Source organism: Novosphingobium aquae (assembly GCF_037572715.1).
Classification (GTDB): Bacteria; Pseudomonadota; Alphaproteobacteria; order Sphingomonadales; family Sphingomonadaceae; genus Novosphingobium; species Novosphingobium aquae.
Map to the genome: position 1 here is coordinate 166,764 of NZ_JBBHJY010000004.1, position 55,226 is coordinate 221,989.

A 55,226-nucleotide genomic window follows, 5' to 3' on the forward strand; every position below is an offset into this window, starting at 1 on the left:
CTTCTCCCCGCGCCGGGCGACCGCACGCTGGATCGCGCGGCCCAGCCGGTCTGGTGCGACGGGCTTCAGCACATAGTCGACCGCATCGAGATCGAAGGCTTCAACGGCGAAACTGTCATGCGCGGTGACGAAAACCAGCGCTGGCGGATTGGGGCCTTTGGCCAGCGCCCGGGCGACGCCGAGGCCATCGAGTTCGGGCATGGTCATGTCGAGCAGGACAAGGTCGGGATCAAGCGCCCCGGCCTCGCGCAGCGCGCTGGCGCCGTCGCTGGCCGTGCCGACCACGTCGAGCCCGCCGATCTGTCGGCACAGCACTTGCAGCCGCTCGATCGCCAGCGGCTCGTCATCGACTATCAGGGTGCGCAGCGGCTGTTCCATTGTCCCCTCGTTCTCGTTCATTACGGCATCGGCAGGCGAAGTTCGGTGCGGTAGCCGCCCGGCACCGGCCCCGAAACGAAGGCCGCGCCATCGCCGAAGCGTGCGCTCAACCGGTCGCGCACATTGGCAAGGCCGATGCCCATGCCGTGTTCTTCCTTGCCGGTGGCCGGACCGTCATCGACGACGCTGACCACCAGCCGCCCGAATTCGCTGCGCGCGGAAATCGTCAGGGTGACGGGCCGCGTGCTGCGGGCAACGCCGTATTTTACCGCGTTTTCCACCAAGGGTTGCAGGATCATGCCGGGCACGGGAACCCATGCCAGATCCTCCGGCACTTCGACCACCAGCGCCAGCCGGTCTGGAAAGCGCACCGCCTCGATCTCGAGATAGAGCCGCTGCAATTCGATTTCCTCGGACAACGGATGATCGCCGGTCGAATCCTCGGACAAGCCGCGACGATAGAAGGCGGCGAGCGACTGAATCATCGTCTCCGCCGCCTCGTTGCGGCCGGTAATCACCAGCGAGGACAGCGAATTGAGCGTGTTGAACAGGAAGTGCGGGTTGATCTGATAGCGCAGGGATCGCAGCTCGGCGGCCTTGGCGGCGCGGCGGTATTCGCCCTCGCGCCGTTCCGAAACGCGCGCCTGCTCGGCAATCAGCAGCGCGAGATAGATCGCGCCCCAGGCAATGACGAGGAAGTAGCGTGACAGCGCCACGTCGGTCAGCTGGCGCCAGCGGGTTTCTGCCGCCGTGGCCGGATCGATGGTGACGAGGTTGTCCGCATCGGCTTCCTGCTGGGCAATGGTGCGCACATGCGGTTCGGGCGTGGGCAGGGCGAGCGGGCTGGCCTCGGGCACTGGCGGTTTTTCCACCTGCTTGCCCGGAACATCAACCAGCACGTTGCCGGCTTCGTCACGGCGGATGCGGATGCCTTCGCGCTCGCCGATCTTGTCGACCACCTGGTTCTCGATGTCGGAGAACACCCACTGGTTGATCTTCGCCATGGCAAGTGAGGCGGGCAGGGCGACGAGCGCCACGGTCAGCGCCTTAAGCCACAGGCTGCGCGAATCGAGCAGCCGCAGGATCGGCCAGATCCCCGCAGTCACCGCCATGCAGGCGACCGTGACTGCCAGCCGGCGGCCAAACAGCGGCCCTTGATATTCCAGCCCAACGAGATAGCTGCGCAGCGTTGTCACCAGCAGATAGCACAGCCACATGCCGGCTATCGAAGCCAGGACAAGCCGCGCGGGAACACGCGGCGGCAGGGTGTTTGATTCGGTCATGCGCGCAGCAACCGGCTTAGGGCTATGCTCGCAAGGCAGCCAGTCGCTTTGTCGAAGGCGGTCGGCGGTTGGTCGAGCGCCTTCCGACCGCGAATCAGGCCTTAAGCAGGCCTTCGCGCGCGATCTTTTCCTTCCAGACCAGCGGGGCGATCTGGTGGACGTTGTTGCCTTCGCTATCGACCGCGACCGTCACCGGCATATCCTCGACGGTAAATTCGTAGATCGCTTCCATGCCGAGGTCCTCGAAGCCCACGACCTTGGCTTCGCGGATTGCCCGCGCCACCAGATAGGCCGCGCCGCCAACCGCCATCAGGTAAGCGACCTTGTGCTTGGCGATGACTTCGGTCGCTCCCTGCCCGCGCTCGGCCTTGCCGATCATCGCCAGCAGGCCAAGGTCGAGCATCATGTCGGTGAACTTGTCCATGCGGGTGGCCGTTGTCGGACCGGCGGGGCCGACGACTTCGCCCAGCACCGGATCAACCGGACCGACATAATAGATCGCCCGATTCCTGAACTCGACCGGCAGGGTCTCGCCCTTAGCCAGCATGTCCTGAATCCGCTTGTGCGCCGCGTCACGGCCCGTCAGCATCTTGCCGTTGAGCAGCAAGCGGTCGCCCTGCTTCCAGCTGCAGACTTCGGCCTGGGTCAGCGTATCGAGGTTCACCCGCTTCGCTGCGGCGTCGGGCTGCCAGTGAACGTCGGGCCACTGATCGAGCTTGGGCGTTTCAAGGAAGGTCGGCCCCGAACCGTCGAGCGTGAAGTGCGCGTGGCGGGTGGCGGCGCAGTTGGGGATCATCGCGACCGGCTTGCCCGCGGCGTGGCACGGTGCGTCCATGATCTTGACGTCGAGGATGGTCGAAAGTCCGCCCAACCCCTGCGCGCCGATGCCCAGCGCGTTGACCTTGTCGAAGATATCGATGCGCATCGCCTCGATATCGTTCTGGGGACCGCGCGCTTTCAGCTGGCCCATGTCGATCGGCTCCATCAGCGCCTGCTTGGCGAGCAGCATGCAGTGCTCCGCCGTGCCGCCGATGCCGATGCCGAGCATCCCCGGCGGGCACCAGCCGGCGCCCATCTGGGGCAGCATTTCGACAACCCAGTCAACGATGTTGTCGCTGGGGTTCATCATCTTGAACTTCGACTTGTTTTCCGAGCCGCCGCCCTTGGCCGCGACATCGATCGATACCTTGCTGCCCGGAACCATGGTCACGTGAAGTACGCAAGGCGTGTTGTCGCGCGTGTTGCGGCGGGTGAAGGCGGGATCGGCGAGGACCGAAGCGCGCAGCTTGTTTTCCGGGTTCAGATAAGCGCGGCGCACGCCTTCATCGACCACGTCCTGCAGCGACTTGTCCGAGCCGAGCCGGCAGTCCTGCCCCCACTCGACGAAAACGTTGACGATGCCGGTGTCCTGACAGATCGGGCGATGCCCTTCGGCGCACATGCGGCTGTTGGTCAGGATCTGGGCGATGGCGTCCTTCGCCGCCGGGCCCTGCTCCGCCTCATAGGCATCGCCCAGCGCGCGGATATAGTCCATCGGGTGGTAATAGCTGATATACTGGAGCGCGTCGGCGACGCTTTCGATCAGGTCTTCCTCGCGGATCGTTACCATGTCGGCCATTGCACCAGCTCCTTCGCAATTGGGCTATCGAGCCGCCCTTAGGACGCGGGCGCGCGGGGGTCAAAGCGTTGCAGCTTCGCCACGGCGACAATTCACGACATTCCGGCTCATTCTAAACGCTTGGCGCAGGCCGGGGCATGGCTTAGAAGCGGACGGGATTGCGCCGCTGTATTGTATGTGCAATACAGTGCGCTGCGAATGAGGATTTCGAAGCATGACCCTGCTTGACGAGCGGACGACGACGGCCCGCCGCGCAATGATTGACAGCCAGCTGCGCGTCAGCGGCGTCAATGACCCTGCCGTGCTTGCCGCCTTCGACAAGGTGGCGCGTGAAGACCACGTTCCGGCAGCCCTTGCCGGATCGGCCTATATCGACCGTGCACTGTCACTGGGCGACGGACACAACCTGCCTGCACCGCTGGCGCAAGGGCGGATGCTCGTCGAAGCGGCGATCAAGCCGGGGGAAAAGGTCCTCATCGTCTCGACCAACGGCTATCTCGCCGCGCTGGTGCGCGTGCTTGGCGCTTCGGTCACGACTCTCACCCCCGCCGATGTCGCGGGCAGGAAGAAGGCTGGTCCCTTCGACGTGGTCCTGATCGACGGCGCTGCCGAAGCGCTGCCCGCCTCGCTCGCCGGAATGGTTTCCGATGACGGCCGCGTCGTGACCGGCGTGATCGAGCGCGGCATCAGCCGGCTCGCCTTGGGCCGCAAGACCGGGACCGCCATCGCCCTGCTGCCGCTGGCCGACATGGGCATCCCGGCGATCCCCGAATTTGCCGCGGCAAAGGGCTGGAGCTTCTGATCTTGACCCGCCGTTTCCGTCTCGCACTGATGGCCGCTTCGGCTGCTGGAACGCTTGCCGTTCCCGCGGCAGCTGACAACCTGCGCGAGGCGCTGACCCTGGCCTATAACACCAACCCGTCGCTGCAGGCGGCGCGGTCGAGCCAGCGCGCGCTTGATGAAAGCGTACCAATCGCGCGTGCAGCCGGACTGCCCTCGCTGTCGGGTGCGGCGAGCTATACCCATGTCCTCTCGGGCGCGTCGCTGACCGGGCCGGACAAGATCTTCACCCTCTCGGCTGACCTTGGCGTGCCGGTCTATTCCGGCGGCGCAATCAAGAATCAGGTCCGCGCGGCGGAAACCCGCATCACCGCCGGGCAGGCAGACCTGCGCGGCACCGAAAGCGCGATCTTCAGCGCGGTTGTCGCCGCCTATCTCGATGTCATCGCCAACGAGGCAATCGTCGGCCTGCGCCGCAAGAACGTGCAGGTGCTGAACGTCAACGTCCAATCGACCCGCGACCGGTTCGAGATCGGCGACCTAACGCGCACCGACGTTGCCCAGTCGCAGTCGCGCCTCGCCATCGCGCGCAGCGGCCTCGAAACCGCCGAGGCCAGCCTCGCCGGCAGCCGCGAGCGCTATATCCAACTGGTCGGCAAGGCGCCCGAGAATCTTGAGGCACCGCCGCCGCTGACCGGCATCCCGGCCACCGCCGAAGACGCCGTCGCCATCGCGCTGGAAAGCAATCCCGACCTGATCGCCGCGCGCACCCGTTCGAAGGCCGCTGGATTCGACAGCGCCGGGGCCGGAGCAGGCCGCCTGCCACGCGTTTCAGTTTTCGCCGGGGCCGATCGCACCGACTATCTCGGATCGCTGGGCGGCGGAGCGCTCAATCAGGTCTCCAGCGGCGCACAGGTGGGCGTGCGCGCATCGATCCCGATCTTCTCGGGCGGACTTCCCGCCGCGCAGCAACGCCAGGCCCGCGCCCGCGAAAGCGCGACGCTGGAAAACGAGATCGCCGCCGAGCGCGAAGTCATCGCCACGGTTCGCTCCGCCTATACCCAGTGGCAGGCAGCGGGCGCGGTGATCGTTTCAAGCCAGACGGCTGTCGATGCCGCCTCGCTCAGCCTTGAAGGCGTGCGCGCGGAAAACAGCGTCGGTAACCGCACCATCCTCGACATCCTCAATGCCGAGCAGGAACTGCTAAATGCGCAGGTCCAGCTCGTCACGGCCCGCCGCAACGCGTACGTCGCCGGGTTCAACCTGCTCTCCGCCATGGGCAAGGCCGAGGCGCGCGATCTTGGGCTCGATGGCGGTGCGCTTTATGATCCGCAGGACAATTACAAACGCGTCCACGGCAAGATCTTCGACTGGGATCTCGACCCCGCGCCAACGGTTAAGTCGACGAGAACCGTTGACACCAAGGTGCAGGACGGCTCAGTTCCAGCCGTGAAGTGAATCGGGGGCAAGACTTCTAATGGCACAACCGGGCGAACCATCAGTCGAAGATATCCTCGCTTCGATCAAGAAGGTGATCGCCCGAGATTCGCGCCTTGATGAGCAGCCGCGCCGCAAGGTTCCGCCGGTTTCAGATAGCGACGACGATGCCGAAGACCAGATTCTCGACCTCGTTGAAGAGGTTGGCTCGGGCGACGAAGCCCCGCTGGTGACCGAGCAGGCTCGCCTCTCCATGCGCGAATCACTTGCAGCCCTGTCGGTCATGGCAGCACCCGGCATGGCGCCGCAGATCGTCCGCTCCGGCGAAACCTCGCTCGAAGGCATGACGCGCGAACTGCTGCGCCCGGCGCTCGCCGAATGGCTCGACAAGAATCTGCCGCCACTGGTTGAGGCTATGGTCGCAGCGGAAATTCAGCGCATCGTCGGCAAAAAGATCTGAATCCGCTCGGGTTTGGGCAACATCGCTTGCACCGGGCGGCCCGCAGCGGCTAACCGGTTTCACATGAAAAGACATGCCTTCGCGCTGCTCGCGCTTTCGTCCGCGCTCGTCGCCGTCCCCGTATTCGCCCAGTCCGCACCATCGGCGCAGAAGCAGATGGGCATCGAGGACCTCCTCACGCTCAAGCGCATTGCCGCGCCGGTCGCCTCGCCTGACGGCAAGTGGGTCGTCTGGCAGCAGACCGACACCGACGCGCAAAGCTACAAGCGGCAGGCCGGCCTGTGGCGCGTCATGGCCAAGGGCGGCACGGCAGAGCGCGTGGCTGACCTGACCGACGCAGCAGAAAGCGATCCCGCTTTCAGCCCCGACGGCAAGCGGCTCTATTTCCTCTCCGGCAAGTCGGGCTCCAGCCAAGTCTGGATGCTTGATCTGACCGCCGCCGGCGCAGCCCCGGTGCAGGCATCGAAGTTCAAGGCCGATGTCTCGGGCTTCAAGCTTTCCCCCGATGGCGCAAAGATCATTGCCTGGGGCGATGTGGCGCGCGATTGCCCAACGCTCGGCTGCGAGAAGGATGGCAACACGACCCTGCCCGGCCTCGGCACCGGCCGCCACTATAAGGACGGCGCCGGCTTCGTCCGCCACTGGGACGCGTGGGAGACGCACGGCAATTACAGCCGCGCCTTTGCCTTCGCGCTCGGCGCGGACGGCATAGTGGCCGACAGCGGCACGGCACTCGATGGTCCCGCCGGCGTTCTTACCGGCGACACCCCGACCAAGCCGCACGGCGGCGGCGAGGAAGTGGCCTGGACCGCCGATTCGAAGGGCGCCTGGTTCATCGCCCGGCAGGCGGACCGGAACGAGCCGCTTTCGACCAATACCGACCTGTGGCACGCACCGCTGGATGGCGGGACGCCGCACAACATAACCGACGGCAACGAGGCGACCGACACACTCCCCACGCCCTCGCCCGATGGCAAGTGGCTCGCCTGGGCCGCCATGGCCCGCCCGGGGTATGAATCGGACCGGCTGGTGGTGCGGATCGTCAATTTCTCCACGCGCGAGGAGAAGACCCTCACCACCAGTTGGGACCGCTCCGTCGCCTCGCTGGCATGGACGCCCGATTCGAAGAGCCTGATCGCCACCGCGCAAGACGTGATGGACACCCCCGCCTTCCGCATCGATCCGGTGAGCGGCAAGGTTGAACGGCTCAAGCTGATGTCAAAGGGCATGAACGAAGGCCACATCAGCAATGTCGTGCCACTGAAGAACGGCGGCTTGCTGTTCACCCGCGACGCCATCGCCCATCCGGCCGAAGTGTGGATGACCGACAAGATCGGCAAGCCCGCCCGTCAACTCAGCCGCGCCAACGATGCCCAGCTTGCCGCCATGGCACCGGTTGCCACGCAGCGCTTCAGCTTTGCCGGAGCGAATGGCGACACCGTCTGGGGGCAGATTCACAAGCCGGCGGGGGCCAGCGCCAAGCTTCCCGTCCTGCTGTTCATCCACGGCGGTCCGCAGGGCACATATAACGATTCGTGGTCATGGCGCTGGAACCCGAAAGTCTTTGCGTCGCAGGGTTATGCAGTGGTCTCGGTCGATTTCCATGGTTCGACCGGTTACGGTCAGGCCTTCACCGATGCGATCAACAAGGACTGGGGCGGCAAGCCACTGGTCGATCTGCAGAAGGGTATGGAAGCGGCGTTGAGGATCGACAGCGCGCTGGATAGCACCAACACCTGCGCGCTCGGCGCCAGCTATGGCGGTTACATGGTCAACTGGATCGAGGGGCAGTGGCCCGACCGGTTCAAGTGCCTGGTCCAGCACGACGGCGTCTTCGATGCCCGCGCCATGGCCTATGAAACCGAGGAACTGTGGTTCGACGAATGGGAGCACGGCGGCAAGCCGTATCACGAAGCGCCCGAGGAATACGAGAAGTGGAACCCGGTGAACCACGTCGCCAAGTGGAAGACGCCGATGCTGGTGATCACCAGCGAGAAGGACTTCCGCATCCCCTATACTCAGGGTCTGGCCAGCTTCGCCGCGCTCCAGCGCAAGGGGATTCCGTCAGAACTGCTGGTCTTCCCCGACGAGAACCACTGGGTGCTAAAGCCGAAGAATTCAAAGCAATGGCACCAGACCGTCTTCGCATGGCTTGACCGCTGGCTGCGGAAGTAGCCAAGGGGGGGGCATGGCCAAACCTGACCAAGCATTGCTCGATCCCGCGCGCTACCCGTTCGATACGGAAGTAGATGTGCGCTTCAGCGACATGGACGTGAACCGTCACGTCAATAACGTGTCGCTGTCGAACTTCGTCGAGGAAGGCCGCGTGCGCTTTCACCGGGCGAGCGGTTATCACGCGGCGATCGCCGGGGTGGGATCGATGGTGGCCAGCGTTGCCATCGAATATGTCGGGCAGGCATTCTATCCGGGCACGCTGCACCTGCACGCCGGGGCATCACACGTTGGCCGCACCAGCTACACGCTTGAACTGCTGATCACGCAGGAAGGCCGCGCCGTGGTCTTCGCGCGTTCGGTCATGGTCTGCACCAAGGACGGCAAGCCGCATCTGATCCCGGATGCCTTCCGCGATGCCGTGGCAGCCGAGTGGGGTGTGCGGTCATGACTGAAGACAGCCCCCGCATCACCGCCGCGCGCGAGGCGCTGGCCGAGGAATATCCGGCTCCGATCAAGCGCCACATCTTTATCTGTGCCGAAGCCCAGAAGGCCAAGTGCTGCCCGCCCGCCATCGGCGCGGCGAGCTGGAAATTCCTCAAGAAGCGGCTGCGAGAAAAGGGACTCGACCGGAAAGGCGGCATTGCCCGGACCAAGGCCGATTGCCTGAAGGTCTGCGCCGCCGGACCCGTGGCCGTCGTCTGGCCGGACGGCGTCTGGTATCATTCCTGCACCGAAAAGGCGCTGGAACGGATCATCGACGAGCATCTGGTGGGCGGCGTTCCGGTAGAGGAATACCGGCTCTATCCCGCACAGGACTAGTCTTCCTCGTCAGTCAGCGGATCGACCACCGACGCATCGTGGCCGGTGCCATTCGACAGGTAGACCAGCCCCATCAGCGCCGACATCAGCAGCATGGCAAAACCGATGCCAAGCCCGGTGGCGATGTAGAAGTGGATCGAGACGAAGCCCACCTGCTGGTACAGCACGAACCAGCTCACCATCACCACGCTGGTCGTGATCAGCGCCATGAAGCGCATCATCCGCTTGTACCGCGCCCAGGCGAATTGGGCGACGCGCGGATCGTCGAGCGGGCTGGGCTTGAGTTCCATGGGCCGGCCATGCTCCCGCCGGCTGCGCTTGGCAATGGGGTGACTCTCGCAGGGACTCGCCTCGCAGGATAAATCGTGTCACCTTCCCGGCAGGCAAAGATGTCCGGGAGAGCCACCATGACCATCGCGCGCATAATCGCGAGCCGATCCAACGCCGAAATCATTACCTGCAGCGCTGACATGACAGTTCGCGAGGCGATTGCCCTGCTGGCCGAAAAGCGCATCGGCGCCTTGCCTGTGTGCGAGGACGACGCCGTTATCGGCATCTTTTCCGAACGCGACGTGATCTATTGCCTCGCCAGTGCCGGCGCCGATGCGCTCGACAAGTCGGTGCGTGACGTCATGACCGCGCCTGCGATCACCGTCGCGCCAGACACCGAAGTGCTGACCGCACTGGCCCTGATGACCCGTCGGCGCATCCGTCACCTTCCCGTCACCGAAAGCGGCCGCGCGGTGGGGTTCATTTCGATCGGCGACCTGGTCAAGCACCGCATCGACCGGATAGAGGCCGATGCCGAGGCCATGCGCGCCTATATCCAGTCAGCCTGAGCGCGCGAGATATCCTGCCAGACTATCCCGCCTTGCCGCCACCGCAGCGAGTGCCTACATCGGGCGCATGGACGCTGCGACAATCACTCTCACGCCTTCCGCTGCCCGGCGCGTGGCCTTCATTGCTGAAAAGCAGGGCAAGCCGGCGGCGCTGCGCCTCGCGGTCGAGGGGGGTGGCTGCTCCGGCTTCCAGTACCGCTTTGGCCTAGCCGAAGGCGTCGAGGCGGATGACGTGATCAGCGAAACGGACGGCGTGAAGCTGGTGGTAGATTCCGTAAGCCTCGATCTGGTCGCTGGCTGCGTCGTCGATTTCGTCGAATCTATGGGCGGATCGATGTTCAAGGTCGAGAACCCGCAGGCCGTGGCCGGATGCGGATGCGGCTCGTCCTTCGCCGTCTGATGAAGATCGCCACGTTCAACATCAACGGGATCAAGGCGCGGCTGCCGCGCCTGCTCGAATGGCTTGAGGAAACGCGCCCGTCGGTCGCCTGCCTGCAGGAGATCAAGACGCAGGACGAGGGCTTCCCCGCCGAAGAGTTCGAAAAGATCGGCTATCACGCGATCTGGCACGGACAGAAGGGCTTCAACGGCGTCGCCATCCTCGCCGATGGCACCAAGCCGATCGAAGTCGCGCGCGGCTTGGCTGGCGAGCCCGAGGACGAACATTCCCGCTATATCGAAGCTGATGTCTTCGGCGTGCGCGTCTGCTGCCTCTATCTGCCCAATGGCAACCCGCAACCGGGACCGAAATTCGATTACAAACTGCGCTGGATGGACCGGCTGCGCACCCGCATGCGCGAAGTCATGGCTGAGGAAGTCCCGGCGATCGTGCTCGGCGATTTCAATGTAGTGCCGGAAGACAAGGACATCTGGTCACCCAAGGCTCTGGCAGACGATGCCCTGATGCAGCCGGAATCGCGCGATGCCTATGCACGGATGCTGGGTGACGGCTGGACCGACGCGCTTGACCGGCTCAACCCGCAGGGCGGCGTCTGGACCTTCTGGGATTACCAGGCCGGCGCCTGGCAGCGCGACCACGGCTTTCGCATCGATCATCTGCTGCTGTCACCCGAGCTGGCCGATCGGCTGGTCTCCGCCGGCGTCGACAAGGACCACCGCGGCCGTGAAAAGGCCAGTGATCACGCACCGGTGTGGATCAAGCTGCGCCCTGACGCCTGAGCGCACGAAAAAAGGGCCGGAGTTACCCGGCCCCCCGTTTCATTTTCATCCCGGAATTACCGGTAGAAGACGTGGTTGCCCAGCTTGCCGACGCGGGCAAGCCGCCAGCCCGGCGAAACGCGGGCGGCGTGGAAGAACATGGCGCCCTCAACCGGGCTTTTCCAAGAGCCTTCATGCGCGATCTGGGCGACGGCGACGGCTTCCTTCCAGTCCTGCGAACCCTTCGGGATCGCCGGCATGGTGCCGCCGCGAACGAAGGAGAACTGCGAGGGCTGGTAGACCACGCCGCAATAGGAATTGGGGAAACGGCCCGAGCGCGAGCGCGCGACGATCACGCGGCCAACGGCGAGCTGGCCGACCAGCGGTTCGCTCTTCGATTCGAAGTAGATCGCGCCGGCAAGGCAATTGAGTTCGCGTGACAGCGGCGCAGAGCTGGCCTGCTTGACAACGAGCTGCTGGAGCGAGGCAGCGGACACCGGAGCCGTATCGGGGGACGCGTCGTCGGCGTCCGCTTCCGGGGCTTCGGGAATTTCACTGTCTGGAATGGGCTGAACCTGGATATCGGGACGCTCGTTCGCGGCATAAGGCGCGTTCAGAGCGGGCAGATCGTTCTGGTTGGAGGAATCCTGGGCCAAGGCGGCCGCACCAGTGGGTTCAGAGCTGAATAGCGTGAATGCAAACATGGATGCCAGGGCAACTGTCCCGGCGAAGTTGGTCTTGCGACTCATGACGTATGCTTTTTGTGCGGTTGGAAGCCCGCGCGAGTGAGGAAATACCTGCCAGTCAGCGCCCGTTCAGGCTCCAACTCCAACATGGCACCCTGCTACTCGCCGGCTGCCCCCCGTCTGCGTGCCAGCAACTCGGAAGCCTGAGTGCTCCGAAATGCCGCCTTCGCTACGAAAGTGGCGGCGCTTTGATTGTGCGGCGCAACAAAGTCAACCTTTGGTTCCCGGTGATCCGATGAACCGTTCCGCATCCGCGATGTCCAGTTCGACAATCCACAAGTCCGAGTCCTGCGTTCTGCGGCGGTCAACAAATTCGGCAAATGCGCCGGGAATGTCGGGATCTTCGCTGCGAATGCAAGTCCAGTCTCGGCTGCCATCGGCCTGAGGCATCCGTTCCCAGGCACGGGAATTCCTGCCTTTTTCGCAGGTTACGACCATGATCGTGCCGGCATCGCGCTCGCCCTTGCTGAGCACCATGGCAAAGCCGCCCGCCGCCTGGACTTGCCGGACAAGGCCTGACACTTCGAGATGGGCGGGCAGCCGCGCCTCATCCATCAGGCGCGGTAACCGTCGAGCGTGGAAAGCGGGATGCGCGAACGCATGAAAGTGCCGGTTCCGCGCCCGATTTCCTCGCCATCAGCGTCAAGCAGCCGCGATTCGGCCACCAGTACGCGGCGGCGGCCGCTGATCCAGCGGCCCTCGGCAATCACGCGGCTCTTGCGGACCGGGCGCGAGAAATGGAGGTTGAACGAGGTCGTGAGCAGGAACCGGTCGGTCACCAGCGTATTGGCGGCATAGAAGGCCGCATCGTCAAGCATCTTGAAATAGACGGTACCATGGGCCGCGCCGGCGGCGTGGTAGCAGCTTTCATCAATATCGAATTCGATCCGCGCCGCGCCTTCGTGGGGAATCGCGATGCGCGAAGTGAACAGCGCGTTGATCGGCGCCGAGGCATAAAGCCCTTCAAGGCTGCGCCAGTGCAGTTCGGCCCCGCTTGGGCCACCTGCACCGGAACCGGCGTCCACCTCAGGCGGCGTCGCGGTCGATGACATTGCTGAGCAACCCGTAAAGCGCTTCGGCGCCGGGTGCCTGGCTGAGCGCCTGGTGCATGGCATCATCACGCATCAGGCGCGAGATTGCGGCCAGTGCATGGAGGTGCGCGGCGCCGGCGGTTTCAGGCGAAAGAAGGCCGAAGACGAGATCGACGGGCATGCCATCGGCGGCGTCGAAGGCCACCGGATGTTCCAGCCGGAGGAACGCTGCGACGGGGCGCTGCAGGCCGCTGATCCGTGCGTGCGGAATAGCCACGCCGCGACCGAAACCGGTACTGCCCAGCCGCTCACGCTCCTCGATTCGCTCAAGCAGGCTGCCCGCGTCGAGTCCGTAGACTCCGGCAAAGGTCTCAGCCAGCTGGCGCAGGATCGCATCCTTCGAATCGGCCGAAATCGTGCCGACCGCTTCAGGAAACAGGGTGAAAAGTCCGTTCATCGCAGAATGTTGTTCCGTACCCGCGCAATCCGGCGTGCAACGGAAGAGGTGACCCGGAAAGGGTCATTATCCTCCGCAATGCACGCTTGGTTGGTTGCGCCATTAAGGCGTCAGGACGGTTCGACCCAGCCGATCGACCCATCGCCGCGGCGGTAAACCATATTATGCTTTCCGGTGCCAGCGTTTTTGAACAGCAGCGCGTTGGTGTTGCGCAGGTCGAGCATCATCACGGCATCGGAAACCGTGGCTTCCGGCACGTCGACGCGGGTTTCGGCGATCACCAGCGGCGCATCGACCGAGACTTCCTCGGCCTCCGCTTCAGGCTCGGCGAAGACGACATAGGCGGCGTCCTCTTCCTTGCGCGCGTGGTCCGAAGCTTCGTGGCGGTCCTTCAGCCGGCGCTTGTAGCGGCGCAACTGCTTGTCGATCTTTTCGGCGGCCTGATCGAGCGCGACGTGGGCATCCTGTGCGACGGCGGCGCCCTTGAGGATCAGGCCATGCATGACGTGCGTCACAATGTCGCAGCGGAATGCGCCGGCGGGCGCCTTGCCAAAGGTTACGTGGCTGGACAGTGCCCGCGAGAAATACTTGCTGACCATGGCGGTCATGCGGTCTTCCGCATGTGTCTGGAGAGCGGCACCGGTTGCCATCTGATGACCCGAAACGCGAAGATCCATAAGCCTTTTACTCCTGTATGCGATCCGCCGTATTGCCCCAGGCAGGCGACGGGAATGTCGCGATGAGTGCGGCGTGGGCGGCTTGTTCCTCCGGACTGGCCGAATGGGGCCGGGCCGGACGGAAGGTTCGCTCGCGCACGATCACGCTGATCGAAGCAACGAGCGTATCGGTGGAATCGGCGGCAAGCTCGAGCCCGATCTGCCGTCCACCGGTAAGTTCAACGTAGACCTGCGCCAACAGTTCCGCGTCAAGCAGCGCGCCGTGTTTTGTGCGGTGGCTGCGGTCGATGCCGTAACGGGTGCACAGCGCATCGAGCGAATTCTTCGCACCCGGGTGCCGCACACGCGCCAGGGCAACGGTATCGATCATCCGGTCGCGGCTGAGCGGTTCGAGCCCGCAGGCGGCCAGCTCCATATTGACGAAGCCGAAGTCGAAACCGGCATTGTGCGCGACCAGCGGCGAATCGCCGATAAATTCGAGGAAGTCCTCGGCATGTTCGACGAAGCGCGGCTTGTCCGACAGGAAGGCCGCAGACAGTCCGTGCACCGCTTCGGCCTGCGGCGGCATGTCGCGATCGGGGTTGAAATAGGCGTGATAGGTGCGACCGGTGGTCACCCGGTTGACCATTTCGACACACCCCAGTTCAACCAGTCGATCTCCGCTCTGGGGATCGAGACCGGTCGTTTCGGTATCGAAGACGATTTCACGCATTGTTAGAATCATATCGGCCTGTGTTTGGCCATGTGCAAGGGCGTGACTCGGAAATTTTCGCTTCGCGTCGCCCTGCCGCGTCAGGGGGCCGCCTTGCCGAGCAGGGCGTGAACCAGTGCCTGGACGGCATGGCGTGTTTCGGCGAGCGAGACGCCGGTATCGATGACGAAATCGGCGCGGGCGCGTTTCTCTTCGTCGGGGATCTGCAGGCCAAGGATGCGCTCGAATTTTTCCTCGGTCATCCCGGGACGGGCAAGGACGCGGGCGCGCTGGGCATCCGGGCCGGCGGAAACGACCAGCACCGCATCGACCCCGGCATTGCCACCCTTTTCAAACAGCAGTGGGATGTCGAAAACCACCAGCGGTTCGTGTGCCATGTCGTGCAGAAACTGTCGCCGCATGGCCGCGACCGCCGGGTGGACGATCGCCTCCAGCCGCGCCAGCGCTGCGGCATCGCCGAACACGGCGGCTCCCAGCTTCTGCCGGTCGACGCCGTCCGGTCCGGTGGTGCCGGGGAAGGCCGCTTCAATCGCCGGGAGCAGCGGACCGCCCGGCCCCTGCAATTCGTGGACCGCCTTGTCGGCATCGAAGACGGGCACACCCAGTCCGGCGAACATTGCCGCCACGGCCGACTTGCCCATGCCGATCGAGCCGGTGAGACCGAGGATGAAAGGCTTGCTCATGCCGTGAGCATGGCGCGCAATTCGGCGTCATGTTCGCGCGGGGCTGGCTGGCCGTAGAACTTTTCGAAGGCGGCGGCGGCCTGCCCGATCAGCATAGCGAGGCCATCGACTGTCGGCAGGCCCTGTGCGCGGGCGGCTTCCAGCAGCGGCGTGTCGAGCGGGTGCGTGACGATGTCATAGACCACCGATCCGGGCGGGGCATGGCTGAAGTCAAAGGCCAGCGGCGGTTTTCCCGCCATGCCGAGCGGGCTGGCATTGATCACCAGGTCCAGACAGCCCTTTCGGTCGTCGAATTCAAAATCGGTTTCAGGTGCGAAATGGGCGAGGTCGACGGCGTGGTGTTCGCCGCCTGGATCGAGCTCATCGAGCAGCGCGCGCGCCTTGGCCGGATCGCGCGCAGCCACGACCAGCGTGAAATTCTTGCCTGCCAGCGCCGCGATGATCGCCCGCGCCGCGCCACCGGCACCGAAAATGCGCGCCATGCGGTAGAGGTGGATCTCGCCGAGACGCGGTTGCAGCGGTTCGAGGAAGCCGGCCACGTCAGTGTTGTAGCCGACCAGCTTGCCCTGCTCGCGGACAATGGTGTTCACCGCACCGATGCGCGCGGCTAACGGATCAATCAGGTCGAGGAACGGCATGACCGCCTGCTTGTGCGGCATGGTGACGTTGCACCCGCGCCAATCGGGATCGGCGCGGCGCTTGGCAAGGTAGGCCTCGACACCGCCCGGCAGCACATGGCAGGCGCGGTATTCGCCCGCGATGCCCAGTTCTGCGAGCCAGAAGCCGTGAATCGCCGGGCTTTTCGACTGCTCGATGGGATCGCCGATGACTTCGGCATAGGGAGCCGTCACGAAGTCAACTCGCCCAAATCGCGCAATGCGCCGAGTATCAGCAGGAGCGGCATGCCAAGCACGGTGAATTGATCCCCTTCGATGCCCGCGAACAGCTGCGGCCCGCGCGCCTCGATCCGGAACACGCCCACGCAGCCGCTCACTGCCGGCCATTCGTGCGCGAGATAGTCGGCAATGAAGGCATCCGACAAGCTTCGCAGCTTCAGCCGGGCGATATCGCCGCCACTCCACAGCACTTGCCCATCGCGTGCGAGTGCCGCGGCGCTGTGCAGTTCCATCGTGCGGCCCGAGAAGAAGCGCAGGTGATCGGCCGCATCCTCGCGGCTCGCCGGCTTGTCGAAGCGGCGGCCGTCGACGACAACGAGAGAGTCGCTGCCCAGCACCACCCGCCCCGGGTGGGAAGGCGCGGCGGCGAGCGCCTTGGCCTTCGCGAGTTCCTCCGCCACCGTTTCCGGCGCAGCACCTGCAAGCGCGGCTTCGAGCGCGCGTTCGTCCACCGGCGCCGGCGCGGCAATGAAGTCCACGCCGACGGCATCGAGCATGGCCTTGCGCGAGGCGCTTTGTGAAGCGAGGACGATCATGCTTCCTCGCTGCCCTTCTGGTCATCATAAAGCCGGATCACTGCCGCCGCCGTTTCCTCGATTGAGCGCCGGGTAACGTCGATCACCGGCCAGCCGTTATCCGCGAACATGCGCCGCGCATATTTCACTTCCTTGGCCACGCGGTCCTCATCGACATAAGCGGTTTCCGGCCGCTGGTTTAGCGAGAGCAGCCGGTTGCGCCGCACCTGAATCAGCCGGTCAGGAGCCGTGGTCAGCCCAACTACCAGCGGGCGCTTCAAGGAATAGAGCGCATCAGGCGGCGGACTTTCGGGCACGATCGGGATGTTAGCAACCTTGTAGCCGCGGTTGGCGAGGTAGATCGAGGTCGGCGTCTTGGACGTGCGCGATACTCCGGCGAGCACGATGTCCGCCTCTTCCCAGTCCTCGAAGCTCACCCCATCGTCATGGGCGATGGTGTAGTGGATGGCATCGACGCGGGCGAAATAGGCATCGTCCATCAGGTGCTGGCGGCCGGGACGGGCCTTGGCCTGTTCGCCCAGCAGATCTTCCAGTACGGCAGTCACCGTATCGAGCGCCGCAACCGAAGGCAGAGCGAGCGCGCGGCATCGCTCTTCCAGCCGGTTTCGCAGCTCCGAATTGACCAGTGTGAACAGCACGAGCCCCGGATGTGCCGCAATTTCGCCAAGCACGCGGTCCATGTGCTGCTGACTGCGGACCATCGGCCAGAAGTGGCGCGAGACCTGGGCATCGTCGAATTGGGCGAGCGCCGCCTTGGCAATCATCTCCAGCGTTTCGCCGGTGGAATCCGACAGAAGATGGATATGAATCTTGGGCATGAGAGCAGTCGCGACGCCTTGTGGACAGATGGGGCATAAACCACGGGACAAGGCTGAAGACAACTTGGCCAGTTGGCGAAGGCCCCGATTCCCGCCCACTACCGGCACTGCGATCGGACTCTTGTAGACAGGTGGATAACGATTCCCACAGGCTGGGGACAAGGGGGATAAGTCCTGCTTGACGCACCGGGCCCGCGATTCGGGAAGCCGCTCCCTCTGTTCAGGCCGGGACAATTCAGGCAAGGGCGCGTTGTGCCCAGTATCCACAGGCCAACTACCTACAGAATCCTTTTATAAAACTTTCTCTTATTTTGTTTGGGACCAGATCCGATGGCCGGACTCCTTCTCGAAACCCTGCGCGGAACCAATGGGGAAACGCGCCCGGTGTGGTTCATGCGGCAGGCTGGCCGCTACCTTCCAGAGTACCGCGCACTGCGGGCAGAGAAGGGCGGATTCCTTGCGCTGGTCTATGACGCAGAGGCCGCGGCCGAGATCACCCTGCAGCCGATCAGGCGCTTCGGTTTTGACGGCGCGATCCTGTTTTCCGACATCCTGATCGTGCCTTACGCCATGGGGCAGGACCTGCAGTTCCTGGTCGGTGAGGGCCCGCACCTGTCGCCGCGGCTAGTCGATACGGCGCTGTCCTCGCTCGCTGCCGTGCCCTCGCGGCTCGATCCGATTTACGAGACCGTCGCGCGCGTGAAGGCCGGGATTGGCAGTGATCGCACGCTGCTCGGCTTTGCAGGAAGTCCCTGGACCGTCGCGACCTATATGGTGGCGGGCGAGGGCAGCCGTGATCAGCACGATACCCGCGCGCTCGCCTACCGCGATCCAGCGGCAATGCAGGCGATCATCGATGCCATCGTCGCGGTGACCGTCGATTACCTCGCCGGCCAGATCGCCGCCGGTGCGGAAGCGGTGCAACTGTTCGATTCGTGGGCGGGCAGTCTGGCCCCTGCTGAGTTCGAGCGCTGGGTCATCGCGCCCAACGCAGCCATCGTCAGCCAGCTCCGCGCGCGCTGTCCGGGCGTGCCGATCATCGGTTTCCCCAAGGGATCGGGCGAGAAACTCCCCGCCTATGCGCGCGAGACCAAGGTTGACGTGCTCGGTCTCGACGAAACGGTCGATCCTACCTGGGCGCACCGCAACCTGCCTGAAGGCTTGCCGGTGCAGGGCAATCTCGATCCGCTACTGCTGCTGGCAGGGGGTGAGGAACTCGAACGCCAGACCCGCCGCATCCTCGATGCCTTTGCCGATCGGCCGCACGTGTTCAATCTGGGTCATGGCATCGGCCAGACGACCCCGATCGACAACGTTTCTACGGCCCTGGCGACAGTCAGGGGCTGGCGCCGGCCCTAAGCCGCGCCTACATTCCCACCCATGCTTATGGTGCTCAGCATGACTTACTACTGGCTCAAGGCCGGCCACATCATCTTCGTGATCTTCTGGATGGCCGGGCTGTTCATGCTGCCGCGCTATTTCGTCTATCATCAGGAAGCGCCCGAAGGCTCGCCCGAAAATGCGGTCTGGACGGATCGTGAGGGCAAGCTGCTCAAGATTATCCTGTGGCCGTCGATGACTATCGTCTGGGTGCTCGGGCTGCTGCTGGCGGTGACGACCGGGGCGTTCGCCCAGCCGTGGTTCCTCGCCAAGCTGCTGCTGGTCGCGGCGCTCAGTGGCTATCACGTGTGGCTGGCCGGCTATCACAAGTCGCTCGCGCGCGGCGAACGGCGACTGACCGGCAAGAAGCTGCGCCTGCTTAACGAAGTCCCCGGGATCGCCGCCGCGCTGATCGTCGTGCTCGTGGTGATCCGTCCGTTCTAATCGAAACGGCGTTTTGATTGACTTGCCCCCGCGCGAGGCATAAATCGCGCCTGTCCGGCACGGCTCGCGCCCTTTTGCGCGCGAGCAGGTCTGCTTTCTCCAAGCCCATCGACCCGCCCGGCCATCACGTATAAAAATACATGGAATACAAAACGATGCATCTGAAAGAACTCAAGAAAAAGACGTCGGCCGAACTGGTCGAGATGGCCGAGGAATACGAGGTCGAAGGCGCCAGCACGCTGCGCCGCCAGGACCTGATGTTCGCCATCCTCAAGGAAGTCGCCGAAGACGGCGAGGAAATCATGGGTCTCGGCACCATCGAAGTGCTGCCCGAAGGTTTCGGCTTCCTGCGCAGCCCCGAAGCGAATTACCTCGCTGGGCCTGACGATATTTACGTCTCGCCGAACCAGGTCCGCAAATGGGGCCTGCGCACCGGTGATACCGTTGAAGGCGAAATCCGCGCACCCAAGGACGGTGAGCGCTATTTCGCCATTACCAAACTGACCAAGGTCAACTTCGATGAGCCTGAAGCTGTTCGCCACCGCGTCAACTTCGATAACCTGACCCCGCTCTATCCGGACGAGCGCCTCGTGCTCGACAGTTCGGACCCGACGGTCAAGGACAAGTCGGCCCGCGTGATCGATCTCATCAGCCCGCAGGGCAAGGGCCAGCGCGCGCTGATCGTCGCGCCGCCGCGCACCGGTAAAACGGTGCTGCTGCAAAACATCGCCAAGGCCATTACCGACAACCATCCCGAAGTGTTCCTGCTCGTCCTGCTGGTTGACGAACGCCCGGAAGAAGTCACCGACATGCAGCGCAGCGTGAAGGGCGAGGTGATTTCCTCAACCTTCGATGAACCCGCCACGCGCCACGTTCAAGTTGCTGAAATGGTTATAGAAAAGGCTAAACGTCTAGTCGAGCACAAGCGCGACGTCGTGATCCTGCTGGACTCGATCACCCGCCTTGGCCGTGCCTACAACACGGTCGTGCCGAGCTCGGGCAAGGTGCTTACCGGCGGTGTTGACGCCAACGCGCTGCAGCGCCCCAAGCGCTTCTTTGGCGCGGCGCGCAACATCGAGGAAGGCGGTTCGCTGTCAATCATCGCCACGGCCCTGATCGATACCGGCAGCCGCATGGACGAAGTTATCTTCGAAGAATTCAAGGGCACTGGTAACTCGGAAATCGTCCTGGATCGCAAGGTCTCCGACAAGCGCATCTTCCCCGCACTCGATGTCGGCAAGAGCGGCACCCGCAAGGAAGAGCTGTTGGTTCCCAAGGACCAGCTCTCGAAAATGTGGGTCCTGCGCCGTATCCTCATGCAGATGGGCACTGTCGACGCGATGGAGTTCCTGCTCGACAAGATGAAGGACTCCAAGTCCAACGAGGACTTCTTCGCCACGATGAACCAGTAAGGCTGGCACGATGGCAGGCCCTTCGGACGCGCATAAAGCGATCGCCGAGGGCCTTGCCGCCTTGCAGGCACGCGATTCGCAGCGCGCGGCAGAATTGCTGCGTTCGGCGAGCGGCGCGCTGCCCGAAATCGAATTCCCGTGGATGGCCCTCGGCAATGTCGAGCTGGCGCTGGGCAATCTCGATGCGGCGGAAGCGGCGGTTGATCGCCAGTTGAAGCTGGAAACCCGCGACGTCGGGCCGCTGCTGGTCAAGGGACACTTGCGCGAACGGCAGGGCGATCCGCGCGGCGCGTCCAGTTTCTATCAGGCGGCGTCGAATCAGGTGGCTACCGGGTCGCCCGTCCCGCCGCCGCTCGCCGGCCTGATGGCGCATGGCCGGCAATTCATCGAATCATCCAAGGGCGATTACGGCGCGCACCTGCGCGAAGTCGTTGGCGATGCGCTCAGCCCGACGATGCGCGAGGCGATCGATTTGCTGACCGGGCAGTCGCGGCTTTACCTGCAGGAGCCATCGGTTTTCTATTATCCAGGCCTGCCGCAGAAGTGGTTCTATGATGCTACGGACTTCCCCTGGCTGGAACCCATGCTGGCGCTGGCGCCGGCGATGCGTGAGGAGCTGGAGGCGCGCGAGGGGGCGGGTTTCGAACCCTATGTAAAGCAGCAGGCCAACCGCCCTGCGCCGAACAATCCGTTGCTTGGCCGGATGGACTGGAGCGCGCACTATTTCTGGCAGGACGGGTCGGTGGTCGAGGACCACGCCAGAGCCTGTCCGCGCTCCATGGAGGCGCTTGGCCATGCGCCGCTGCCTCAGGTACCCGGACGCGCGCCCAACGCCCTGTGGTCGCGCCTGCTGCCCGGTGCGCATATCACCCCGCACCACGGCATGCTCAACACGCGGCTGATCTGTCATATCCCGGTACGGACTGCACCGGGCTGTTCGCTGCGCGTCGGGAATGAACGGCGCGAATGGATTGACGGGCAGGTGCTGGTTTTCGACGATTCAGTCGAGCACGAGGCGATCAACGCCGGCGATGAAACTCGCGTCATCCTGTTGTTCGAGATCTGGCGCCCCGAAATCCCGGAGGAAGATCGCGCGGCGATCGCCCGGATTTTCCAGGCGATCGACACATTTGGCATCAACTAGTTACGCGAGATTGGCGGCGAAGAACTTGTCCGTTCGCTGATCGGCAAGCTGCGCTGCAACATCGTTGCGTCGCACGCCGTGTTCCGCCGCAAAGCCGTGATCGAGCCCGGCGTAGTCGTGGATCGTCACGTGGGCATTGTCATCCAGTCCGGCATGCATCGCCGCCTGCGCTTCAGGCGGGACAAAGCCGTCAGCCGTCGGCACGTGGAGCATGAGCGGTCTTGCGATGGCGTGGGCCTCGTTCAACATCTGGTCGATGCCCACGGCATAGTAACCGACCGAAGCATCGATATCGGTGCGTGCGGCGGCCTGATAGGCCACCTTGCCGCCCATGCAGAAGCCGACGAGGCCGACCTTGGCCACGCCTTCCGTGCCGCGAATCCAGCGGATGGTCGCCTCGATATCGCGCACACCGGCATCAAAATCATGCGCCAGCATGTGGCGGATCGCCTGCTGGAACTCCTCAGGGATATCCGAATCGAGATCGATGCCCTCGGCCTGCCGCCAGAACACTTCGAGAGCGACGGCGAGGTAGCCTTTGGCGGCCCAGTCGTCGGCCTTCTTGCGGATGCCGGGGTTTACGCCGAACACTTCCTGCACGACGATAATCGCCGCCTTGGGCGTGCCGGCCGGGCGGGCGACATAGGCGGGGAAGCTCTTGTCGCCTTCGAACGTGGGGATGCGGACCTTTTCGCCCATGGGAACTCTCCTTGCGTGGTTGTGCGGTTTGGCGCTTTCAGTTCCTTTGGCCCAACCCTTCGGTCCTGCGCAAGACCATTGCCAAGAGCGCGCGGGCTGCCCATCTAGTTCAGGTGCGCCACGCTGGCGCAGGAGGCTTAACCCATGAAGGTTCACGTCGAGGTTGATTGCACGCCAGAGGAAGCCCGCCGCTTTCTGGGTCTGCCGGATGTTGCCAAGGCCAACGACGTCTATGTCGATGCCGTGGCCAAGGCGATGCAGGGCGTTGGCGATCTCGAAAAGCTGCAAACCATGGCCAAGCAGGTCGCGCCGATGGGCGAGATCGGCCTGAAACTGTTCCAGCAGTTCATGGATGCCGGCACCGGCGCTGCTAAAAAGAAGAAGGACGGCGAAAGCTGATCGCGCGGCCCGCATGACCGATACGATCTTCGCCTTGTCGAGCGGCTCTCCGCCGGCTGCAATCGCCATTGTCCGGGTGAGCGGACCAGGGGCGGGCAATGCCTTGCGCTCGCTGACCGGAACGATCCCCGAACCGCGCCGCATGGGCGTGGCGCGGCTGATTGACGGTGAGGGCGAAGAGATTGACCGCGCGCTGGTCGCCTGGTTCCCGGGGCCGGGCACCGCGACAGGCGAGGACCTCGCCGAGTTTCACTTGCACGGCGGCCGCGCGGTTATCGCCGCGCTGGAAAATGCGCTGGGCGAGCTTCCCGGCCTGCGTGAGGCCGAGCCCGGTGAATTCACCCGCCGCGCCTTTGCCAATGGCCGGATCGATCTGGCCGAAGCCGAGGGGCTGGCGGACCTGCTCGCCGCAGAGACCGAACTTCAGCGCCGCAGCGCCATGGCTATGGCGGGCGGAACGTTTTCGCGGCTCGTCGAAGGATGGCGCGAGCGCCTGCTGATGGCTTCGGCGAGCCTCGAGGCCGTGCTCGATTTCGCCGACGAAGACGATGTTGCGTTGCTGCCGCCGGAATTCCCGCAGGAAATCGAGTCCTTGCGCGGCGAGATTGGCGACTGGCTTGCCCGTCCGCGTGCCGAAGTTCTGCGCGAAGGCTTTCGCGTGGTTATCGCTGGGCCGCCGAACCTTGGGAAAAGCACCCTTTTCAACGAGTTGGTTGAATCTGACGCCGCCATTACCACCCCGATTGCAGGCACGACGCGCGATGTGCTGACGCGCCCCGTGGCGATTGATGGTGTGCCGTTCCTGTTCGCCGACACCGCCGGTCTGCATGATGCGGTTGATGACGAGATCGAGGCCATCGGCATCGAACGCGCCATGGAAGCGCTCGACCGGGCTGACCTCGTGCTCTGGCTCGGCCCGGAAGGCATGGGGCCGCAAGGTGCCTGGGAAATTGCCTCACAGATCGACCGAAACGATTCGCAACCCAAGCGCACTGCGCGGCACCGCATTTCGGCCATGACCGGGGCGGGTATGGACGACCTCCGGCAGGATCTGGTCGTTGCTGCGCGCAACGCCATGCCCGCGCCCGGTGACGCCGCGCTCAATGAGCGGCAGCACCACCTGCTCACCCGGGCGACGCGCGCATTGGCAGATGCCCGGCATGAGGCTGATCCCTTGCTTGCTGCGGAAGGCTTGCGGCAGGCACGGCTCGCTTTCGACAGCCTGCTCGGCCGCACCACGACTGAGAATATGCTCGACACGCTGTTCAGCAGGTTCTGCATCGGCAAATGACATGTTCCACGTGAAACACACCGGGTTTTGACCGCGCGATCTTGCGAGGCTAAACGTGGGTGTAACATGCACCAGTTTGACATCATTGTAATCGGCGGAGGACACGCCGGGGTTGAGGCCGCTGCTGTCGCGGCCCGCATGGGTGCGCGCGTGGCGCTTGCTACTTTCGATCCCGCAATGATTGGCGCGATGAGCTGCAACCCGGCGATTGGCGGGCTGGGCAAGGGGCATCTGGTTCGCGAGGTCGATGCCTTTGACGGCATCATTGCCCGCGCCGCCGATGCTGGGGCGATCCATTACCGCATGCTCAATCGCTCGAAGGGCACAGCGGTACAGGGCCCGCGCGTTCAGGCTGACCGCAAGCGCTTCAAGGCGGCGGTGCAGAGGCTGCTTGGCCAGCAAGGCGACCTGACGACGATTGCCGGCGAGGTGGCGGCGCTGAGGATTGAAGCTGGGCGGGTCTGTGGTGTTGATCTCGCGGACGGGACAAGACTGTTGGCCAAGGCCGTAGTGCTGTGTACTGGCACCTTCCTAGGCGGCACCCTGTTCCGCGGTGAGGAGCGGCTTGTCGGCGGGCGTATTGGCGAGGCCTCGGCGCAGGTGCTGGCTGCGCAGCTACGCGGGGCCGGATTGCCGATGTCGCGATTGAAGACCGGCACACCGCCGCGACTTGATGGTCGGACGATCGATTGGGCCGCGCTCGAAGAACAACCCTCGGATGCCGAGCCTTGGACGATGTCGGCCATGGCCGATGTGCGGGGCAGGGCGCTGCCGCAAATCTTTTGCGCGATCACCCGCACCAATTTGCAAAGTCATGATATCATCCGTGCCAACCTGCACCGCTCTCCGCTGTTCACCGGCGCAATTGGAGCGTCAGGCCCGCGCTATTGTCCGTCGATCGAGGACAAGATTCACCGCTTCGCCGACCGAGACGGGCATCAGGTGTTCCTTGAGCCGGAGGGACTCGACACGCATCTGGTCTATCCGAACGGGATCAGCACGTCGCTCCCCGCCGATGTCCAGCTCGCCATGCTTCGGACCATGGCGGGTTTGGAGCGCGTCGACATGGCAGTGCCGGGCTATGCGGTGGAATACGACCACATCGATCCGCGCGCGTTGCGACCCAGCCTTGAGTTGAGGGACATACCGGGGCTCTATTGTGCCGGGCAGATCAACGGCACCACCGGCTATGAGGAAGCGGCGGCGCAGGGGCTGGTCGCGGGTATGCATGCCGCCGCGCAGGCCTTAGGGCGTGAGCCAGCGCCGCTTGACCGGGCGAACAGCTATATGGCGGTGATGGTCGATGACCTTACATTGCACGGAGTTACCGAGCCCTATCGCATGTTGACCGCCCGTGCCGAATATCGTTTGCGGCTGCGCGCCAACAACGCATCAACCCGGCTCACGCCGCTGGCGATGACGGTGGGAGCGGTGGGCGAGGCCCGGTCAGCGTGGTTCAATCGCCGCATGGATGATCGCGTGACTATCGAAGCGGCGCTTGATCGGCAGGCTACAGGGTCAGAACTTTCGCAGGCGGGCTTGCCGGTTCGGGCCGATACCGGCCGATTGTCGCTGAGGGAATGGCTGCGTTTCGGCGGTGTCGATCTCGCTGGACTGGCGCCGTGGCTTGGCGATGCACTCCCGGATGACCCGGAGCTAGCGAGCGAGGTAACCGAGGATGCGGCCTATGCGCCTTATCTTGCCCGGCAGGATGGCGAGTTGCGTGATTTGCGTGCCAGCGAGTCGCTGCTGCTTGGCGATGCCTTCGCCTATGACCGCATCCCGGGGCTGTCGAACGAAATGGTTGAGCGGCTCACTCGCGCGCGCCCGGCGAACCTAGCAGCGGCCGGACGGGTGCCGGGAATCACGCCGGCAGCCCTCGCGGCGCTGCTAGTCCATGCACGAAGGAATGCGGCGTGATCACTAATGAGGTTCAGGCGCGGCAATTCGTCAGCCAAATCCCCGTAGTGGACGCTGAGGCGATCGACCGGCTTGAGCGGCTCGCCGCCATGTTGGCCGAGGAGAACAATGTCCAGAACTTGGTTGCTGCCGCCAGCCTCGACCATGTTTGGCAAAGACACATTGCCGATTCGCTTCAGCTCCTGCGCCATGTTCCACGTGAAACGTCGCGGCCATGGCTCGATCTCGGCACCGGGGCAGGCTTCCCCGGATTGGCGATTGCCTGTGTCTTGCCGGAAACGTGCGTCCTGATGGTCGAATCCCGCACGCGGCGAATCGACTGGTTGGTGAGGGCGTGCGAATCACTCGGCCTCAAGCGGGCGGAAGTGATCGGATCGCGACTGGAACTGATGCAAACGCGTAAGTGCAGCGTCATTTCGGCACGCGCATTTGCGTCATTGCCACGTTTGCTCGATCTATCCGCACGTTTTTCCACACCCGACACGATTTGGTTGTTGCCCAAAGGGCGTTCTGCACGGCAGGAATTGCAGGAGCTCTCCGGCTGGCAGCATATGTTCCACGTGGAACAATCGCAAACCGACCCCGATGCAGGGATTATCGTCGGCCAAGTCAGTGGTGAAACAGCGAAATCGAAGAGGAACCGCGCGTGATCACCATCGCAGTAGCCAACCAGAAGGGCGGGGTGGGCAAGACCACGACTGCGATCAACATTGCCACCGCGCTCGCCGCCATTGGCTGGAAGGTGCTGCTGGTCGACCTCGACCCGCAAGGCAATGCCTCGACCGGCATCGGCATTTCCGCGCCGGACCGCACGGCTTCGTCCTATGACGTGCTGCTCGATCAGGTGCCGATTGCCGACTGTGTCCACGCGACCAAGATTCCCGGGCTCGACCTGATTCCCGCCACGGTCGACTTGTCGGGCGCCGAGGTTGAACTGGTCGGCGAGGAAGACCGTGCCCACCGCTTGCGCAATGCCCTAGCCGCGCACAAGGGCCACGACATTGTCATGATCGATTGTCCGCCTTCGCTCGGGCTGCTTACGCTCAACGCGCTGGGTGCGGCGAATACCCTGTTGGTGCCGCTGCAATGCGAATTCTTCGCGCTCGAAGGACTGAGCCAGCTGCTCCAGACGGTCGAGCGTGTGCAGCAGCGGTTCAATCCCGACCTGTCGATCCTCGGCGTGGCGCTGACCATGTTTGACCGGCGCAACCGCCTCACCGATCTGGTCAGCGATGACGTGCGGTCCTGCCTCGGCAACCTGGTGTTCGAGACAGTGATCCCGCGCAACGTGCGTTTGTCTGAAGCGCCGAGCCACGGATTGCCAGCGTTGGTCTACGATCACAATTGCCCGGGCAGCCGGGCCTATATGGCCTTGGCGCGCGAATTGATCACGCGGCTGCCGGCGATGAGGAAAGCGGCATGAACGACGATCCGGTAATCCGCATTTCGGTTCCACAGGCGGAGCCCGCTCCGTCGGCCGCGCCGGCGAAGCGCAAGATGTCGGGCCTTGGGCGCGGCCTTGGTGCTTTGCTTGGCGAATCGCGCCGTGAGGAGCCGCTGGTGGGCGGCGTTCCTGCCCAGACCGTAGGCACAGTTTCGGCGACGACCGGGCTGGCCCAGTTGCCGATCTCGCTGATCGATCCCGATCCCAACCAGCCCCGCCGCCATTTTGACGAGGCGGCGCTGGTCGAACTGGCCGAATCGATCGCCGCGCGCGGTGTCATCCAGCCGGTGATTGTCCGCCCGGTCGGGCAGGGGCGTTTCCAGCTGGTTGCCGGTGAGCGCCGCTGGCGGGCCGCGCAGCGGGCACAACTGCATGAAATCCCGGCACTTGTTCGTGAGTTGTCCGACCGCGATGTCATGGCGCTGGCACTTATCGAGAACCTTCAGCGCGAGGATCTCAACCCAGTTGAAGAGGCGAGGGCCTATCACCGGCTGAGCGAGGAAGAGGGCCTGACCCAGGCCGAAATCGCCCGGTTCGTTGACAAGTCGCGCAGCCACGTGGCGAACTTTCAGCGCCTGTTGCAATTGCCCGATGTCGTGCTTGATCATGTCCAGGAAGGCCGGCTCTCGATGGGCCACGCCCGCGCGCTGATCGGTGTCGGGAATGCCGAGGAGCTGGCCGCGACGGTTGTCGCCAAGCAGATGTCGGTCCGCGAAATCGAAAAGTTGGTGCGCAAGCAAACCCGCGGCGCATCGGCCGCACCGCGCCGGGCGCGCAGCAGTGGCGGCGCGGCGGACGATGCCGATATTGCCGCCGTTCAGGCGCACCTTGAAGAATTTCTCGGCTTGCCGGTGCGCATCCAGGCCGATGCCGATCCCCGCAGCGGGGCGGTAACGATCCGCTATCGCACGCTCGACCAGCTTGACCTCATCTGCCAGCGGCTGACCGGTGGTGACATCTAGAGAGCGCCAAGCAAAGGCCGGAAACTGCTTTTGCAGCGCCGGCCTTTAGCTCTAACAGGTTTTTAAATTCACAGACTTAGTCGGCGACTACCCGCTTGTCCGGCACCATCCGCACGCGCTTGTCGGGAACAACCTTCACGCGCTTGTATGTCGGAACCGAGCGGTACCGGACTTCGCGGACCTTGCGGTAAACCGTGTCATAGGTCGTGACATATTCGGTCGTCACGTGCTCGTGGCAGTCCTTCTTCGGATGATGCATCGGCATCGAAACCATGGTGACCGGCACCATCATCATCGGCACTGCATAGCCATAGCCATAGGCCTGCTGCGGATAGCCCGGGCTATAGCCGCCCTGTGAATTGTCGAGCATGGCTTCGCATTCGTCACGGTAACGGCGGCCTTCGCTGCCACGCTCGATTGCGGCGCCGGCAACGGCTCCGACCGCAGCGCCGGCAATCGTACCGAACGTGCGGTTGCCGCGGCCCGCAACTTCACGGCCAAGCACGCCGCCCACGACCCCGCCAAGGACAGCGCCGGTTGCGCCACTGCGGTTTCCGCCAAGGCGGCGGCGGCATTCGACCAGCCAGTCCTCACGCTGGCGCGCCCAGGCACCATCGTTGGGGGCAGAGTGCTGCCACTGCGGCCCGCCCTGCTGGTGATGCATACCCTGCTGGTGGTGCATGTCATGCTGTGCAGGGGCCGTCTGATGGCCGCTTTCATGAGCAAAGGCGGGATTGGCGAAAGCGGTGGTCGACACGGCGATCAAGGTAAGAGCGCGAAGGCGCATGGGCAATTCCCCTCTGTTTCGTAAGGCGGGCGCACGAGTCCCGCCTGTTAACCTGGAACTTACCATCGTAACTGGCGGAAAACCAAGTGATCTGGCCAATGACTTGCGGCGCTGTCCCGAAACGGTGCAGTCCGGCGCGGGGCGCTTACCGGAAAAGCAGCGGTTGCGAGGTGCCGGGAGCAAGCCTATCTCTTGCCGATGCGCTCCTTTAAAAAACCCCTCATCATCCTTGTCGTCCTTGCCATTGTGCTGGGCGGTTTCTGGGTCTGGTTCTCGCACGGAAACCCCTCGAATCTGCCGCTTGGCGCGACCGAGGGTACGCAGGTCGAGCTTCGGGCTCCCGAGACCGAGACGATTCCCAGCATGGGCATTGCCAAGCCGGTTGGCTGGGCTGCGAACGAGGCTCCAACGGCGGCAACGGGTCTTACGGTCAACCGCTTTGCCGCCGGGCTGAATCACCCGCGCACCATGCTGGTCCTGCCTAACGGTGACGTTCTGGTGGCTGAGACCGACCACCCAGCGACGAAGGGCGAAGGCGGCGGCATTACCGGCATGATCGAGCGCTATTTCTGGAAGAAGGCAGGTGCAGGCCAGCCTTCGCCGAACAAAATCGTGCTGCTGCGCGATGCCGATGGCGACGGCGTGGCCGAAACCCGCTCTGTCCTGCGCGAAAAGGATATGGATTCCCCTTCGGGCATGGCCTGGATCGATGGCAAACTCTACATCGCCAACCACAATGCGGTGCTGGCCTTTGACTTTGTGCCCGGCGCCGCCACGCTGGAAGGCGCGCCGGCCAAGGTCGTCAACCTGCCCGCCGCGGGCAATCACTGGATGCGTAACCTGCTTGCCAGCCCAGATGGCACCAAACTTTACGTCGCGGTCGGTTCGGCATCGAACATCGCCGAAAAGGGCATTGAAATCGAAAATCGCCGCGCGGCGATCTATGAGCTGGACGTCGCCACGGGGCGCATGCGCCAGTACGGCGGCGGCCTGCGCAATCCCAACGGGCTCGACTGGAACCCGGTCACCGGCGAGTTGTGGACCGTAGTAAACGAGCGCGACATGCTCGGCCCCGATCTGGTTCCCGACTACATGACCAACGTGCCGGTGGGCGCGCAGTATGGCTGGCCGTGGTATTACTGGAAGGATCGGCTTGATGACCGTGTCGAGCATCCGATGCCCGACTTCCTCGGCGAATACGTCCGTAAGCCTGAATTTGCGCTGGGCGCGCATACGGCGCCTCTGGGCATGCGCTTCGTGGCCGAGGGCAACCGGCTGGGCACCCAGTTCAACTCAGGCGCTTTCGTCGCGCGGCACGGTTCGTGGAACCGCAAGCCGCTCTCTGGCTATGACGTGGTTTTCGTTACCTTTGACGAGTGGGGCAACCCCAAAGGCAAGCCCGCGCCGGTGCTGACCGGGTTCCTTGCAGATGGCAAGAAAGCGCGCGGCCGTCCGGTGTGGCTCGGCTTCGACAAGACCGGGGCGCTGCTGGTGACCGACGATGTTGGCGGCGTGGTCTGGCGGGTGATCGCACCGAACGCGCAGCCGCTGGCCAAGCCGAAGATGATCGCCAGCACCCGCATGCCGGCGTCGCGCGCAATCGATTCGGCATCGGAAGCGCAGATCCGCCGTCAGATCGAAGAAGCGCTCAGCAAATAGGGGTTAGAGCTGACGTCCGGCTCGCCCCGCCAGTTCGGTGACATAGTGCCAGGCGACCCGGCCTGACCGGGCGCCGCGGCGCTTTGACCATTCCAGCGCATCGCCTTCATCGAAGGGCAGGCTCAGGCTTTCCGCATAGCCCCGGATGATGTCAAGGTAATCGTCCTGGCTGCAATTGTGGAAGCCGATCGACAGGCCAAAGCGGTCAGCCAGGGCCAGCCGGTCGTCCACGGCATCGCGCGGATTGATCGGATCGTCCTGCTCGCTCGTGTGCCGCGAAACGATGGCGCGGCGATTGGCGGTGACGGCGATACGGACATTGTCGGGCCGGGCCTCAACCCCGCCTTCAAGCCATGAGCGTAGCTGGCGCGGGCCGGTGCTGTCGCCGTCCTCAAAGCCGAGATCGTCGATATAGACGATGAAGCGGCGCTGCACCTTGCCGAGTTCGCCAAACAGCGCCGACAGACCCGACAAGGCATCGGGCGCGACTTGCACCAGCGCGATGGCGGCGGCGTCCTTTGCCTGGGCATCGCAAACCGCCGAGCGGATCAGCGCCGACTTGCCCATGCCGCGCGAACCCCAGAGCAGCATGTCATGCGCGGCATGTCCGGCGGCGTGGCGGACGACATTGCCGACGACGGCATTCTTCTGCTGATCGACCCCGCGCAGCAAGCCGAGCGCGGGGGCTTCGAGGCGCTCTACAAGGCGGGCTGAGGCTCCATCCCAGACATAGGCGGGGGCCGCCAGCCAGTCGGCGAACGCACGCGGTGCCGGCGCAAGCTGTTCAAGCGCAAGGGCAATCCGTTCGAGCATCGGGCCCTCTGACGTCATGACGCCAGGCTCTCTCTGTCGAGCGCGTAGAGCAGGGCGGCACCAGCCGTCGCCGAGGCCTTGAGCCCGGCTGCTTCGGGAACAAGGTGATCAAGGAGCCAGCGCGCGACGACAGGCTTGGTCCGGGCGAGGTTACCGCCGGCAGCTTCTGCCGCGCGCGATTGGCGCAGCAGCTGCCATCCGGCAACCGCCACCGCGCACATTGTCTGGAACGGCACAGAGCCGGCCAGCTTGTCATCGAGGCTGGCAGAATCGCGCATCCATTCGCCCACCGCCGCGCAATCCCTTGCGAGCGCGGCAAGGCCTGCTTCATCACCGGCATCGCGGGCGATCTCAGCCATCAGCGACGCCAGAACGCCGCCGTTTTCCATGCCGAGCTTGCGGGTGACGAGGTCGGCCGCCTGAATCCCGTTGGTGCCTTCATAGATCGGGGTGATGCGGGCATCGCGGTAATGCTGGGCAGCGCCGGTCTCCTCAATGAAGCCCATGCCGCCGTGGATCTGCACGCCAAGGCTGGCAACTTCGCAGCCGGCATCGGTCCCCCAGGCCTTGATCAGCGGCACCAGCAGGTCGGCGCGCGTCTTGGCGGCATCATCGCCGAGCGCGGCGCGGTCGACCTGTCCGCAGGTGTAGTACAGCAGCGCGCGCGCGCCTTCGGTCAGGGCGCGCATACGCAGAATCATGCGGCGCACGTCGGGGTGTTCGATGATGGCGACCGGGGTCTTGTCGGGCGATCCGGCGCGGGCGGATTGAACGCGGCCCTGCGCATAGGCGACCGCGTGCTGCAAGGCGGCCTCGGCAACCATCACGCCCTGCGCGCCGACGTTGATCCGCGCCGAGTTCATCATCGTGAACATGCATTTCAGGCCTTCATTCTCGGCCCCGATCAGTTCGCCGACGCACTGGTCGTGGTCGCCATAGGACATCACGCAGGTGGGCGATGCGTGGATGCCGAGCTTGTGCTCAAGGCTCACGGCCTTCACATCATTGGCCGCGCCAAGGCTGCCGTCAGCCCCCACGTGGAAGCGCGGAACGATGAACAGGCTGATCCCGCGCGATCCCGCCGGCGCTCCGGGTGTGCGGGCGAGGACGAGGTGGACGATATTGTCCGCCAGTTCATGTTCACCCCAGGTGATGAAAATCTTGGTGCCCTTGATCAGGTACTTGCCGGCATGTTCGCCTTTCAAAATCGGCGTCGCGCTGGTGCGCAGTGCGCCGACATCGGACCCGGCTTGCGGCTCGGTCAGGTTCATCGTGCCCGGCCATTCGCCGCTGACCAGCTTGGCGAGGTACATCGCGCGCTGCTCGTCAGAGCCATGCTTCTCGATCGCCTCGATCGCGCCGACGGTGAGCATTGGCAGCAGCGAGAAGGCCATATTGGCGGTGCCGAGGTTTTCCAGCACGCAGGCGGCGAGGCTGAAGGGCAGGCCCTGTCCGCCGAAGTGCTCGGGCCCTGAAACGGCGTTCCAGCCCTGCTCGACATATGCGCGGTAGGCCTCGGCATAGCCGGCCGGGAGCATGACCACGCCGTCGATCATCCGCGCGCCCTGCGTGTCGCCGACCCGGCTCAGCGGGGCGAATTCACCGGCGGCAAACTGCCCGATGCCCTCGACGATCGCCTCGACCATGTCGGCGCTGGCGGCGGCGAAGCGCTCGCTGGCAGCAAGCTCTTCGATGCCGGCGCTGATCTTGAGGGCAAAGGCCTGTTCGGCGCTGGGCGGTGCATAGGTCATGGCGGTTCCCCCGGGGCTTTCACTTGGAATGTTCGCTGGCTTGCCTATAGCGCAGCAGGATGAGCGGCAAGAGCGGCCCTGATTTACGACTGGTTGACGCTACGGCACTGGCCGCGGCGGCAGACTGTTTGCGTGGTGGAAGTCTTGTCGCGGTGCCGACCGAGACAGTTTACGGCCTCGCCGCCCGGGCGGACAGCGAATCGGCGGTGGCCGCGATCTATCGCGCCAAGGGCAGGCCCGACTTCAATCCGCTGATTGTCCATGTGCCCTCGCTTGAGGCTGCTGAAGCCATTGCTCTGTTCGATGACCGCGCGCGCAAGTTGGCAGCGGCATTTTGGCCGGGGCCACTGACGCTGGTGCTGCCCTTGCGCGAAGGCACCGAGATTACTCCCGCCGTTACCGCTGGCCTGCCGACCATTGCCCTGCGCGTTCCGGCCCATCCGGCGATGCGCGCGCTGCTGGAAATCAGCGGCCTGCCGCTCGCTGCGCCTTCGGCCAACCGCAGCGGCGGGGTCAGCCCGACGACCGCTGGCCACGTAGCGTCGAGCCTTGGAAACCGGGTCGACATGGTGCTCGATGGCGGGGCCTGCGAGGCCGGGATTGAATCGACAATAGTTGCGCCGCGCGACTTTGGCTGGTCGATCCTGCGGCCCGGTCCGATCACTGAGGCGCAGATTTCCGCCGCTATCGGCGCAGCTGGTGACGGCATGACGTCAACCGGAAGGATCGAGGCACCGGGGCAGCTGGCCAGCCATTATGCCCCCGGAAAGCCGGTGCGGCTGGGCGCGGTGGAAAGGCGGGACGATGAATTCCTGATCGGGTTTGGTCCTGTCGAAGGCCACACCAACCTGTCGGCAACGGGTGACCTCGCCGAGGCGGCCGCCCGCCTTTACGCCTGCCTGCATCTTGCCGCCGCCGATGCGCGGCCGCTTGTGGCGATTGCCCCGGTGCCGGAGGTGGGCATTGGCGCGGCAATCAACGACCGCCTGCGCCGCGCCGCAGCCTGATCAAGATTGGCTGATCAGCCCTTTGACGGCTCAGCGGTGGGTTCGTCGCTGGCATCATCGCTGCCTTCGGTCTTGGTGGCCGGGCCGCTCTCGCAGACCAGCGAGCCAGACCCCATCGACTTGACCGTGCACTTGGCGCGGCCCTTCACGGTAACCGTGCCCGAACCCATGATCTTGGCCTTCACCTGACCGTCGGAAGCGAAAGAGGCGCTGCCCGAGCCGAGAATGTCGACATCGGCATTGTCCGCCTTGACCGCGGAAAGATCGGCGCTTCCCGAACCCATGACCTTGAGGTCGAGCTGCTTGACCGTGCCGGCGCCGTGCATTGTGCCCGAACCCATGACTGCCAGCGACAGCTTGTCACCGGCGAGTGCAGTCGCGTTGACATCGCCCGAACCCATCAGGTTGACCTTGGCATCCTTGTCGAGCGCGCCGGCCTCGATCTTGCCCGAACCCATCTGCGCAATTTCGCGCGGGGCCGGCATGGTCACGTTAACCGTGATCGAAGGACCTTCCTTCCAGTCCTTGGCGCGCAGGATCGCCAGGGTGCCGTTCTTGAGCGAGAAGCGCAGCTTGTCCGCCGATGCGGCATCGCCGTCGATGGTGATGGCCAGCTTGTCGCCCTGGGTGACCTTGACATTGTCCGGCCCGAACAGCGCCAGCTTGTGCGGCGCTTCGCCGCCAAGGTCGAGTTCGGACAGCTTCTTGCCATCATCACCGTTGATCGTGATGTTGCCGTCGCAGGCGGAGACCGCGAGGCCCATGGCTGCGACTGCTGCCAGCGGCGCGATGGTGCGGATGAACTTGGCGAATGACATCTGGGCATCTCCCTTGATCTGTGTTGCTGATGTAATACAGCAATCAGAGAACTTCAAGGGGAGTTCTTTTCTGCCTCCGCAAGCCCCTGACGGATGTCAGGGGCGCACCCAGCAAAGGCTCTGCACAAACCAAAAAGGCCGCCTCCTTGCGGAAGCGGCCCCTCGGTGATTCTGTACGTTCCGATCAGGCGGAAGCGGCAGTCTCGTAATACTTCGGCGCATGTTCGTTGAGGATCGCGAGGATCTTCTGCAGCGCTGCCGGTTCGTCGGTCTTTTCCATGGCGGCGAGTTCGCGCGCTAGGCGCGAGGAGGCCGCTTCGAAAATCTGGCGTTCCGAATAGGACTGTTCCGGCTGGTCATCGGCACGGAACAGGTCGCGCGTCACTTCGGCGATCGACACGAGGTCACCCGAATTGATCTTCGCTTCATATTCCTGGGCGCGGCGCGACCACATGGTGCGCTTGACCTTGGGCTTGCAGGTGAGCGTATCGAGGGCTTCGCGCAGGGTCTTGTCAGACGACAGCTTGCGCATGCCGATCGCTTCGACCTTGTTCATCGGAACGCGCAGAGTCATGCGTTCCTTTTCAAATCGCAGGACATAGAGTTCCAGCTTCATTCCGGCGATTTCCTGCTCTTGCAGTTCGATCACCCGGCCGACACCATGCTTGGGATAAACGACATAGTCACCAACATCAAAGGCGTTCGCCTTGGCCGACATCGTGCGTCCTTTCGTTCGGCAGGATCGGATGACGCAGGCGATATTGGGAGCGGAGGAAATGGAACGCCTCTCGGCGCGCCGGGCTCCGTACCCGATCAACCCACGTTTGCGCGACCCGTACCTTTCATGAAACCATATATACGAGGTGGCGAAATGCGCCGCCACTCGCAGCATTATATAGCATCACTGTAACAAAATTGCCAGACCCACGAGTCGCAATGGCGAACAGCCCGGCCGCGCGCCGCGCAGCAGGGTTCATATTCTCAAGAGATTCAATGATTTATCCGCAGAAAACCATGCGGACAGACGGGTGGGCTTAGTCGCCATCGCCGGGTTCGGGGGAGAAGAACTTCTCGAACTTGCCGTCGACTCCCTTGAATTCGTCGGCGTCTTCCGGCGAATCCTTCTTGGTCGTCAGGTTTGGCCATTCGGCCGAGAACTTGGCATTGAGTTCGAGCCATTGTTCCAGACCGCTTTCGGTGTCGGGCAGGATGGCTTCGGCCGGGCATTCGGGTTCGCAAACGCCGCAATCGATGCACTCGCTGGGGTTGATCACCAGCATGTTCTCGCCTTCGTAGAAGCAATCGACCGGGCAAACCTCGACGCAGTCCATGTACTTGCACTTGATGCAGGCGTCGGTGACGACATAGGTCATGGCTTGGTATCCCCTTCGATATCTTGCTTCGTTTGAGGTGCTGCTATCGGCATTGGTGAGGTCGCGTCAAGCGCGCGATAACACGATTGAGCTTCGCAGGCGGGACCGCGCCGCTGCGGCAGCACGATTATCTCGATCACGACCACTCCGGAACGCACTGGCAGCGTAAGGACATCGCCCGCCGCGATTCCCGCGCTGGGTTTCTCGATCCGGCGACCGTTGACGCGGATATGGCCGTCGAGCGCCCAGTCGTGCGCGTGGCGCCTGCTGGGTGCCAGGCGCAGGTACCACAACAGGCGGTCGATGCGCATTGCGCCGGTCAGTCTTTTGCTCCGCCGCGCAGGAGATCGGCTAATCCGGCAAAGGCACCGCCGCCGGCTGGAGGAGCAGGCGGCCTTTTCGCGGGCCGTTCCGCTGGCTTGTGCGCGCCCGCCTTGGTGTCGTTTCGGCGCGGCTCGCCGCCGGCAGGATCTGTGCGGGCCGGCATTGCGTGCGCAGGTTTTGCCGGAGACGCACGGCGTGCAGCGCGTTCACGTGGCGGTGTATCGTCCGGACGGGGCGGCAGCCAGGTCCACATCTTGGGAGTCGGCGGTCCGAATTCGCCTTCGCCAAGCGTACGGCGCGGCTTGGGGCGGAAACCGGCGCTGCGCATCAGCGCCTCGTAACCCGGCTCGGTCAGGCCCATCGACGTCGCCATGGCATCATCGATGGCGAATGGCTTGCGCTGCGCTTCGGCCCGAACGCCGTGAGCGGCGCGGAACAGGCGCTCGGCCAGATCGATGCGGATCGCCTGCTTGCCGGCGCGGCGATAGGCTGCCGGAGGCCGGTCCTTATCGGCGTTGATGACCGAGGGCATGCCTTCGGGCACCGGCGGCAGGGTCCATCCGCGCGCCATGGCCAGTTCGCGCCAGCGCTGCTGGGCTGCAGGCTTGAGCGCGGACAAGAGATAGATGTCGAGCGCGCCGAAGAACACCTTGAGCTGGCGCAGCTTGTGGCGCTGATCCTTTGACAGGCCTTCAAGCCCCGATCGCGCGCGCAACAGCACGCCGCCGCCATCGACCAGCTTGATCAGCAGCGCCCGCAGTTCGGGTCCGCCATCCTCGGCCCGCGCGGCTTCATCAAGTGCGACGAGGCCGGCGAGTGGTGCCTGCCAGGCGGCCAGCCACTCGTCCAGACGCTCCTTCAGGGCCCGACGCTCGGTCTCGGGCACGGCTTCGAGCGCGCGGTCAAGGACGATGCGCGGGGTCATCGACCGCGCGCGGTCAACCTCGATCCGGGCGAGTACTTCGTTGCCGCGCAGCAGCGAGCCATTGGCGATGTGTAGCGCCTCGCTACCGCTGGCCACGCCTTCGGTCAGTTCGCGGGCGCGTTCGGCGAAAATCTGCGGCAAGTGGCGTTCGGCAGCAGCAAAAAGCAGCTTGTGATCAGCATGATGCGTTGCCGGATCGACCTTGAACCTGAAACCTTCCAACTTACCAATCGGCTCACCGTCGACCAAAACATCTTCCCCTTGAGTTGTTACCGGCAGCAGGGCCGCGTCTGCGCCGGCTCCTCGCATAAGAATTGTTAGCCTTCGGTTGACGAAGCGTTCGGTCAGGCGTGAATGGAGCGCATCGGACAGCCGCGCCTCCACCGCCCGCGCCCGCGCCGCCATTTCCTCGCGGGCGATCACCCAGTCAGGCCTCTGGGTAATGTACGACCATGATCGTATTGCGGCAATGCGCCCCTGCAGCGTGTCAATGTCGCCCGAGACATTGTCGAGCTCGGCAATCCGGGCGGCGATATAATCGGTGGGCAGCGCGCCGTGGCGCAGGTCCTGCCACAGCCGCGCGACGAAGCGCGAGTGCACTTCGACGCCTTGCTGGCGGAAATCGGGCAGCATGCAGGCCTCGCGAAACCGTTCGACCAGCGCGCTGGCGCGAACCGTGGAGGCGACGTCCGCCTCTTCGGCCAGCCGCCGCATCACGGCAAGGTCGATCGCTTCGGGCGCGGGGGCGAGTTCAGGGCGATCGGGCGGGGCGGACAGGTCTTCGATCAGGTTTGTCAGGCTGTCGGTGCGGGGTTCCGAATCGCGCCAGAACAGCTTGGTCAGCGGCGGGAAGCGGTGCTCCTCGATCGCGTAGACTTCCTCGGGTGTGAATTCGGCGTCATGGCTGCGCGTGCCAGACAGCGTACCGAAGGTCCCGTCGCGGTGGTGCCGCCCCGCGCGCCCGGCGATCTGCGCCATCTCCGCCGTGGTCAGCCGGCGTTGGCGCTGGCCGTCGAACTTGGACAGGCCCGCGAAGGCGACATGATCGAGGTCGAGGTTGAGCCCCATGCCAATGGCATCGGTGGCAACGAGGTAATCGACCTCGCCCGACTGGAACATGGCGACCTGCCGGTTGCGCGTTTCAGGGCTGAGCGCGCCCATGACCACCGCCGCGCCGCCGCGAAACCGGCGCAAAAGCTCGGCCACGGCATAGACCTGCTCGGCGCTGAAGGCGACGATGGCGCTGCGCGGCGGCACCCGGCTGAGCTTCTTCGCCCCGGCATGGCGCAGGGTGGAAAAGCGCGGGCGCCCGATGATCTCGGCGCGTGGCAACAGGCTGCGGACCAGTGGCTCAATCGTCGAGGAGCCCAGGATCATCGTTTCCTCGCGCCCGCGGGCGTGGAGCAGGCGGTCGGTGAAAATGTGGCCGCGTTCACGGTCGGCGGCGAGCTGGACTTCATCGATCGCCATGAAGGCAAGGTCGGCGTGGACCGGCATCGCCTCGACCGTGCACAGCAGATAGCGAGCGTCTTTGGGCTCGATGCGCTCCTCTCCGGTGATCAGCGCGACCTGATTTGCGCCCTTCATCGCGCAGACGCGCTCATAAACCTCGCGCGCCAGCAGTCGCAGCGGAAAGCCGATCGCGCCCGAGGAATGGCCGCAAAGCCGCTCGATAGCGAGGTGCGTCTTGCCGGTATTGGTCGGGCCAAGCACGGCAACGAGCTTGCCGGACTCGTCGCGGCGACTGGAGGATGAGCGGTTTGCGACCATTGAATTTACAAATCTGGCAGGCTGGCCGGGTGCCCGCAAGCAAATGCGGACCCTTTTCCCAAACCGTCCGAAAATAGCCCGCAATTCCGCCGGATTAGGTGAAGATTAACCCTTTGCCATGCAGGAGGGGGCGGCAAGGAGGCAGGGGTGTTTCAATCCATCGATGATCACGACCTCGGGCAACCGCGCCTAGTTGCGTCTTCGCCCGCTCCTGCGGCTGCGCTGGTGCTTGAACAGATCTTCGATGATCGCAGCCTGCGCGCCCGCCTTTTCACCGCTGTCTCACGAGTCGCGGCACCCTACTGGCCATCCATCGACTGGTCGGCCATCGACTGGACGCCCGACCTGGCCGAGGGAATCGGTTCGCGCCGCTGGATGCGCGGTCTTGCCACCTTTGCCGGCCTAGGCCTGTTTACTCTCGCCTTCTGGCCCAACTTCGAACTTGAGGCCGCGCCCGCCGTTTCCGCCGACGTGCCGGTGCGCGATGAATACCGCAGCCAGATGATCATGCCGATGGCGCTGGGTGGCGAAAGCGGCCGCCGCATGGCTGCCAGCCCGCAAGTTACCGCCGTCGGCGCCGCGCGGGAACGCGGCCGTGTGGAACTCGCCGCCGTGCTGGGCGAAGGCGACAGCCTGACACGGCTGCTCCAGCGCGCCGGGGTTTCCGATTTCGATGCCATGCGCGCGGCCGAACTGGTCGGCGGACAGGTGCCGCTTGGCCGCATCGCGCCGGGTACGCGGGTGTCGCTGGTGCTGGGTGAACGGCCCGCGCCTGGCGAGCCGCGCCGACTTGCCGGGCTGGATCTGCGCGCCCGCATGGACCTCGCCTTGTCGATCTCGCGCTCAGGCGACGATCTTGCCATCGCCGCCCGCGCGATCCCGATCGACACCGCGCCGCTGCGCATTCGCGGTACTGTCGGCCAGAGCCTGTACCGCTCGGCGCGCTCGGCAGGGGTTCCGGCCGATGCCATCCAGCAATATCTGCAGGCGCTCGATTCGCACATCAGCCTTGAGGGCGACATCCAGCCTGGCGACGCCTTCGACATCGTCATGACGTGGAAGCGCGCCGAAGGCAGCGAAGGGCAGGCGGGGCAAGTGCTGTTCGCCGGGCTCGATCGCGGCAACCGCCCGGTGGTCGAACTGATGCGCTGGGGCAGTGGCAACGAATTCTACTCGGCGGACGCGATCACCCGGCCCGTCGAACAAACCTATACGTCCAGCGTCGGCCTGCTTTATCCGGTCAATGGCCGCATTACCTCGAACTTCGGCATGCGCCGCCATCCGATCCTTGGTTATGCGCGGCTTCACGCCGGGGTCGATTTCGGTGCCGGCTGGGGCTCACCGATCCGCGCTACTGCGGACGGCGTCGTCTCCTTCGCCGGGCGGCACGGCGGCCACGGAAATTACGTGCGGATCGATCACGGCGGCGGGCTTGGCACCGGTTATGGGCACATGAGCTCGATCGCTGCATGGGGCGGAACGCGGGTGCGCGCAGGGCAAGTCATCGGCTATGTCGGCTCCACCGGGCTTTCGACCGGCCCCCACCTGCATTACGAAATGTACCGCAATGGCCGCACGGTGAATCCGCTGGGCGGAGGCATGAACTTCGCCACCACGACGACCGTGGTGCAAAAGGTCGATCCCAAGCAGCTCGCCGCGTTCAAGGCGAAGATGGCGCAGTTCAAGGCTATCCGCCCCGGTGGCAGCGTAGGCGGGGGTTCCAATGCCGTCGCCATGGCCCGCACCGGACAGGTCGCACTTCGCTGAACCCCAATTGAAGCGCTGACCCCCATGAAGCGCTCGCCCATTGAAGAGATTGGCGCTTTGCGGCAGGACGCGTTGCCATGACTGCCAGCTTCCCCGCCACCCGCCTTCGCCGCACGCGCGCCGCCGCGTGGAGCCGCGCCATGCACCGCGAGGTTGTGCTCAGCCCGGCCGACTTGATCTGGCCGCTGTTCGTAACCGATGGCAGTGGCGTGGAAGAACCGATCGCCTCGCTTCCCGGCGTGTCCCGCTGGTCGGTAGACGGCATTGCGGCGCGCGCGAAAGAAGCCGTGGCGCTCGGCATTCCCTGCCTTGCCCTGTTCCCCAACACGCAGCCCGGTCGCCGCAGCGAAGACGGGGCCGAGGCGCTCAACCCGGACAACCTGATGTGCCGCGCGATCCGCGTGATCCGCGATGCCTGCGGGTCGGACATCGGCGTGCTGACCGACGTGGCGCTCGATCCCTATACCAGCCACGGGCAGGACGGGCTGATCGATGGTGCCGGCTATGTGCTCAACGATGCCACCGTCGAAATGCTGGTTGGCCAGAGCCTCAACCAGGCGGCGGCGGGCGCGGACATCATCGCCCCGTCCGACATGATGGATGGCCGGGTCGGCACGATCCGTCAGGCGCTGGAAGGTGCAGGCCACGCCAATGTCCAGATCATGGCCTATGCGGCGAAATATGCCTCGGCCTTCTATGGTCCGTTCCGCGATGCGGTTGGCTCGGGCGGGCTGCTCAAGGGCGACAAGAAGACCTATCAGATGGACCCGGCCAACGGCGAAGAGGCCCTGCGCGAAGTCGCCATGGACCTAGCCGAAGGTGCCGACAGCGTGATGGTGAAACCCGGCCTGCCCTATCTCGATATCGTCGTGCGGGTGAAGCAGCGCTTCGAAGTGCCGGTCTTCGCCTATCAGGTGAGCGGCGAATACGCGATGATCGAGGCAGCGGCTGCAGCCGGCGCCGGCGACCGGGATGCGCTGGTGCTGGAAACCCTCACCGCTTTCAAGCGCGCGGGCTGCTCCGGCGTCCTCACCTACCACGCCGCCCATGCCGCGCGCCTGCTGAATGGCTGAAACCCGCATCGAGACCGAACGCCTCATCCTGCGCGATTGGCGCGAGGAGGACTGGCAGCCGTTTTTCGCGGGCACCAACACGCCCGCAGTCATGCGCTGGCTGGGCGGGGTCTTGCCAGAAGAACGGCACCCGTGGCTCAAAGACCGCCTCGAAGGATATACCCGCGAACATGGCCATACGTTCTGGGTGGTCGAGCGTAAGGAAGACGGCGCGCTGCTGGGCTTTTGCGGGCTCAAGCGCGCGAACCAGCAAGGCGCGCCGCTGGGCGATTTCGAAGTGGGCTGGCGGCTGCGTGAAGACGCCTGGGGTAAGGGCTATGCGCGCGAAGCGGCGCAGGCCTCGCTGGAGCAGGCCTTCCTCGTCCACCACGCACCGCATGTCATTGCGCTGACGGTTCCCGGGAATACCGGAAGCTGGGGGCTGATGGTGCGGCTGGGAATGGAACGCCGGGAAGATCTCGATTTCGATAACACCGAATTCGATCCCGAAGGGGGGCGCATCATCGTCTATTCGATCACCCGTGAAGCTTGGGAGAAAGTGCGTGGCTGAAGCCAGACCTTCGGCAGCGGGCCGGCCCCTGTTCGTCCTCACCATCCTGACCGGCAGTTTCCTGTTGTTCCTTGTGCAGCCGATGGTCGCGCGCATGGCGCTGCCGCGCCTCGGCGGCGCGCCGGCGGTGTGGAACAGTGCGATGCTGGTCTATCAGGCGCTGCTGCTGGCGGGCTATTTCTACGCGCACCGCTTGTCGAAGGTGTCGCTGGCCAAGCAGGCGCGGATTCACTTGATCCTGCTGGCGATCGCTGCGCTGACCTTGCCGGTCAGCCTTGCCAATCTGCCGCCGCCGGCTGCGGGAATGGAAGTCCTGTGGGTGCCGGCGCTGCTGGCGCTGACCATCGGCCCGGTGTTCTTCCTCGTGTCGGCGCAGGCCCCGCTGATGCAGCGCTGGTTCGCCGCCGATCCGAACGCTGGCGCGCCGTGGGCGCTCTATTCGGCGTCGAACCTTGGCTCCTTCGCCGGATTGATTGCCTATCCACTGCTCGCCGAACCGCTGATGTCGGTGCGCAATCAGGCGATCGGCTGGTCGGTCGGTTACGGCCTGCTCGTCGTACTGGTCCTGCTTTGCGCGCGGGCGCGGCGCGAGGTTGCGGGACAGGCCGTGGCCGCCGTCGAAGTGACTTCGCCCAAGGTTCCAGCGCGGCGCATCGTACTGTGGCTGCTGCTCGCCGCCGTGCCTTCGGGGCTGATGCTGTCGACCACGACGCACCTGACCACCGACCTTGTCGCCATGCCGCTGCTCTGGGTGATTCCGCTGGGCATCTACCTGCTGAGCTTCGTTCCCGCCTTTGCCGACAACCGCAAGCCTGCACGCCTGATCTCTGCGCTGGCATGGCCGGTGATCCTCGTCGCCGGTGGTTTCGCCATGGTGTCGCAGGGGTCGGTGGGGCTTCTGCCAGTGATCGTCAGCATCGCGCTGCTGTTCTTCGTCTGCGTCGCGCTGCATGGGCGGATGTACGACCTTCGGCCCGAGTCCGATCGCCTGACCCAGTTCTATCTGGTGATGTCGGCGGGCGGCGCGCTGGGCGGGGCATTCACTGCGCTGGTCGCCCCGGTGGTGTTCGACTGGGCTTGGGAGCATCCGATCCTCGTCTTCGCCGCTGCCGCTTTGCTGCCGCTGACCTCGCTGCCCGACTGGCGCCGGCTCAAGGGGCTCGACCCGGCGATGGTGAAGATCACGATGATCGCCGCGCTGGTCTTCGCCGCCTTCCTGCTGTGGCTGCTTTACAGCGTGACGATGGACAGCGATTTCGGCTTCAAGCGCTGGGGCCTCGCCGTGGCTATCGCGCTCTGCGCGCTGATCCTCGTCCAACTGCGCGGGCCGGTGCTGCTGGTGCTGGTGGCAACGATGATAGTGCAGGGCGGCTTCCAGACGCTGGCCGATACCCGCGACGGGCTGCGCAGCCGAAGCTACTTCGGCATCTACACGGTGCGTACCTATGAGACGCGCAAGATGCGTACGCTCGCCCACGGCACCACGTTGCACGGCGAGCAGATGCTCAGCTCCGCGGAACGCCGCTTGCCGCTGACCTATTATGGACCAAGTTCGGGCGCAGGCATGGCCTTTGCCAATGCCACCGCCCTGTTCGGAGCCAATGCACGGCTGGGTGTGGTCGGGCTGGGGACCGGCTCGCTCGCCTGCTATGGAGTGCCGGGTCAATCGTGGCATTATTACGAGATTGATCCCGCCGTGCTGGAATTTTCGCGCAACGGCACGTTCACCTTCATCCGCGATTGCGCACCGCAGACCAAGGTCGTGATCGGCGATGCCCGCATCGAACTGGCCAAGGCCCCGCGCGGCAGCTTTGATCTGCTGGCGATTGACGCTTTCAGTAGCGATGCAATCCCGATGCACCTGATGACCAACGAGGCGATGGGCGTCTATCTCAATGCCTTGAGCGACAAGGGCCTGCTGCTGATCCACATCTCAAACCGCTTCATCGAACTGGAGCCGGTGCTTGCCGCAGCGGTCAAATCGCGGGGTCTCGCAGCGGCGATCCGCGCCGACAATCCGCCCGGCGTGACTGAATACACCCCCAGTTCCTGGGTGGTCATCGCGCGCAATCAGGCGCGGCTGGATGACCTTGTCCGCCTGACGCCTAAGACCCCGCTCAGGCCGCTGAGTCCCGCGGCGAACCGCATGTGGACCGATGACCACGCCTCGATCCTGCCCTATGTCCAGTGGCACGCCTTTACAGGAAATTCCCAATGAAGACCGCCCCTCCCGGCGTCACCATCGCGCCGTTCAATGGCATCTGGCCGCGCATTCACGACAGCGCCTTCATCGCTCCCGGCTGCCGAATCATCGGCAATGTCGAGATCGGACCCGATGCCTCCATCTGGTACAATTGCGTGATGCGCGGCGATGCCAACCGCATCGTTGTCGGCGCCCGCTCGAACATCCAGGACGGTACCGTCATCCACTGCGACAGCCCCAAGCCGAAGCGCCCCGAAGGCATCCCGACCATCATCGGCGATGACGTGCTGATCGGCCACATGGCGATGGTTCACGGAACCGTGCTCGAAGACCGCGCCTTTGTCGGGATCGGCGCGATCACGATGGACGGCTGCCACATGGAGAGCGATTCGATGCTGGCGGCGGGGGCGATGCTGACGCCGGGCAAGCGTATTCCGTCGCGCCAGCTCTGGGGCGGCAGGCCCGCAGCTTTCATGCGCGAATTGGCCGACTTGCACCTCGCCGACATGCAGATGGGCGTGCAGGGTTATGTCCTGAACGCCCGTATGCACAAGGCCTCGCTGATTGAGGTAGGCGATGGCTCGGATCAGGACTGATCTGCCCGATCCAGCGGAAATCCGGGCTTTGATCGATAGCGAAGGCCGTCTCGCCGTGCGCGTGACCCCCGGCGCAAAGGTTGAATCGCTCGAAGTTTCAACAAAGGGCCTGCAGGCAAAAGTCCGCGCCAAGCCGGAGGACGGCAAGGCCAACGAAGCCGTCCGCCAGATGCTCGCCAAGGCCCTCGGCCTCGCGCCATCGCGCATCGAAATGTTGCGCGGCGCAACTTCGCGCGAGAAGCTTTTTCAGGTCAACGGGATGGTTTGAGCAGGGTTCTTGCGGACTCACTGGCGGCCCGACCACGGGGCAGGCGGCAGACCTTTCTCGCGCAGCCGCAACGCCAGCCCCAGCGCGACGCCGACGCCAATGGCTGTGGTCAGGTCGGCAAGCACGGTCAGCACCATGGTCAGCAGCAGCAGGACGCGGTCAGCCATCGGAGCTGCCCAGTATTGTGGCCAGCGGTGCGGCTCGCTCATGTTCCACGCGGTCGTCAGCAGGATCGCCGCCAGCGCGGGCATGGCGAGGTATCCGGCATAGGGCGCGGCGACCAGCATGATAAGGAAGATCACAGCGGCATGGACCAGTCCGGCGACCGGCGTTTGACCTCCGGCGCGAACATTGGTTGCGGTGCGGGCGATGGCCCCGGTGACTGGCAGCCCGCCAAACAGGGACGCGGCAATATTCGCCCAGCCCTGCGCCATGACTTCGGCATTGGGGCGGTGGCTGCCCTCGATCATGCGGTCGGCAACCATGGCCGACAGGAGCGATTCGATCGCGGCGAGGAAGGCAATGACCAGCGCCGAGGGCAGCAGCTCGCGCAGCAGGGCCAGGCTGATCTCGGGCACGACGGGCGCGGGGATGTGGCTCGGTAGCGTGCCGAAGCGCGAGGTGATCGTCTCGACCGGCAAGTGCATCACGGCAACGCCAAGCGATACGGCAGCCATCGCAAAGATCAGCCCCGGCAATTTCGGGAACAGCCGCCGCAGCGCGATGATCAGGGCCAGCGCGATCAGTCCGGTGCCCAGCGCTGCGGTATCAAGGGTGGCACGGGCAGACCACAGGGCGGCGATCTTGGGCAGGAACTCGGCAGGCACCACCTGAATATCAAGGCCGAGCAGGTCCTTGAGCTGGCTCGACGCAATGATCACGGCGATGCCGATGGTGAAGCCATTGACCACCGGTTCGGGGACATGTTCGATCAGGTTGCCGAGCCGCAGCAATCCGGCGAGCACCAGGATCACACCCGCCATCAGGGTTGCCAGGATCAGCCCGGCAAACCCGTGCGCGGCGATCACGCCGTAAACGACGACAATGAATGCGCCGGTCGGCCCGCCGATCTGGACCTTGCTGCCGCCCAGCAGCGAAATCAGGAAACCGCCGATGATCGCACTGACCAGCCCCGCCGCCGGATTCGCACCTGAAGCGATTGCAATAGCAAGGCTGAGCGGGATGGCGATCAGGGCGACCGTGATACCCGCCAGCACGTCAGCGCGAAATTGCGATGAGGTGTAACCCCGCAAGGTTGTCAGCAATTTTGGTTTCATGGGTCTGGCTAGGCCTAAGCGGGCTCTGGGAGCAAGCGGCGAATCAGCGCCCCATGCTCCGCGCCATCTGGTCGAGCACGCGGCTCATCTCCTGGGCCAGCGGCGGATCGCTTTCGCCCAGCACCTCGTCGATCGCGCGGGTCATGGCGCTGGACCACTGGCCGGCAACATCGGTGCTGATGGCGAAAGGCTTGTGCACCGACATCATGCAGCGGCCCTGGTTGGCCTCAAACCAGTCGCGTGGGCCGCCAGACCAGCCCATGAGGAACAGCGCGAGCGATTCGCGCATCTTGTCGAGGCTTGGGGCGTGCATTGCACGCAGCTCGGCATAGGCCTCGTCGCTGTCCATCAGATCGTAAAAGCGGTTCGAAATATCGCGCAGCATGGGCAGGCCACCGAGCCGTTCATAGGGCGTGGTTGGGCGTGGTTTTTCCTGTACTTCGGCAGTCATCGGGCCTCCGGCGAAAGGCATTGGGGGAGCCTTCCCTTAAGGACGCCGCGTTGCACGCGCGTTGATCGACATCAATCGCGGATCATCGCTTTCAGGGTGTCCAGCCGGTCAGCCTCATGCGCCGGCTTGTCGGCGCGGATGCGGCTGATCCGCGGGAAACGCATGGCCACGCCGGACTTGTGCCGCTTGCTCAGGTGAACCGAATCGAAGGCGACTTCGAAGACCAGTGACTTGTCGGTCTCGCGCACCGGGCCGAAGCGGTTCACCGTATGCTGGCGGACATGGTGGTCGAGCCACTTGAGCTCTTCGTCGGTGAAGCCGAAATAGGCCTTGCCCACCGGCAGCAGTTCCGCCCCCGCATCGGGGTCGCCGTCCCAGCAGCCGAAAGTGAAGTCCGAATAGAAGCTCGACCGCTTTCCCGATCCGCGCTGCGCATACATCAGCACGCAATCGACCAGCAGGGGATCGCGCTTCCACTTGAACCACAGCCCGGTCTTGCGTCCCGCGACATAGGCGGAATCGCGCCGCTTGATCATCACGCCCTCTATCGCGTCATCGCGCGCTGATTCGCGGATCGCGGTGAGGTCATCGAGCGAACTTGCAGAGATAACCTGCGACAGATCGAAGTGGCTGGTGCTCAGCCGGGACACCAGCTCCTCAAGCGCGGTGCGTCGCTGCTCCCACGCAAAGGGGCGAAGATCTTCGCCCTCGGCTACCAGTACGTCGTAGAGCCGCACGAAGGCAGGATAGTCGGCGAGCATTTTCTTCGACACGGTTTTGCGGCCGAGACGCTGCTGCAGCGCATTGAAGCTCGCTGCGCCGCCTGCCTCGCCGCCCTGGTGGCTGCCGCGCACCAGCAGTTCGCCATCGAGCACGGCTTCGATATCCAGAGCGGCGACGATCTCCGGGAAACTGGCCGATATGTCGTCACCGGAACGCGAATAGAGCCGGGTCTCTTCGCCGACGCGGACGATCTGGACGCGGATGCCATCCCATTTCCATTCCGCGGCATAGCTGGCGAAATCGACTTCGACCCCCGCCAGTGCCGCGCCTTCGAGCGGGTGCGACAACATGAACGGGCGGAACAGTGGCAGGCCGGCGGCATCGGGCGGCGGCGCGCCATCTGCGGCCCAGGCGAACAGCTCGGCATAGGGAGGCAACTGGCCGTGCCAATATTCCTCGACATCATCGACCGAGACTTCGAAGGCCTGCGCGAAGGCCACTTTCGCCAACCGGGCAGAAATGCCGATGCGCATCGCGCCGGTCGCCAGCTTGAGCATGGCATAGCGGCCATTGGCGTCGATCCGGTCAAGCAGTTCGGCAAGCTGCGCCCGCACGGTCACGCGGGTCATGCCCTGCAGGGCGTGGACCGCCTCGCTGACGGTCGGCGGCGGGGCGACTTCATGTGACGGATCGGGCCACAGCAGGCTCACCGTCTCCGCCGTATCGCCAACATATTCGCGGCTCAGCTGGAACAGCACCGGATCGACCCGCTCCATGATCAGGCCGCGCACCGCGTTGCTTTTCACTGCCGGAAAGTCGAGCCCGTCGGTCAGCGCGGCCAGCGCCCAGCCGCGATCGGGATCGGCCGTGGTGCGCAGGTAATCGGCGATCAGCGCCAGCTTGCCATTGCGGCTGCGGGTATAGACCAGCGCGTCGATCAGGGCGGCGAAGCGCTCCACGCTAGTCGTCCTCGTCTTCATAGCCGACGAGAGCCAGCGCGCGGGCACGGCGCTGGCCCAGCTGGCACCAGCGCAGCAGCGCTTCTTCGCGGCCATGCGTGATCCACGTTTCCGCCGGGTTCACTTCGGCAATCGTGTCGGTGAGCGCCTGCCAGTCGGCATGGTCGGAAATCACCAGCGGCAGTTCGACATTTTTCTGCCGCGCGCGCTGGCGGACCTGCATCCAGCCAGACGCCATGGCATTGATCGGTTCGGGCAGGCGGCGGCTCCAGCGGTCGTTGAGCGCGGAAGGCGGGCAAACAACGATCTGGCCGGCGAGCGCGCCCTTGGGCATTCCCGCGACCAGTTGCAAGTCGCCCAGCGGCACGCCGAGTTCCTCGTAAAGCCGGCACATGCGCTCCATCGCGCCGTGGAGGTAGATCGGCTCATTATGCCCCGCACGGCGCAGTTCGGCGATCAGGCGCTGCGCCTTTCCGAGCGCATAGGCGCCGACGAGGATTGCGCGATCGGGGTTGGCGCGGCGCGCTTCGAGCAGGCGGGCAATTTCCTGTTCGATCGGCGGGTGCTTGAACACCGGCAGACCGAAAGTCGCCTCGGTGACAAAAAGATCGCAGGGGGTGACGGCAAACGGCATACAGGTCGGATCGGCAGCGCGCTTGTAATCGCCGGTCACGACAATGCGCTCGCCCGCATGTTCGAGCAGGATCTGCGCCGAGCCGAGCACGTGGCCGGCGGAGACAAACGTTGCATGGACACCATTGCCGAGCGGCACGCGCTCGCCATACAATGCGGCCTGAGCTCCTTCCGCCACACCATAGCGTACGCCCATGATCGCCAGCGTTTCAGGCGTAGCGATGGTCAGGCCGTGCCCGCCGCGCGCGTGGTCGGCGTGGCCGTGGGTTACCAGCGCGCTGTCAACCGGACGGGCGGGATCGATCCAGAAGTCCGCCGGGACAACATGCAGGCCCCAAGGTTCGGGACGGATCCAGGAAAAGGCAGCAGCCATCAAGCGCTAACGCCGATATCTGGGCTCAGGTTCCGGGTCTGGCGGAGAGCGCCTAGCCTTCGTCGCCGTCGCTCTTTGCCTTGGCGACCTTGCCCTTCGGTTTGGGCTTGGCCTTTGCCTTGGTGGGTGCCTTGGCTTCAGGCTCGGCCTTGGGTGCCTTGCGCTTGACCAGCTTGGGCGGAGCCGGCGTCAGTTCAAAGGCGAGCGCATCATCCTTGACCGAGATATGTACTTCGCCGCCGTGCGCCAGTTTGCCGAACAGCAGTTCCTCTGCAAGCGGCTGTTTGACCTTCTCCTGGATAAGCCGCGCCATCGGGCGCGCGCCATAGAGCTTGTCGTAGCCGCGCTTGCCCAGCCACAGGCGGGCATCGCTGCCGAACTGGATGTGGACGTTCTGGTCGGCCAGTTGCAGTTCGAGCTGGAGGATGAACTTATCGACCACGCGCGCGATGACTTCGCCACCGAGGTAGGCAAACGGCACGATCGCATCGAGACGGTTGCGGAATTCGGGGCTGAACATCTTCTTGACCGCTTCGTCGCCGGCATCGGCCTTCGAAACGTCGCCAAAGCCGATGCCCTGGCGCGCCATGTCGCTGGCACCGGCATTGGTGGTCATGATCAGGACGACATTGCGGAAGTCCACGGTCTTGCCGTGATGGTCGGTCAGGCGGCCGTTATCCATCACCTGCAGCAGGATGTTGAACAGGTCCGGGTGCGCCTTTTCGATTTCGTCGAGCAGCAGGACGCAATGCGGCTGCTGGTCGATGGCATCGGTCAGAAGCCCGCCCTGATCGAAACCGACATAGCCCGGAGGCGCGCCGATCAGCCGGCTGACCGAATGGCGCTCCATGTATTCCGACATGTCGAAGCGCACCAAGGGGATGCCCATGATGTCGGACAGCTGGCGCGCAACCTCGGTCTTGCCGACGCCGGTTGGGCCGGAGAACAGGAACGAGCCGATCGGCTTGTCGGGATCGCGCAGGCCTGCGCGGCTGAGTTTCATCGCGGTGGAGAGCACACTGATCGCCGCATCCTGACCGAATACGACGCGCTTGAGATCGCGGTCGAGGTGTTCGAGCACCTTCTTGTCGTCGGACGAGACCGACTTGGCCGGGATGCGCGCCATCGTCGCGATGACCTGTTCGATCTCGCGCGCGGTTATGGTCTTCTTGCGCTTTGAGGGCGGCAGCAGCATCTGCATCGCGCCCACTTCGTCGATCACATCGATGGCCTTGTCGGGCAGCTTGCGGTCATTGATGTAGCGCGCCGACAGTTCAACCGCGGTCTTGATCGCCTCGGGCGTGTAGCGGACGCGGTGGTGCTCTTCGAACACCGAGCGCAGGCCCTTGAGGATCTTGATCGTGTCCTCGATCGTTGGTTCGTTGACGTCGATCTTCTGGAACCGGCGCAGCAGGGCGCGGTCCTTTTCGAAGTGGTTGCGGAATTCCTTGTAGGTCGTCGAACCGATGCAGCGGATCGCGCCAGAGGACAGCGCCGGCTTGAGCAGGTTCGATGCGTCCATCGCGCCGCCGCTGGTTGCGCCGGCGCCGATCACGGTGTGGATCTCGTCAATGAACAGGACTGCCTCGGGCATCTTTTCAAGCTCGGAAACTACCTGCTTGAGCCGCTCCTCGAAATCGCCGCGATAACGTGTACCGGCCAGCAGCGCGCCCATGTCGAGGCTGTAGATCACCGCGTCCTCAAGCACTTCGGGCACATCGCCTTCGATGATCTTGCGCGCCAGACCTTCGGCAATAGCGGTCTTGCCGACGCCGGGATCGCCGACATAGAGCGGGTTATTCTTCGACCGGCGGCACAGGATCTGGATCGTGCGGTCAACTTCAGGCCCGCGTCCGATCAGCGGATCGATCTTGCCCGACATCGCCTTTTCATTGAGGTTGACGCAGAACTGGTCGAGCGCGGAATCCTTCTTGTCGCCCTTCGACTGGCTCTTTTCTTCCTGCTGCGGTGCCTGCTGTTGCGGTTCTTCGGAGCCGCCCGGGCTGCGGTCCTCGACGCGCTTGCCGCCCTTGCCAATTCCGTGGCTGATGAAGCTGACCGCATCGAGCCGGCTCATGTCCTGCTGCTGGAGGAAATAGACGGCATAGGAATCGCGTTCGGAGAACAGCGCGACGAGGACGTTGGCGCCGGTGACCGTGTCCTTGCCGCTCGATTGAACGTGCAGAATCGCCCGCTGGATCACGCGCTGGAACCCGGCGGTCGGCGCGGGGTCGCCCTTTTCGCTGGTCTTGAGCGACTGATATTCCTGATCGAGGTACTGCTTCACCACGTCGGTCAGTTCCGCCAGGTCCACCCCGCAGGCACCCATGACCTGCGCCGCGTCCGGATCATCGATCAGGGCGAGCAGCAAGTGCTCCAGCGTCGCATATTCGTGCGCCCGCTCGGCCGCGTTGGTGAGCGCGTTGTGCAGCGTCTTTTCGAGGCTCTGGGCAAAGCTGGGCATTTCAGAGGCTTTCGGTGGGCCCGGATGGGCTGGAGAAGAGAACGGCACGCAGGGATCGGATTCTATGGCTGCCGTGCTGTGCACTGTATGAATAGGAACGGTAAACCGGGCCGCCAAGGGGCAGGAAGGGGCGGCGGCGCATTTTCAACTCTTCGGCTTGAAAAAAGCGTCGGCGGCGAGACGGTGCGCCTCAGCCTTGTCGCGGTGGGTCTTTACCCGGGCGATCTCTGCCTCAAGTTGCTGAACCCGGCCGTCCAGCTCCTCACGCGAGTAGCTGTCGAGCGACTCTTTCGCCAAAAGGCTGGCGGCGTCTCCGCGCCGGGCAGGGCGGTCGTCTTCGTCCATCACGGAAGAGAATTCAACGCGTTGCCTTATCTGTCAACTGCAAGCTAAGGGACATGGCGAGGTCGCCCCGATGGTGCGACTCCCTTGCCACAGGGTCCGGACTTACAGGGGACATGCAATGGCCGATCTGCCCGATTCCATGCCAAAAACGATGGTTGCCATGGGCTTCGATGCCCCAGGCGGGCCTGAGGTTCTGCGCAGCGAGGTCCTGCCCATGCCTGTTCCCGGCCCCGGACAGGTATTGCTGAAGGTTGCCTATGCCGGCGTTAATCGCCCCGACGTGGTCCAGCGGCAGGGGTTCTATCCCGCTCCGGCGGGCGCTTCACCGATTCCCGGCCTCGAAGTTTCGGGCGAAGTCGTCGCGCTGGGTGAGGGCGTTTCCACCGACCTGTTCGGCCGCAAGGTCTGTTCGCTGGTCGCCGGCGGGGGCTATGCCGAATACTGCCTTGCCGAGGCCGACCAGTGCCTGCCGGTGCCGCCCGGCCTGCCGCTCGATCAGGCCGCCGCGCTGCCTGAAACGCTGATGACCGTGTGGCACAATGTCTTCGAACGCGCCTGTGCCCGCGAGGGCGAGACGATCCTCGTCCACGGCGGCACCAGCGGCATCGGTTCGATGGCTTGTCTGCTCGGCAAGCTCTATGGGCTGACAGTAATCGTTACCTGCGGCGGACCGGACAAGTGCAAGGCGGCGCTGGCCATCGGTGCGGACCATGCGATCGATTACAAGGCCGCCGATTTCGTCGAAGAAGTCGCCCGGATCACCGGCGGCGCGGGCGTCCATATCGTGCTCGACATGGTTGCGGGCGATTATGTGGCGCGCAACCTCAGGTGCCTTGGCGAAGACGGACGCCATGTCACCATCGCGGTGCAGGGCGGCACCCGGGCCGAAATCAACATGGCCGCCGTGATGAGCCGCCGCCTGATGCTCACCGGATCGACGCTGCGTCCGCGCTCCAAGGCGTTCAAGGCAGCGCTGGTGGCGGAACTGCGCGATACTGTCTGGCCGCTGGTCGGCGAAGGCGCGCTGCGGCCGGTTATGGACCAGGCCTTTGCGCTGACAGATGTCGCCGCGGCGCACCAGCGCATGGAAGCCGGCGCGCACATCGGCAAGATTGTGCTCAAGGTCGGCTGATCCGCTGCCCCCGATTCATCGCCGGGACCTGACTCTTTGCCTTGCCCTTGCGGCGCTCCTCGCCTACAGGAATGCCCGAACGGCCGCTCCGCAAGGGGCGGCCCTATCTATTTTCGCCGGAGACGATTCTCTCCTTGCCGGAGTTTTTGGCCGTGACCCAACCCACCCCGCTGATGCCGCATGCCACTGCCTCGTGGCTGGTCGACAGCACCGCGCTTTCGTTCGAACAGATCGCTGAATTCTGCGGTCTGCACATCCTCGAAGTTCAGGCCATGGCCGACGATCTCGCCAGTTCGAAGTATACCGGTCGCGATCCGGTCCGTTCGGGCGAACTGACCATGGCGGAAATCGAGAAGGGTCAGGCCGACCCCAGCTATTCGCTGAAGATGCAGAAGGCTCCGGCCCAGGTCAGCCGCACCAAGGGCCCGCGGTACACGCCGGTTTCCAAGCGTCAGGATAAGCCTGATGGCATCGCCTGGGTCCTGCGCAACCACCCGGAAATCTCGGACGCGGCGATCGGCAAGCTGATTGGCACGACCCGCAATACGATCACCGCGATCCGTGACCGCAGCCACTGGAACATCCAG

Annotated in this window: 58 protein-coding genes (2 of these 58 cut by a window edge); 29 read left to right on the plus strand and 29 right to left on the minus strand. The window is 64.5% G+C overall.

Annotation, left to right across the window (positions count from 1 at the left end; translation table 11 throughout):
* From WG900_RS09960 to WG900_RS09970, 3 genes are all read right to left on the minus strand, one after another.
* Window positions 1-378, minus strand: partial view of a LytR/AlgR family response regulator transcription factor gene (locus WG900_RS09960; protein ID WP_339966765.1) — the 5' portion only. Its footprint begins 366 nt before the window's first position; the window shows 378 of its 744 coding nt (coding positions 1-378); it begins with the start codon at window positions 376-378; its stop codon lies beyond the left edge, outside the window.
* Window positions 379-398: 20 nt separating this feature from the next.
* Entirely contained in the window at window positions 399-1,661 is a 1,263-nt protein-coding gene (locus WG900_RS09965) for a sensor histidine kinase (RefSeq protein ID WP_339966766.1), read from the minus strand.
* 94 nt (window positions 1,662-1,755) lie between these two features.
* Window positions 1,756-3,279, minus strand: coding sequence for a fumarate hydratase (locus tag WG900_RS09970; protein WP_339966767.1), 1,524 nt, complete (start codon window positions 3,277-3,279; stop codon window positions 1,756-1,758).
* 214 nt (window positions 3,280-3,493) lie between these two features.
* Between WG900_RS09970 and WG900_RS09975 the strand changes: the two genes are divergently transcribed.
* From WG900_RS09975 to WG900_RS10000, 6 genes are all read left to right on the plus strand, one after another.
* Window positions 3,494-4,081 (plus strand): protein-L-isoaspartate O-methyltransferase family protein, encoded by a 588-nt coding sequence (locus WG900_RS09975; protein WP_339966770.1) that lies wholly within the window; start codon window positions 3,494-3,496, stop codon window positions 4,079-4,081.
* A gap of 29 nt (window positions 4,082-4,110) precedes the next feature.
* Window positions 4,111-5,517 (plus strand): TolC family outer membrane protein, encoded by a 1,407-nt coding sequence (locus WG900_RS09980; protein WP_339966981.1) that lies wholly within the window; start codon window positions 4,111-4,113, stop codon window positions 5,515-5,517.
* 19 nt (window positions 5,518-5,536) lie between these two features.
* Complete coding sequence (locus WG900_RS09985; protein WP_339966772.1) at window positions 5,537-5,956, plus strand: DUF2497 domain-containing protein; 420 nt, start codon at window positions 5,537-5,539, stop codon at window positions 5,954-5,956.
* A 63-nt stretch (window positions 5,957-6,019) separates the two neighbouring features.
* Window positions 6,020-8,131: a S9 family peptidase gene (locus WG900_RS09990; protein ID WP_339966775.1), complete on the plus strand. Its 2,112-nt coding sequence runs from the start codon at window positions 6,020-6,022 to the stop codon at window positions 8,129-8,131.
* A 13-nt stretch (window positions 8,132-8,144) separates the two neighbouring features.
* Window positions 8,145-8,579 carry an acyl-CoA thioesterase gene (locus tag WG900_RS09995; protein WP_339966776.1) on the plus strand — a complete coding sequence of 145 codons (435 nt, stop codon included), beginning with the start codon at window positions 8,145-8,147 and terminating at the stop codon, window positions 8,577-8,579.
* Complete coding sequence (locus WG900_RS10000) at window positions 8,576-8,950, plus strand: (2Fe-2S) ferredoxin domain-containing protein (protein ID WP_339966777.1); 375 nt, start codon at window positions 8,576-8,578, stop codon at window positions 8,948-8,950. Before WG900_RS09995 ends, WG900_RS10000 begins: the two co-directional genes overlap by 4 nt.
* Here the strand turns inward: WG900_RS10000 and WG900_RS10005 are convergent.
* The gene (locus WG900_RS10005) at window positions 8,947-9,240 is read right to left on the minus strand and encodes a hypothetical protein (RefSeq protein ID WP_339966778.1); all 294 of its coding nucleotides are present in this window, start codon (window positions 9,238-9,240) and stop codon (window positions 8,947-8,949) included. The two genes, WG900_RS10000 and WG900_RS10005, sit on opposite strands and share 4 nt — an antisense overlap.
* A gap of 117 nt (window positions 9,241-9,357) precedes the next feature.
* On the opposite strand from WG900_RS10005, the gene WG900_RS10010 reads away from it, so the two are divergent.
* The 3 genes from WG900_RS10010 (at window position 9,358) to xth (ending at window position 10,968) form a co-directional block, all read left to right on the plus strand.
* Entirely contained in the window at window positions 9,358-9,789 is a 432-nt protein-coding gene (locus WG900_RS10010) for a CBS domain-containing protein (RefSeq protein ID WP_339966779.1), read from the plus strand.
* A gap of 67 nt (window positions 9,790-9,856) precedes the next feature.
* Window positions 9,857-10,189 carry a HesB/IscA family protein gene (locus WG900_RS10015; RefSeq protein ID WP_339966781.1) on the plus strand — a complete coding sequence of 111 codons (333 nt, stop codon included), beginning with the start codon at window positions 9,857-9,859 and terminating at the stop codon, window positions 10,187-10,189.
* Window positions 10,189-10,968: an exodeoxyribonuclease III gene (gene xth / locus WG900_RS10020; RefSeq protein ID WP_339966783.1), complete on the plus strand. Its 780-nt coding sequence runs from the start codon at window positions 10,189-10,191 to the stop codon at window positions 10,966-10,968. Before WG900_RS10015 ends, xth begins: the two co-directional genes overlap by 1 nt.
* 56 nt (window positions 10,969-11,024) lie before the next feature.
* On the opposite strand, the gene WG900_RS10025 is transcribed toward xth, so the two are convergent.
* From WG900_RS10025 to WG900_RS10070, 10 genes are all read right to left on the minus strand, one after another.
* A complete protein-coding gene (locus WG900_RS10025; protein WP_339966784.1) occupies window positions 11,025-11,696 on the minus strand; it encodes a cell wall hydrolase in 672 nt (223 codons plus the stop codon).
* Window positions 11,697-11,903: 207 nt separating this feature from the next.
* A complete protein-coding gene (locus WG900_RS10030; protein ID WP_339966785.1) occupies window positions 11,904-12,248 on the minus strand; it encodes a DUF1491 family protein in 345 nt (114 codons plus the stop codon).
* Entirely contained in the window at window positions 12,248-12,745 is a 498-nt protein-coding gene (locus WG900_RS10035; protein WP_339966786.1) for a PaaI family thioesterase, read from the minus strand. The genes WG900_RS10030 and WG900_RS10035 overlap by 1 nt, the downstream gene beginning before the upstream one ends.
* A complete protein-coding gene (locus tag WG900_RS10040) occupies window positions 12,720-13,181 on the minus strand; it encodes a PTS sugar transporter subunit IIA (protein WP_339966787.1) in 462 nt (153 codons plus the stop codon). Before WG900_RS10040 ends, WG900_RS10035 begins: the two co-directional genes overlap by 26 nt.
* 110 nt (window positions 13,182-13,291) lie before the next feature.
* The gene (gene hpf, locus WG900_RS10045) at window positions 13,292-13,858 is read right to left on the minus strand and encodes a ribosome hibernation-promoting factor, HPF/YfiA family (protein WP_339966788.1); all 567 of its coding nucleotides are present in this window, start codon (window positions 13,856-13,858) and stop codon (window positions 13,292-13,294) included.
* Between the two features lie 7 nt (window positions 13,859-13,865).
* Window positions 13,866-14,570 carry a DNA polymerase III subunit epsilon gene (gene dnaQ / locus WG900_RS10050; RefSeq protein ID WP_339966789.1) on the minus strand — a complete coding sequence of 235 codons (705 nt, stop codon included), beginning with the start codon at window positions 14,568-14,570 and terminating at the stop codon, window positions 13,866-13,868.
* 80 nt (window positions 14,571-14,650) lie between these two features.
* Window positions 14,651-15,253: a dephospho-CoA kinase gene (coaE, locus tag WG900_RS10055; RefSeq protein WP_339966790.1), complete on the minus strand. Its 603-nt coding sequence runs from the start codon at window positions 15,251-15,253 to the stop codon at window positions 14,651-14,653.
* Window positions 15,250-16,104 (minus strand): shikimate dehydrogenase, encoded by an 855-nt coding sequence (aroE, locus tag WG900_RS10060; protein ID WP_339966791.1) that lies wholly within the window; start codon window positions 16,102-16,104, stop codon window positions 15,250-15,252. Before aroE ends, coaE begins: the two co-directional genes overlap by 4 nt.
* A complete protein-coding gene (locus WG900_RS10065; protein WP_339966794.1) occupies window positions 16,101-16,685 on the minus strand; it encodes a Maf family protein in 585 nt (194 codons plus the stop codon). Before WG900_RS10065 ends, aroE begins: the two co-directional genes overlap by 4 nt.
* Entirely contained in the window at window positions 16,682-17,503 is an 822-nt protein-coding gene (locus WG900_RS10070; RefSeq protein ID WP_339966795.1) for a pyruvate, water dikinase regulatory protein, read from the minus strand. The genes WG900_RS10065 and WG900_RS10070 overlap by 4 nt, the downstream gene beginning before the upstream one ends.
* Window positions 17,504-17,833: 330 nt before the next feature.
* On the opposite strand from WG900_RS10070, the gene hemE reads away from it, so the two are divergent.
* The 4 genes from hemE to WG900_RS10090 all read left to right on the plus strand — a co-directional run bounded on the left by hemE (window position 17,834) and on the right by WG900_RS10090 (window position 21,883).
* Window positions 17,834-18,862, plus strand: coding sequence for a uroporphyrinogen decarboxylase (gene hemE / locus WG900_RS10075; protein WP_339966797.1), 1,029 nt, complete (start codon window positions 17,834-17,836; stop codon window positions 18,860-18,862).
* Between the two features lie 21 nt (window positions 18,863-18,883).
* Window positions 18,884-19,327, plus strand: coding sequence for a CopD family protein (locus tag WG900_RS10080; protein ID WP_339966798.1), 444 nt, complete (start codon window positions 18,884-18,886; stop codon window positions 19,325-19,327).
* Window positions 19,328-19,482: 155 nt separating this feature from the next.
* Window positions 19,483-20,739 carry a transcription termination factor Rho gene (gene rho, locus WG900_RS10085; RefSeq protein WP_339966799.1) on the plus strand — a complete coding sequence of 419 codons (1,257 nt, stop codon included), beginning with the start codon at window positions 19,483-19,485 and terminating at the stop codon, window positions 20,737-20,739.
* Window positions 20,740-20,749: 10 nt separating this feature from the next.
* Window positions 20,750-21,883 (plus strand): aspartyl/asparaginyl beta-hydroxylase domain-containing protein, encoded by a 1,134-nt coding sequence (locus WG900_RS10090; protein WP_339966800.1) that lies wholly within the window; start codon window positions 20,750-20,752, stop codon window positions 21,881-21,883.
* Here the strand turns inward: WG900_RS10090 and WG900_RS10095 are convergent, their stop codons facing one another.
* Window positions 21,884-22,582 (minus strand): dienelactone hydrolase family protein, encoded by a 699-nt coding sequence (locus WG900_RS10095; RefSeq protein ID WP_339966801.1) that lies wholly within the window; start codon window positions 22,580-22,582, stop codon window positions 21,884-21,886. It abuts the gene before it with no gap.
* A gap of 144 nt (window positions 22,583-22,726) precedes the next feature.
* Between WG900_RS10095 and WG900_RS10100 the strand changes: the two genes are divergently transcribed.
* The 6 genes from WG900_RS10100 to WG900_RS10125 all read left to right on the plus strand — a co-directional run bounded on the left by WG900_RS10100 (window position 22,727) and on the right by WG900_RS10125 (window position 28,598).
* Window positions 22,727-22,981, plus strand: a complete 255-nt coding sequence (locus WG900_RS10100; protein ID WP_339966802.1) for a DUF6489 family protein — start codon at window positions 22,727-22,729, stop codon at window positions 22,979-22,981.
* 13 nt (window positions 22,982-22,994) lie between these two features.
* Window positions 22,995-24,272, plus strand: coding sequence for a tRNA uridine-5-carboxymethylaminomethyl(34) synthesis GTPase MnmE (gene mnmE, locus WG900_RS10105; protein WP_339966804.1), 1,278 nt, complete (start codon window positions 22,995-22,997; stop codon window positions 24,270-24,272).
* 66 nt (window positions 24,273-24,338) lie between these two features.
* A complete protein-coding gene (gene mnmG, locus WG900_RS10110; RefSeq protein ID WP_339966805.1) occupies window positions 24,339-26,192 on the plus strand; it encodes a tRNA uridine-5-carboxymethylaminomethyl(34) synthesis enzyme MnmG in 1,854 nt (617 codons plus the stop codon).
* Window positions 26,189-26,842, plus strand: a complete 654-nt coding sequence (gene rsmG, locus WG900_RS10115; RefSeq protein ID WP_339966807.1) for a 16S rRNA (guanine(527)-N(7))-methyltransferase RsmG — start codon at window positions 26,189-26,191, stop codon at window positions 26,840-26,842. Before mnmG ends, rsmG begins: the two co-directional genes overlap by 4 nt.
* Window positions 26,839-27,615 carry a ParA family protein gene (locus WG900_RS10120; RefSeq protein ID WP_310531551.1) on the plus strand — a complete coding sequence of 259 codons (777 nt, stop codon included), beginning with the start codon at window positions 26,839-26,841 and terminating at the stop codon, window positions 27,613-27,615. Before rsmG ends, WG900_RS10120 begins: the two co-directional genes overlap by 4 nt.
* Complete coding sequence (locus WG900_RS10125; protein WP_339966808.1) at window positions 27,612-28,598, plus strand: ParB/RepB/Spo0J family partition protein; 987 nt, start codon at window positions 27,612-27,614, stop codon at window positions 28,596-28,598. The genes WG900_RS10120 and WG900_RS10125 overlap by 4 nt, the downstream gene beginning before the upstream one ends.
* Before the next feature lie 76 nt (window positions 28,599-28,674).
* Here WG900_RS10125 and WG900_RS10130 read toward each other — a convergent pair whose 3' ends face one another.
* The gene (locus WG900_RS10130; RefSeq protein ID WP_339966809.1) at window positions 28,675-29,385 is read right to left on the minus strand and encodes a glycine zipper 2TM domain-containing protein; all 711 of its coding nucleotides are present in this window, start codon (window positions 29,383-29,385) and stop codon (window positions 28,675-28,677) included.
* Between the two features lie 198 nt (window positions 29,386-29,583).
* Between WG900_RS10130 and WG900_RS10135 the strand changes: the two genes are divergently transcribed.
* A complete protein-coding gene (locus WG900_RS10135; RefSeq protein WP_339966810.1) occupies window positions 29,584-31,044 on the plus strand; it encodes a PQQ-dependent sugar dehydrogenase in 1,461 nt (486 codons plus the stop codon).
* A gap of 3 nt (window positions 31,045-31,047) precedes the next feature.
* Here WG900_RS10135 and WG900_RS10140 read toward each other — a convergent pair whose 3' ends face one another.
* Together WG900_RS10140 and WG900_RS10145 are read right to left on the minus strand one after the other, a co-directional pair.
* Window positions 31,048-31,875, minus strand: coding sequence for a DUF815 domain-containing protein (locus WG900_RS10140; RefSeq protein ID WP_339966812.1), 828 nt, complete (start codon window positions 31,873-31,875; stop codon window positions 31,048-31,050).
* Window positions 31,872-33,608: an acyl-CoA dehydrogenase gene (locus tag WG900_RS10145; RefSeq protein ID WP_339966813.1), complete on the minus strand. Its 1,737-nt coding sequence runs from the start codon at window positions 33,606-33,608 to the stop codon at window positions 31,872-31,874. The genes WG900_RS10140 and WG900_RS10145 overlap by 4 nt, the downstream gene beginning before the upstream one ends.
* Before the next feature lie 59 nt (window positions 33,609-33,667).
* On the opposite strand from WG900_RS10145, the gene WG900_RS10150 reads away from it, so the two are divergent.
* The gene (locus tag WG900_RS10150) at window positions 33,668-34,615 is read left to right on the plus strand and encodes an L-threonylcarbamoyladenylate synthase (RefSeq protein WP_339966814.1); all 948 of its coding nucleotides are present in this window, start codon (window positions 33,668-33,670) and stop codon (window positions 34,613-34,615) included.
* Between the two features lie 14 nt (window positions 34,616-34,629).
* Here the strand turns inward: WG900_RS10150 and WG900_RS10155 are convergent, their stop codons facing one another.
* The 5 genes from WG900_RS10155 to WG900_RS10175 all read right to left on the minus strand — a co-directional run bounded on the left by WG900_RS10155 (window position 34,630) and on the right by WG900_RS10175 (window position 39,825).
* Window positions 34,630-35,433, minus strand: coding sequence for a head GIN domain-containing protein (locus WG900_RS10155; protein ID WP_339966816.1), 804 nt, complete (start codon window positions 35,431-35,433; stop codon window positions 34,630-34,632).
* Window positions 35,434-35,617: 184 nt separating this feature from the next.
* Window positions 35,618-36,151, minus strand: coding sequence for a CarD family transcriptional regulator (locus WG900_RS10160; protein ID WP_310531542.1), 534 nt, complete (start codon window positions 36,149-36,151; stop codon window positions 35,618-35,620).
* A gap of 316 nt (window positions 36,152-36,467) precedes the next feature.
* Entirely contained in the window at window positions 36,468-36,806 is a 339-nt protein-coding gene (gene fdxA / locus WG900_RS10165; protein ID WP_339966817.1) for a ferredoxin FdxA, read from the minus strand.
* A complete protein-coding gene (locus WG900_RS10170) occupies window positions 36,803-37,117 on the minus strand; it encodes a S4 domain-containing protein (protein ID WP_339966819.1) in 315 nt (104 codons plus the stop codon). The genes fdxA and WG900_RS10170 overlap by 4 nt, the downstream gene beginning before the upstream one ends.
* Before the next feature lie 8 nt (window positions 37,118-37,125).
* Window positions 37,126-39,825, minus strand: coding sequence for a helicase-related protein (locus tag WG900_RS10175; RefSeq protein WP_339966821.1), 2,700 nt, complete (start codon window positions 39,823-39,825; stop codon window positions 37,126-37,128).
* Window positions 39,826-39,972: 147 nt separating this feature from the next.
* Between WG900_RS10175 and WG900_RS10180 the strand changes: the two genes are divergently transcribed.
* From WG900_RS10180 to WG900_RS10205, 6 genes are all read left to right on the plus strand, one after another.
* Complete coding sequence (locus WG900_RS10180; RefSeq protein ID WP_339966824.1) at window positions 39,973-41,592, plus strand: M23 family metallopeptidase; 1,620 nt, start codon at window positions 39,973-39,975, stop codon at window positions 41,590-41,592.
* 77 nt (window positions 41,593-41,669) lie between these two features.
* Entirely contained in the window at window positions 41,670-42,665 is a 996-nt protein-coding gene (gene hemB / locus WG900_RS10185) for a porphobilinogen synthase (RefSeq protein ID WP_339966826.1), read from the plus strand.
* Window positions 42,658-43,215 (plus strand): GNAT family N-acetyltransferase, encoded by a 558-nt coding sequence (locus WG900_RS10190; protein ID WP_339966827.1) that lies wholly within the window; start codon window positions 42,658-42,660, stop codon window positions 43,213-43,215. The genes hemB and WG900_RS10190 overlap by 8 nt, the downstream gene beginning before the upstream one ends.
* Window positions 43,208-45,433: a fused MFS/spermidine synthase gene (locus WG900_RS10195; protein ID WP_339966829.1), complete on the plus strand. Its 2,226-nt coding sequence runs from the start codon at window positions 43,208-43,210 to the stop codon at window positions 45,431-45,433. The genes WG900_RS10190 and WG900_RS10195 overlap by 8 nt, the downstream gene beginning before the upstream one ends.
* Entirely contained in the window at window positions 45,430-46,014 is a 585-nt protein-coding gene (locus WG900_RS10200; protein WP_339966830.1) for a gamma carbonic anhydrase family protein, read from the plus strand. The genes WG900_RS10195 and WG900_RS10200 overlap by 4 nt, the downstream gene beginning before the upstream one ends.
* Entirely contained in the window at window positions 45,995-46,282 is a 288-nt protein-coding gene (locus tag WG900_RS10205) for a DUF167 domain-containing protein (protein WP_339966833.1), read from the plus strand. Before WG900_RS10200 ends, WG900_RS10205 begins: the two co-directional genes overlap by 20 nt.
* 17 nt (window positions 46,283-46,299) lie before the next feature.
* Here WG900_RS10205 and WG900_RS10210 read toward each other — a convergent pair whose 3' ends face one another.
* From WG900_RS10210 to WG900_RS10235, 6 genes are all read right to left on the minus strand, one after another.
* The gene (locus WG900_RS10210; RefSeq protein ID WP_339966836.1) at window positions 46,300-47,559 is read right to left on the minus strand and encodes a SulP family inorganic anion transporter; all 1,260 of its coding nucleotides are present in this window, start codon (window positions 47,557-47,559) and stop codon (window positions 46,300-46,302) included.
* 43 nt (window positions 47,560-47,602) lie between these two features.
* Window positions 47,603-48,010 (minus strand): globin domain-containing protein, encoded by a 408-nt coding sequence (locus WG900_RS10215; protein WP_339966837.1) that lies wholly within the window; start codon window positions 48,008-48,010, stop codon window positions 47,603-47,605.
* Window positions 48,011-48,081: 71 nt separating this feature from the next.
* Window positions 48,082-49,692 (minus strand): cisplatin damage response ATP-dependent DNA ligase, encoded by a 1,611-nt coding sequence (locus WG900_RS10220; protein WP_339966983.1) that lies wholly within the window; start codon window positions 49,690-49,692, stop codon window positions 48,082-48,084.
* Window position 49,693: 1 nt separating this feature from the next.
* Complete coding sequence (locus tag WG900_RS10225) at window positions 49,694-50,698, minus strand: ligase-associated DNA damage response exonuclease (protein WP_339966839.1); 1,005 nt, start codon at window positions 50,696-50,698, stop codon at window positions 49,694-49,696.
* Window positions 50,699-50,750: 52 nt separating this feature from the next.
* Window positions 50,751-53,162, minus strand: coding sequence for an ATP-dependent Clp protease ATP-binding subunit ClpA (gene clpA, locus WG900_RS10230; protein ID WP_339966840.1), 2,412 nt, complete (start codon window positions 53,160-53,162; stop codon window positions 50,751-50,753).
* Window positions 53,163-53,306: 144 nt separating this feature from the next.
* Window positions 53,307-53,507 carry a DUF1192 domain-containing protein gene (locus WG900_RS10235; RefSeq protein WP_339966841.1) on the minus strand — a complete coding sequence of 67 codons (201 nt, stop codon included), beginning with the start codon at window positions 53,505-53,507 and terminating at the stop codon, window positions 53,307-53,309.
* Window positions 53,508-53,625: 118 nt separating this feature from the next.
* Here WG900_RS10235 and WG900_RS10240 point away from each other — a divergent pair, with 118 nt between their 5' ends.
* Both WG900_RS10240 and WG900_RS10245 read left to right on the plus strand, forming a co-directional pair.
* A complete protein-coding gene (locus WG900_RS10240) occupies window positions 53,626-54,639 on the plus strand; it encodes an NAD(P)H-quinone oxidoreductase (RefSeq protein ID WP_339966842.1) in 1,014 nt (337 codons plus the stop codon).
* 152 nt (window positions 54,640-54,791) lie between these two features.
* Window positions 54,792-55,226: the 5' portion of a DUF1013 domain-containing protein gene (locus tag WG900_RS10245; protein WP_339966844.1), read on the plus strand. Its footprint extends 264 nt past the window's final position; the window shows 435 of its 699 coding nt (coding positions 1-435); the start codon lies at window positions 54,792-54,794; its stop codon lies beyond the right edge, outside the window.

Coding starts and splice junctions, on each gene's coding strand:
- WG900_RS09965 (WP_339966766.1), bottom strand. CDS start 1,661: ATGACCGAATCAAACACCCTGCCGCCGCGTGTTCCCGCGCGGCTTGTC.
- WG900_RS09970 (WP_339966767.1), bottom strand. CDS start 3,279: ATGGCCGACATGGTAACGATCCGCGAGGAAGACCTGATCGAAAGCGTC.
- WG900_RS09975 (WP_339966770.1), top strand. CDS start 3,494: ATGACCCTGCTTGACGAGCGGACGACGACGGCCCGCCGCGCAATGATT.
- WG900_RS09980 (WP_339966981.1), top strand. CDS start 4,111: ATGGCCGCTTCGGCTGCTGGAACGCTTGCCGTTCCCGCGGCAGCTGAC.
- WG900_RS09985 (WP_339966772.1), top strand. CDS start 5,537: ATGGCACAACCGGGCGAACCATCAGTCGAAGATATCCTCGCTTCGATC.
- WG900_RS09990 (WP_339966775.1), top strand. CDS start 6,020: ATGAAAAGACATGCCTTCGCGCTGCTCGCGCTTTCGTCCGCGCTCGTC.
- WG900_RS09995 (WP_339966776.1), top strand. CDS start 8,145: ATGGCCAAACCTGACCAAGCATTGCTCGATCCCGCGCGCTACCCGTTC.
- WG900_RS10000 (WP_339966777.1), top strand. CDS start 8,576: ATGACTGAAGACAGCCCCCGCATCACCGCCGCGCGCGAGGCGCTGGCC.
- WG900_RS10005 (WP_339966778.1), bottom strand. CDS start 9,240: ATGGAACTCAAGCCCAGCCCGCTCGACGATCCGCGCGTCGCCCAATTC.
- WG900_RS10010 (WP_339966779.1), top strand. CDS start 9,358: ATGACCATCGCGCGCATAATCGCGAGCCGATCCAACGCCGAAATCATT.
- WG900_RS10015 (WP_339966781.1), top strand. CDS start 9,857: ATGGACGCTGCGACAATCACTCTCACGCCTTCCGCTGCCCGGCGCGTG.
- xth (WP_339966783.1), top strand. CDS start 10,189: ATGAAGATCGCCACGTTCAACATCAACGGGATCAAGGCGCGGCTGCCG.
- WG900_RS10025 (WP_339966784.1), bottom strand. CDS start 11,696: ATGAGTCGCAAGACCAACTTCGCCGGGACAGTTGCCCTGGCATCCATG.
- WG900_RS10030 (WP_339966785.1), bottom strand. CDS start 12,248: ATGGATGAGGCGCGGCTGCCCGCCCATCTCGAAGTGTCAGGCCTTGTC.
- WG900_RS10035 (WP_339966786.1), bottom strand. CDS start 12,745: ATGTCATCGACCGCGACGCCGCCTGAGGTGGACGCCGGTTCCGGTGCA.
- WG900_RS10040 (WP_339966787.1), bottom strand. CDS start 13,181: ATGAACGGACTTTTCACCCTGTTTCCTGAAGCGGTCGGCACGATTTCG.
- hpf (WP_339966788.1), bottom strand. CDS start 13,858: ATGGATCTTCGCGTTTCGGGTCATCAGATGGCAACCGGTGCCGCTCTC.
- dnaQ (WP_339966789.1), bottom strand. CDS start 14,570: ATGCGTGAAATCGTCTTCGATACCGAAACGACCGGTCTCGATCCCCAG.
- coaE (WP_339966790.1), bottom strand. CDS start 15,253: ATGAGCAAGCCTTTCATCCTCGGTCTCACCGGCTCGATCGGCATGGGC.
- WG900_RS10065 (WP_339966794.1), bottom strand. CDS start 16,685: ATGATCGTCCTCGCTTCACAAAGCGCCTCGCGCAAGGCCATGCTCGAT.
- WG900_RS10070 (WP_339966795.1), bottom strand. CDS start 17,503: ATGCCCAAGATTCATATCCATCTTCTGTCGGATTCCACCGGCGAAACG.
- hemE (WP_339966797.1), top strand. CDS start 17,834: ATGGCCGGACTCCTTCTCGAAACCCTGCGCGGAACCAATGGGGAAACG.
- WG900_RS10080 (WP_339966798.1), top strand. CDS start 18,884: ATGCTTATGGTGCTCAGCATGACTTACTACTGGCTCAAGGCCGGCCAC.
- rho (WP_339966799.1), top strand. CDS start 19,483: ATGCATCTGAAAGAACTCAAGAAAAAGACGTCGGCCGAACTGGTCGAG.
- WG900_RS10090 (WP_339966800.1), top strand. CDS start 20,750: ATGGCAGGCCCTTCGGACGCGCATAAAGCGATCGCCGAGGGCCTTGCC.
- WG900_RS10095 (WP_339966801.1), bottom strand. CDS start 22,582: ATGGGCGAAAAGGTCCGCATCCCCACGTTCGAAGGCGACAAGAGCTTC.
- WG900_RS10100 (WP_339966802.1), top strand. CDS start 22,727: ATGAAGGTTCACGTCGAGGTTGATTGCACGCCAGAGGAAGCCCGCCGC.
- mnmE (WP_339966804.1), top strand. CDS start 22,995: ATGACCGATACGATCTTCGCCTTGTCGAGCGGCTCTCCGCCGGCTGCA.
- mnmG (WP_339966805.1), top strand. CDS start 24,339: ATGCACCAGTTTGACATCATTGTAATCGGCGGAGGACACGCCGGGGTT.
- WG900_RS10125 (WP_339966808.1), top strand. CDS start 27,612: ATGAACGACGATCCGGTAATCCGCATTTCGGTTCCACAGGCGGAGCCC.
- WG900_RS10130 (WP_339966809.1), bottom strand. CDS start 29,385: ATGCGCCTTCGCGCTCTTACCTTGATCGCCGTGTCGACCACCGCTTTC.
- WG900_RS10135 (WP_339966810.1), top strand. CDS start 29,584: ATGCGCTCCTTTAAAAAACCCCTCATCATCCTTGTCGTCCTTGCCATT.
- WG900_RS10140 (WP_339966812.1), bottom strand. CDS start 31,875: ATGACGTCAGAGGGCCCGATGCTCGAACGGATTGCCCTTGCGCTTGAA.
- WG900_RS10145 (WP_339966813.1), bottom strand. CDS start 33,608: ATGACCTATGCACCGCCCAGCGCCGAACAGGCCTTTGCCCTCAAGATC.
- WG900_RS10150 (WP_339966814.1), top strand. CDS start 33,668: ATGAGCGGCAAGAGCGGCCCTGATTTACGACTGGTTGACGCTACGGCA.
- WG900_RS10155 (WP_339966816.1), bottom strand. CDS start 35,433: ATGTCATTCGCCAAGTTCATCCGCACCATCGCGCCGCTGGCAGCAGTC.
- WG900_RS10160 (WP_310531542.1), bottom strand. CDS start 36,151: ATGTCGGCCAAGGCGAACGCCTTTGATGTTGGTGACTATGTCGTTTAT.
- fdxA (WP_339966817.1), bottom strand. CDS start 36,806: ATGACCTATGTCGTCACCGACGCCTGCATCAAGTGCAAGTACATGGAC.
- WG900_RS10170 (WP_339966819.1), bottom strand. CDS start 37,117: ATGCGCATCGACCGCCTGTTGTGGTACCTGCGCCTGGCACCCAGCAGG.
- WG900_RS10175 (WP_339966821.1), bottom strand. CDS start 39,825: ATGGTCGCAAACCGCTCATCCTCCAGTCGCCGCGACGAGTCCGGCAAG.
- hemB (WP_339966826.1), top strand. CDS start 41,670: ATGACTGCCAGCTTCCCCGCCACCCGCCTTCGCCGCACGCGCGCCGCC.
- WG900_RS10190 (WP_339966827.1), top strand. CDS start 42,658: ATGGCTGAAACCCGCATCGAGACCGAACGCCTCATCCTGCGCGATTGG.
- WG900_RS10200 (WP_339966830.1), top strand. CDS start 45,430: ATGAAGACCGCCCCTCCCGGCGTCACCATCGCGCCGTTCAATGGCATC.
- WG900_RS10205 (WP_339966833.1), top strand. CDS start 45,995: ATGGCTCGGATCAGGACTGATCTGCCCGATCCAGCGGAAATCCGGGCT.
- WG900_RS10210 (WP_339966836.1), bottom strand. CDS start 47,559: ATGAAACCAAAATTGCTGACAACCTTGCGGGGTTACACCTCATCGCAA.
- WG900_RS10215 (WP_339966837.1), bottom strand. CDS start 48,010: ATGACTGCCGAAGTACAGGAAAAACCACGCCCAACCACGCCCTATGAA.
- WG900_RS10225 (WP_339966839.1), bottom strand. CDS start 50,698: ATGGCTGCTGCCTTTTCCTGGATCCGTCCCGAACCTTGGGGCCTGCAT.
- clpA (WP_339966840.1), bottom strand. CDS start 53,162: ATGCCCAGCTTTGCCCAGAGCCTCGAAAAGACGCTGCACAACGCGCTC.
- WG900_RS10235 (WP_339966841.1), bottom strand. CDS start 53,507: ATGGACGAAGACGACCGCCCTGCCCGGCGCGGAGACGCCGCCAGCCTT.
- WG900_RS10240 (WP_339966842.1), top strand. CDS start 53,626: ATGGCCGATCTGCCCGATTCCATGCCAAAAACGATGGTTGCCATGGGC.